Here is a 55,254-nt window from a genome sequence, read left to right as displayed (position 1 = left end):
GAGACCGCCCATGGCGCCCAGGCCGAGCAGCAGGACAAGCAGCGCGGCGCTGAACGCCCGGTTCCTGAACAGCCGCAGGTCCAGCAGCGGATCGGCCAACCCGCGCTGGCGGAGCACGAACAGCAGGCCCAGGACCGTACCGATCACCATCGCAGCGACTGACAGTACGTCAAGTCCGTGCTCGGCAAGGCGCTTGAGGCCGTACACGACCGGAAGCACCGCGCCGAGCGACAGCGCCACGCTGGCCGGGTCGACGCGGCCCGCCCCCAGGTCCCGGTACTCCGGAAGGAGCAGCGGCGCGGCCACGACGAGCACGATCATCACCGGTACGCCGAGCAGGAACACCGAGCCCCACCAGAACCGTTCGAGGAGCGCACCGCCCAGGACGGGGCCGACGGCGATCCCGACGGAGAAGCAGGTCACCCACACGCTGATGGCGACCCCGCGCTGCCGGGGGTCCTTGAACATATTGCTGATCAGGGCCAGCGAGGAGGGCATCAGCGTGGCGCCCGTGATGCCGAGCAGCGCACGGGCGGCGATCAGCATCTCGGCGCTGGTGGACGTCGCGGCGAGGACCGAGGCGGCGCCGAATCCGAGCGCCCCGATCATCAGCAGCCTGCGGCGGCCGATCCGGTCGCCCAGTGTTCCCATCGTCACCAGGAGGCCGGCGATCATAAAGCCGTAGATGTCGACCGCCCACAGCAACTCCGTGCCGCTGAGCCGGAGATCGGCGCTGATCTCGGGGACGGCGAGATTCAGCACGGTCGCGTCCAGTGCCAAGAGAATCGTGGGCAGCGTGAGCACGAAGAGCCCGAGCCACTCCCGGGGCCCGGCTCTGAGAGCCGCGTCGGCTCGGGTGTCTGTGGTCATGGGAACCCTCCGTGGTCCGTGGTGCGTCCGCGCCCCGGTGATCCGGGCGCCGTCCGAGCTTGCGACGGGGCACTCTCCGGCCACTCACCAGGCACTCACCACGCACTCACGGTCGACTCCCGGCCGACTCCCGGCCGACTCTCTGCACGTCATGGCGCCGAGTGGCACGTCACGGCGCTGAGTTACCGTGACGCCATGCGATTCGGGGTGCTGGGGCCGCTGGCCGTATGGACGGCGGACGGCGGTCCGGTCGTCGTTCCCGGGCTCAAGACCCGCGCCCTGCTGGCCGATCTGCTGATCCACGAGGGGCGGCCCGTCTCCGCGGACCGGCTGATCGACGACCTGTGGGGCGAGGGCGAGTACCCCGGCAATCCGTCCGCCGCCCTGCAGTCCAAGATCTGGCAGCTGCGGCGGGTGCTTGAAGACGCCGAGGCGGGCGGCCGTGAGCTGGTGCGGCTGCAGGGGAACGGCTACCTGCTGCGTACGGCCCCCGAGAGCGTCGACGCGGGCCGGTTCGCAGCGCTGACGGCCCGCGCCGGTGCGGCCGCCGAGCCCCGGGCCCGTGCCGCCCTGTTGTCCGACGCCCTCGCACTGTGGCGGGGGAACGCGTTCACCGGCTTCGAGGACACGGGGTTCGCGCGGCCCGCGGCCGCCCGCCTCGAAGAGGCCCGGCTCTCCGCGGTGGAGGCGCATGCCGTGGCCCGGATCGAGCTGGGTGAATACAGCGCGGTGGCAGGGGAGTTGGCCGAGCTGGTGGTGGAGCACCCGCTGCGCGAAGGGCTGCGCGCGGTCCAGATGCGGGCGCTCTACGGCGCGGGCAGGACGAGCGAAGCCCTGGCCGGCTACCGGGAACTGAGGACCCGCCTGGCCGACGAGGGCCTGGATCCGGGCCCCGAACTCGACGCCCTGCAGCAGGCCATCCTGCGGCAGGACCCGGCGCTGGGCACCACACCCGCCACCGCACGCGCCGCCACGTCCACCCCCGTACCCACATCCGCACCCGCACCCGTGGACCGGCCACGGCGCCCGCCCACGAACCTGCCCGCGCCCGTGAATGAACTGGTCGGCCGCCAGGGGGCGGTGGCCGAGGTGAAGTCCCTGTTCGCCACCGCGAGGCACCTGACGCTGACCGGTTCCGGCGGTGTGGGCAAGACCCGGCTCGCGCTGGAGACGGCGGCGCAGCTGTCGGGTGATTTCCCCGACGGCGTCTGGCTGGTCGAACTGGCCTCCCTGAGCCGCACAAGGGCCGGGACCAGCACCGGCACAGGCACCGACACCAGGACCGGCACCGGCACCGGCACCAGCACCAGCACCAGCACCAGCACCACCGACGCACTGCCCCCGCTGGCAGAGGCCGTCATGACCGCCCTCGGCATCCGGGAGGAGTCGCCCGCCCCCGCCGGCCGACCCTCCTCGCCGGCCGACCGCCTCGCCGAGGCACTGAGCGAGAAGCGGCTCCTGCTGGTCCTCGACAACTGTGAGCATGTCGTCGACGCGGTCGCCGAGTTGGTCTCCCTGCTGCTCCGACGCGCTCGCGGGCTGCGCGTCCTGGCCACCAGCCAGGAATCGATCGGCATCTCCGGTGAGACGGTCTGGACCGTGCCCCCGCTCGACGTGCCCGGCACCCCGTACGAGACGGAGCTCGCGGCCGTCGCGCGATCCAGCGCGGTACAGCTCTTCGCCGCGCGGGCCGCCGCCGCGGCACCCGGCTTCGTCCTGGACGCGGACAACGCCCGGGACGTCGCGGTGATCTGCCGTCGCCTCGACGGGATCCCGCTGGCGCTCGAACTCGCCGCCACCCGGGTGCGGGCCCTCGGCGTACCGGGTCTGATCGCCCGTCTCGACGACCGGTTCCGGCTCCTGGCCACCGGGTACCGAGGGGCGCCGCCCCGGCAGCGGACGCTGCGGGCGATGATCGACTGGAGCTGGGAGCTGCTGACCGGACCCGAGCAGGCCGTGCTCCGGCGCCTCGCCGTGCACGGCGAAGGCTGCACGCTTGAGGCCGCGGAGGCGGTCTGCGCCGGGGACGGCGTACCGCCACAGGACGTACTCGACCTGCTCGCGCGCCTGGTGGACCGGTCGCTGGTCGTCATGGCGGGCGACGGCGACACCCCTCGGTACCGGCTCCTGGAATCGGTCGCCGACTACGGCCTTGCCCGCCTGCACGAGGCCGGGGAGTCCGAGCGTGTGCGCCGCAGGCACCGCCACTACTACACCGGGCTCGCCGAGCTGGCCGCACCTCGACTGCACGGCCACGACCAGCGACGCCAACTGCGGCTCCTGGACGCCGATGCCGCCAACTTCCGCCGCGCCCTCGAACACGCGGCGGACCACGACGCCGCCGACGACGCGCTGCGACTGGTCGACGCACTGGCCTGGTACTGGTTTCTGCGCGGCCGGCTCCGGGAAGCCGGCAGGTCCCTGGACGCCGCGCTGGCCGTGCGGCGCGGCGAACCCGCCACGGACCCGGCGTCGCAGGCCTCGCAAGTTTCCCAGGCGTCCCTGCGGGCCCAGGTCCGGGCCTGGCGGGCGGGCTTCGCCGTACTCGTCGGAGACGGTGTGGACCGGACGGAGTGGGGCCCGGCCGCCGCGGCGCTCGCCGAGGACGTCACGGACCGGCGCGACGGGGCAAGGGCCCGGTGGTTCCTGGGCTTCGCCCTGTTCGGTGTGGGCCGGCAGGCGTCGAGCGAGGAGCTCATCGAGCAGGCCCTTGAGGGCTTCCGCGCCGTCGGCGACCGGTGGGGGATCGCGGCGGCACTGAGCGTACGGGCCAACCAGGCCCACATCCGGGGCGACCTCGGCGGGCTCGAACGCGACGGCCGGCAGAGCGCGGCCCTGTTCGCCGAACTCGCGGACGAATGGGGCCAGTTGCAGACCGTCGAGCCCCTTGCCTCGCTGGCCCAGATGACCGGCGACTACCCACGGGCGGCGCGGCTGCACCGGGACGGTCTGCGCATGGCCGAGGACCTCGGGCTTTGGCCGGAGGCCGCGGACCGGCTTTCCGGACTCGGCAGCACCGCCACGCTGACCGGGGACCACGCCGCGGCCCGGGAGTTCCACGAGCGGGCCAAGCGCCTCGCGGCGGAGCACAGCTTCAAGCCGGGCGAGATCCACGCCGAGGTCGGCCTCGGCCTCGGCGCCCGCCGCGAGGGGCGGCTCGACGCCGCCGAGGCCCATCTGCGCCATGTGCTCCAGTGGCTCTCCCGGATGGCCTTCGAACCGGGGCGCGCGCTGGTCCTTGCCGAACTCGGCTTCATCGCCGAGCAGCGCGGCGACGCGGCGAACGCCCTGCGGCTGCACCGGGACGGCTGGGCCGCGGCGCGGCAGACGGGAGACGCCCGGGCCCTGGCACTGGCCCTGGAAGGCCTGGCGGGAGCGCATGCCCTGGCGGGCCGCCCCGCGCGGGCCGCCCTGCTGCTCGGAGCCGCGCACGCGGCCAGGCACTCCGTGGCGATGCCGCTCCCCGCCGCCGAACGAGGCGACGTGGACCGGATCACCGAGGCCGTACGCGGCTCACTGGACGAGGACACCTACCGGGCCGCATGGGGGCGTGGGCGCACGATGGCCCCTGAAGAAGCACTGCCCTGACGCGCGCCGGGCCGCCTGCCCGGCACCCCCGGGCCGGGGGCCCGCCTTCGCCCGCCGCCCGCCGGGCCTCGTGCCCGGCACCCCCGGCGCACCTTCGCCCGCCGCCCGCCCCTGCCCGGCACCCCCCGGCCAGAGGTCACGCCTTCGCCCGCCGCCCGCTCCTGCGCGGCACCGGCTCGGCCCCGTCGAGGAGTTCGATCCGCCGCTCCTCGCCCTTCTCCTCCGTCCGCACCACGATCTTCCGGAGGAGATCCGCCAGCGTCCGGCACTCCGCGTCCGTCAGCCCCTCGGTGACGAAGGCCTCCTCCCCGTTGAAGGCGGGGAACACCTCCTCCATCAGCCGCTCCCCCTCCACCGTGAGCCGCAGCAGCGCGAGCCGGCCGTCGTCCGGATGTCCCCGCCGCTCCAACAGCCCCCGCCCGGCCAGCGTCCGAGCGACCCCGGTCAACGTCCCCTTGGAGATCCCGGCCTCCTCCGCGACGTGCCGGGTCTCCATCTCCCCCCAGATCCAGACCACATACAGCACCACGAACGACGTCCACGTCAGCTCGGCGCCCCGCAGCACCGAGTTCTCGAAGTGCTGGCGCACGGCCGCCGCGGCGCGGTAGATGTTCGAGACGGCGGCCATCTGCTCGTACTTGACGGGCGTGCCGCCGAGCTTGGCCCGGACCGCCTTCTCGGTCTCGCGGATGGAGCGGTAGCCCGTCACGTGCGTGTCCCCTCGTTCTCGTGTGCCCGGCCGTCGTTCGTGTGGTTCCGGCCGACGGGGCCAGTCTCCCAAGACCTTGCCGGAGCGCATACGCGTCCGTACCATCAGCGCCACTCGAATCTCGTACGGGCTCAAACGATAACGCGTTTCCGGTGGAAACGCCCTCCCCTCCCCGGAGTCCCGGCATGACCGTCGATCAGCATGGCGCGCCGTCCCCCGCGCCGCTCCTCTCCTCACCGGCCGCACCCCGCCGACGCATCGGCGTGACGGGCATCGTCTTCTTCGTCGTCGCCGCGTCGGCCCCCCTCACGGTGGCCGCGGGCGGGATACCCCAGTCCCTCGGGGTCACCGGAATCCTCGGCATACCCCTGCTCTATCTCCTCATCGGCGTCGTCCTCGCCCTCTTCAGCGCCGGATACGCGGCGATGAGCAGGCACATCACCGGCGCCGGCGCGTTCTACGCGTACACCGCGCAGGGGCTCGGCCGCACCGCGGCCTTCGTCGCGCTGCTCGCGTACAACGCCATGCAGATCGGCATCGCGGGCCTCTTCGGCGCGACGACCGCGCAGTTCATCGAGTCCAAGACCGGCGCGGACATCCCCTGGTGGGTGCTGGTGTTCGTCTGCACGGCGGTCGTCGGGGCGCTCGGGTACCGGCGGGTGGACCTGGGCGTGAAGGTGCTCGCCGTGCTGCTCGTGCTCGAGTTCGGCACCGTGCTCGTCTTCGACATCGGGCAGTTCGCCGACGCCCCCGAGGGCATCTCGACCACGCCCCTCTCCTGGGGCGCCGCCACGGACGGCTCGCTCGGGGTGGCGCTGTGCTGCGTGTTCGCCGCGTACATGGGCTTCGAATCGGCCGCGCTCTACAGCGAGGAGTGCCGCGATCCGCGCCGGACGGTGGCACGCGCGACGTACATCGCGGTCGGCCTCATCGGTGTCTTCTACGCGGTCACGGCGTGGGCGATGATCAGCGGCGCCGGCACCGGGCAGGCCACGAAGGTCGCGGCCGAACAGGGCCCGGAGATGCTGTTCTTCCTCTCCGACCGGAGCGACGGCCTGGGCACCGCCTTCTCCGACTTCGCGCAGCTCTTCCTCATCACCAGCCTGCTCGCCGCGCTGCTCTCCTTCCACAACGCCGTTGCCCGGTACGTCCGTTCGCTCGGCCGGGAGGGCGTGCTGCCGCGCGGGCTCGGCGCGCTGCACCGGCGGCACGGTTCGCCGCACCGGGGCTCGCTGCTGCAGACGGCGCTCACGGTCGTCGTGATCGCCGTGTTCGCCCTGGCGGGGCGCGACCCGGTGGCGGATGTCTTCACATGGCTGACGAACCTCGGCGCGCTGGGCGTGATCCTGCTGCTGCTCGCCACGTCGGCCGCGGTGGTCGGCTACTTCGCCCGCCGCCGCGAGCTGAGCGAGCCGCTGTGGCACCGGCTGATCGCGCCGGTCCTGTCGGGCGTCGCGCTCGCCGTCGTCTTCTGGCTCGCGCTGACCAACTTCAGCGTGCAGCTGGGGGTTTCGTCCGGAAACCCGCTGCGGTGGATCCTGCCGTGCCTGATCCTCGTCGCGGCCGCGGCGGGGATCGCATGGGGCCTGTATCTGCGGACGTTCCGCCGACGGACGTACGAGGGAATCGGGGCGGCTGCGGGTCCTGCCGGGGAGTAGCCCTACAAGGCCCGCTCCAGCAGCGTCCCGCCGTTCCAGACCACCCCCACCTGCCGGTAGTACGCCCCGATCGGCTCCTCGACGGCGAGGGCGGACAGCTCCTCCGTCGGCGCGTCGAAGAGATCGAGCTCGGCGTCACCGACCCACGCCTGGCCGCCCTCGAAGGACGCCGCACCGGAGGCGACGAGTTCATCCAGTGCGAGCCCTTTGCCGTCGATGGCGGGGAGTTGGCGGTGGTGGGCCATGGGGTGGGCGTTGACGAAGCCGTTCGCCTCCGAGGGTTCGCGCAGGGTCACCACGGCCTGGGCGACGCGCCGGTCGGCGGCGGCGAGCGTGGCCCCGAAGGCGGCGCCCGCCGCGATGCGGGGGGCGGGTCCGTAGGGGTGCGGCCGGGTCATATGGATGGACCCGAGCTTCTTCGGATACCCCTGGTGGATCCCCCTGGCGACGGCGAAGTCCTTGTCGACCCAGATGAAGACGCAGCGCGAGTACGTACGTCCGCGATAGCCGCAGCGCACGACGGCGAAGCACTCCTTGTACTGGGCGCGGACCGGGTCGAGCAGCTCCGCCCCGGTGTCCCCGCAGGACTGCCAGTCGGCCCAGATGAGCGCGACGGCACCGGGGTCATCGGGCGCCAACTCCAGCATGTCCGGGAGGAGTTCACGAACCCTGGCCGGGTCGGTCCGGTACTCGACGGTGAGGAGGTCGCCCGAGTAGCGCCAGGGCGGCGCGGGGATGAGGGCGGAACGCCCCGTCGCGGTCCGGGGCGGGAAGAATCCTTGAACTCCGGCCATGGGAGGGCTCCTTGGGCATCCGGGAGTGCAGTTATTCGGGCCCGTACGATATGCCTTCCCGCCCTCTCTGTCACGAGCGGCCACCCCTGCAGCCCCTTCCCGCCCCGGGGGCACAATTCCCCGCCACCCCCTTGCCCCGAACCCCACCGACTCCTATCGTTTGGTCTCAAACGACAGCCTCGCGAAAGGCTGGACCACGGGTGAGTGAAGCAACCGCAACACCCCGCAACCAAGCCGCCGGGAACCCCCGAGTCGCCGAAACGGTCGACGCGCTCCGCGCCCAGGGCACCGACATCGTCCGCGTCATCTACCCCGACCTCATCGGCGCGGACCGGGGCCGCGACATCCTCGTGAGCCAGCTGCCCGGCGCCTGCGGCCACGGCCTCTCCTTCTGCCGCGCCGTCTACCACACCACCCCGCGCGGCGACGTCGTCCCCGTCACGGGCGGCCTCGACGCGGGGCTCCCCGACGTCTCCGTACGGCCCGATCTGGACACCCTGCAGGCGCTCCCCTGGGAGCCCGGCGTCGCCTGGTGCCTCGGCGACAGCTACGACCCGGCCACCGGCGAGCCCGCCCCCGAGTCGCCGCGCGCCCTGCTGCGGCGGGTGCTCGACCGCGCCGCCGAGCACCCCGCGGGCCCGCTCACCCCCGTGGTCGGCCCCGAGCTGGAGTACTTCCTGTGCGACGCCGACCCCACCACGGCCGCCGGCTGGTCGGCGTACGGCGGCGCCACCGGGAACGTATACAGCGCGGGACGGCGCGGCGACCCGGACGGCCATCTGCTGCGCACCCTGCGGCAGTTGGCCGAGCTCGGCATCGGCGCGATCGCGGGCAACCACGAATTCGACGGCGGGCAGTTCGAGATCAACCTGGACCACTCCGAGGCCCTGGACGCCGCCGACCGCGCCTTCCGCTTCAAGGCCGCCGTCAAGGAGACGGCCCGCCGCGAGGGGCGCCTCGCGACCTTCATGGCCAAGCCGTTCAACGCACTCGGCGGCTCCGGCTTCCATCTGCACATCTCGCTGGCCGACGCCGCGGGACGCAATGTCTTCGAGGACGCCGGCGCCCCCGACGGGCTCTCCGCGACCGCCCGGCACGCCATCGCCGGACTCCTGGCGCACGCACCCGCCCTCAGCGCCCTGCTCAACCCCACCATCAACTCGTACAAACGCTTCGGACCCGACACCCTCGCCCCCTGGCTGATCGACTGGGGCCTCGACAACCGCAGCGCGATGCTCCGGATACCGCCTGAGAGAGGGTCAGGGACAAGGCTGGAGCTGCGACTTGGCGACGCGTCCGCCAATCCCTACCTCGGCATCGCGGGCGCCGTGGCGGCCCTCCTCCTCGGCATCCGCGACAAGCCGGAGCCGCCCGCACCGCTGGAGGGCTACGGCTACCAGGAGGACTCCGCGCCCCGCCTCCCCGGCACGCTCGGCGCGGCCCTCGACGCCCTGGAGGCCGACGAGGCGCTCACCGGACTGCTCGGCGACGGCTTCACCGGCGCCTTCCTCACGTACAAGCGCAACGAGATCGAACGCTTCCAACAGCACATCACCGACTGGGAGTTCACGGAGTACGCCTTTCTCATCTGAGTCCGAATTTCCGCATCCGATGAATCCGGCCGCACCCGCCTCCCCTGCCCCCAGTAGGAGTACGTCCCATGAGTACGGTCACGAGCGCCGCCGCGCCCCTAGCCCTCTCCGACGTCGACCTCGCCGACAACGACCGCTTCACCGACGCCACCCTGCCCTGGCGGATGTTCGACGTGCTGCGCCGCGAGGACCCCGTCCACTGGCAGCCCGAGCCCGCGCCCAACTCCGGCTTCTGGGCGGTCACTCGACACGCGGACATTGTGCGCGTCGACCGCGACCCGGAGACCTTCACCTCCGAGCGGTTCACCAACCTCGAAGAGGTCGACGAGGACTTCATCGCCCTTCGCCGCTCCCTCCTGGAGACCGACGGCCTGCGCCACCGCGCGCTGCGGCTGATCCTGCAGAAGCAGTTCACCGCGCGCGCGGTCGCGACGTACGAGACGTTCCTGCGCGGCCTGACCGCCCGCACCCTGGACGCCGCGCTGCCCAAGGGCACCTTCGACTTCGTCAAGGAGGTCTCCGCCGACTTCCCGATCAACGTCCTCGCGCGGATGCTCGACGTCCCCGAAGAGGACACGCAGCAGCTCATCGACTGGGGCAACCGCATCATCGGCAACACCGACCCGGACTACGCCGACGTACTCCTGGAGAGCGCGGAGAGCGAGCGCTACCGCAATCTGCCGTTCCGCTCCCCCGCCGCGCTCGAAGTCTTCGCGTACGGAAGGAAGTTGGCGGCCAAGCGGCGCGGCGGCGACGGGACGGACCTGGTGAGCACGCTGGTCAACAACTCGCCCAAGGACGGCGTCCCGCTCTCCGCCACCGACTTCGACAACTACTTCCTGCTGCTCGTCGTCGCCGGCAACGAGACGACCAGGCACGCCATTTCGCACTCCATGCTCGCGCTGATCGACCACCCGGACGAGCGCGCCAAGCTCACCGCCGACCCCTCCCTCATCCCGGGCGGCGTCGAGGAGTGCCTGCGCTGGGCCTCGCCCGTCTACCACTTCCGGCGCACGGCCACCCGTGACGTCGAGCTGGGCGGCAAACTGATCCGGGAGGGCGACAAGGTCGTGCTGTGGTTCGCCTCGGGAAACCGGGACGCGGATGTCTTCCCTGATCCCTACCGCTTCGACGTGACGCGGCAGAACATCGACCACGTCACCTTCGGCAAGGGCAGCCCGCACTTCTGCCTGGGCAACTCCCTTGCGCGCCTGGAGATGCGGGTGATGTTCGAGGAGCTGCTGCCGAGGTTGGCGGACATCCGCTTGACCGGGGAGGTTCGCCGCGTCCGGTCCAATTTCGTGAACGGGATCAAGGAGCTGCCTGTGACGGTGACGCTCGTGTAGGTGCTTGATTCTCCGCGGGTCGGATGTGGCTGGTCGCGCCCACGCGGCGGAGCCGCAAATGTCACAGCCCCGCGCCCCTTACGGGCGCGTATCAGCCGCCGGAGGTGTCCAGCTCTGCTTCCTCGCTGATGCCCGCGCAGTCGTAAGGGTCCTTCAGCCAGCCGTCCGGCAGGACGACGCGGTTGTTGCCCGACGTGCGGCCGCGCGGCCCGTCGGCGCCGACCGGCCACGGCTGGTCCAGGTCCAACTCGCCGAGCCCGTCCTCCAGTTCGGCGAGGGACGAGGTGATCGCGAGCCGCTTGCGCATCTCCGAGCCGACCGCGAAGCCCTTCAGGTACCAGGCCACGTGCTTGCGGAAGTCGATGACGCCGCGCGCCTCGTCGCCGATCCACTCGCCGAGGAGGGTCGCGTGCCGCAGCATGACCTTCGAGACCTCGCGCAGGTCCGGGGCCTTGGGCGCGCCCGTCCCCTCGAAGGCGGCGACGAGGTCGCCGAAGAGCCAGGGGCGGCCGAGGCAGCCACGCCCCACCACGACTCCGTCGCAGCCGGTCTCCTTCATCATCCGCACCGCGTCGGCGGCGGACCAGATGTCGCCGTTGCCGAGCACCGGGATCTCGGGGACGTGCTCCTTGAGGCGGGCGATGGCGTCCCAGTCGGCCGTGCCGCCGTAGTGCTGTGCGGCGGTGCGGCCGTGCAGCGCGATGGCGGTGACGCCCTCCTCGACGGCGATGCGGCCGGCGTCGAGGAACGTGATGTGCTCGTCGTTGATGCCCTTGCGCATCTTCATGGTGACGGGGATGTCACCCGCGCCGCTGACCGCTTCCTTCAGGATCGCCCGCAGCAGGGGCCGCTTGTACGGCAGCGCGGAGCCGCCGCCCTTGCGGGTGACCTTGGGGACGGGGCAGCCGAAGTTCAGGTCGATGTGGTCGGCCAGGTCCTCCTCCGCGATCATGCGGACGGCCTTGCCGACGGTCGCCGGGTCCACGCCGTACAGCTGGATGGACCGCGGCTTCTCGGTCTCATCGAAGTGGATCAGCTGCATGGTCTTCTCGTTGCGCTCGACCAGCGCCCGCGTCGTGATCATCTCGCTGACGAAGAGACCCTTGCCGCCGGAGAACTCCCTGCACAGCGTCCGGAACGGCGCGTTCGTGATGCCCGCCATGGGGGCGAGCACGACGGGCGGCCGCACGGTGTGCGGGCCAATCGACAGCGGCTGCGGCGGCTGGGACATCGGGGATCTCTCCGGGACATACGGACGACGGGGCGGGGGGGCAAGCATCCATTGTCCCTCACCTCACGCACCGCCTGCCCTCACTCCCCGGACAGCTCCGCGGACAGCTCCGCGAGCCGCTCGAGTCGCTCGTCCGTCTCGTCGTCGGCCGGCACGTACGCGATCAGGCGGTGCGCCTGCATCTGCGGGGCCATCCACAGCATGCGGTGCTCAAGGCGAAGCAGCCCGACCTGAGGGTGCTGGTAGCGCTTGACGTGCGGGGACATCGTCGCCACCTCGTGTCGCTCCCACAGCTCGCGGAACTCGGCGGATGCCGCGAGCAGCCGGTCGCGCAGCTCCTTCCAGGCAGGCTCGGCGCCGTGCTCGGCCATGGCCGCCCGGAACTTGGCGGTCAGGTCGGGCAGCATCTCCTCCCGGTCGAGGAAGGTCTCGCGCCAGCTCTCGCTGGTGGCAAGGAGCCACAGGCAGTTGCGGTCCCGCGGCTCCATCGCGTCGAAGTCGCCGAAGACGTGTGTCCAGGAACGGTTGTGGGCGAGGACGTCGTAGCGGCCGTTCTGCACGACGGCGGGGTAGGGGGCGATGCGGTGCATCAGCCGCCGGACCGGCGCCGAGAGCGCGGTGCACTCCGCCTCGGGGCGGGGGTCGACGACACCCGCGAGCGCGAAGAGGTGGGCGCGCTCGCTCGGGTCCATCAGGAGCGCGCGGGCGATCGCGTCGATGACCTGCGCCGACACTCTGATGGGCCGCGCCTGTTCCAGCCACGTGTACCAGGTGACGCCCACCGAGGAGAGCTGTGCGACCTCCTCGCGGCGCAGCCCCGGCGTGCGGCGGCGCGATCCGCGGGGCAGGCCCGTCTGCTCGGGTGTGACGCGCTCGCGGCGGCTGCGGAGGAAGGCCGCGAGTTCCTGGCGACGGATGGCGGCGCCGGAATCGGAATCGGGAACGGGGTCGAGGGTGCGGGCGCGGGCACGGGCGCGGTCGGAGTGGTGGCCGGTGGCGTCCGGCGCTGCGGTAACGGTCACCATTCAAGGCTGCCCCATACCGCAGCCTGCTTCCAGGTGCGTTTGGTACCAGGATAAGAAGACTCTGGTACCCCTCTGGGGGCCGGATCATCGTCGTACCCGTGACTCTCACACCCCATGACACCCACGGCCGTACGTCTCCCACCGCCGGGACATCCGTCTCCGCGCCGACCGCCCTCACGCCCCTCGGCCTGATCACAGTCCTGCTCGGCGCCTCCCTCTCCAGCATCGACTTCTTCATCGTCAACGTCGCCCTGCCCAGCATCGAGCGCGACCTGCACGCGTCCCCCGCCACCTTGGAGATGGTCGTCGCCGGCTACGCGGTCGCGTACGCCGTGCTGCTCGTCCTCGGCGGGCGGCTCGGTGACGCCTACGGGCGCAGGAGGCTCTTTCTGTGGGGTGTGGCCGCCTTCGGCGTGACGTCGCTGGCCTGCGGGCTCGCACCCGGGGCGTGGTGGCTGGTGGGGGCTCGCGTCGCACAGGGCGCGGCATCCGCGCTGATGCTGCCGCAGGTCCTCGCCACCATCCACGCGACGACACGGGGCGAGCGGCGGGCCAGGGCCGTCGCGATGTACGGCTCGGTGAGCGGGCTCGCCGTGGTGCTCGGGCAGGTCCTCGGCGGGGTCCTGGTGGCCGCCGACGTGGCGGGCACGGGCTGGCGCATGGCCTTCCTGGTGAACGTGCCGGTCGCGGTGGCCGCCCTCGTGTGCGCGGTGCGCGCCGTGCCGGACAGCCGCGCGGAGCAGCCACGGCGCAGCGACGTCGGCGGCACGGTCCTGTTCGGTGCCTCACTCACCGCCCTGCTGCTTCCCCTGTCCGAGGGGCGGGCCGCGGGCTGGCCCCTGTGGTCGGTCGCACTGCTCGCCGCGGCGCCCCTGCTGGCCGCCGCGTTCGCGTACGTGGAGCGGCGCGCCGAACGCACCGGCGGCAGCCCTCTGCTGCCCCCGTCGCTGCTGCGCGAACCCGGCGTACGCAAGGGGCTCGTCCTGGGTGTGCCGATCTTCGTCGGCTTCAGCGGCTGGCTGTTCGTGACCGCGGTGACCCTGCAGCAGGGTCTGCACTACAGCGCTCTGAAGGCCGGTCTGACGCTGGTCCCGATGGGCGTCACGCAGTTCGCGACGTCCATGCTGGCGCCACGGCTCGTGGCACGGCTCGGCAGCCGCGCGATGACGGCATGCGCGCTGGTACACGGTGCGGGCCTGGTGGTCCTCGCGCTGACGGTGCTTTCGACGCCGTGGTCCGGAGTGAGCCCGCTCGCCCTCGCTCCCGGCCTCGCCCTGTGCGGCCTCGGCCAGGGCGTCCAACTCGCCCTGTACTACCGCATCGTGCTCGCCGCGGTCCCTGCCGCTCGGGCGGGCGCGGGCAGTGGGCTCGCGGCGACGGTGCAGCAGGCCTGCCTGGCTGTCGGCGTCGCGACGCTCGGCTCTCTCTTCCTGGCCCTGGTGCCGGACCTCGGGATGCGGAAGGCGTTCGCGATCGTCCTCACGGCTCAGCTGGCGGGGCTGATCGGCCTGGCCCTGCTGAGCTTGCGGCTGCCCCGGCGGCTGGGGTGAGGGGACGGGCCTCCGAGATACCGTCGAACCCATGCCCCAGCAAGAGCTCACGCACCGCCGGCGCATGCTCGTCCTCGCGATCTGCTGCATGAGCCTGCTGATCGTCAGTCTCGACAACACCGTCCTGAACGTGGCCCTGCCTTCCATGGCGCGGGAGTTCGACACCGACATCTCCGGCATGCAGTGGACGATCGACGCGTACACCCTGGTCCTCGCCGCGCTGCTGATGCTGGCGGGCTCGACGGCGGACCGGGTGGGGCGCCGCCGGATCTTCAATGCGGGCCTGGTGATCTTCACCATCGCCTCGGTCCTCTGCTCGCTCGCCCCCAACCTCGAATCCCTCGTGGCGTTCCGCATGATCCAGGCGGTCGGCGGCTCCATGCTCAACCCGGTCGCGATGTCGATCATCACGAACACGTTCACGGAGCCCCGCGAGCGGGCCCGCGCCATCGGCGTCTGGGGCGGCGTGGTCGGCATCTCCATGGCGGCGGGCCCGCTGGTCGGCGGCGTGCTCGTCGACTCCGTCGGCTGGCGCTCGATCTTCTGGATCAACCTGCCGGTGGGCCTCGCGGCCCTGCTCCTGACCATGCGGTACGTCCCCGAGTCCCGCGCCCCGAGGCCCCGCCGCGCGGACCCCGTGGGCCAGCTCCTGGTGATCGTCCTGCTCGGCGCCCTGACGTACGCGATCATCGAGGCGCCGACGGCGGGCCTGACGTCGCCGCTGATCATCGGCTTCGCGGGCGCCACGCTGCTCGCCCTGCTCGGCCTGATCGCCTACGAACCCCGCCGCGCCGACCCCCTCATCGACCTGCGCTTCTTCCGCTCGGCGCCGTTCAGCGGGGCGACGGTGATCGCGGTCTCCGCCTTCGCGGCGCTCGGCGGCTTCCTCTTCCTCTCCACGCTCTACCTCCAGAACGTCCGCGGCCTGAACGCCCTGGACGCGGGTGTGTGGATGCTGCCGATGGCGGCGATGACGCTGATCTGCGCCCCGCTGTCGGGCCGCCTGGTGGGCAGCCGCGGCCCACGCCTGTCCCTGCTGATCGCGGGGGTCGCGATGACGGCGTCCGGAGTCCTCTTCGCAGCCTTCGACGCGGAGACGACGAACGCGACGCTCTTCCTCGGATACGTCCTCTTCGGCCTGGGCTTCGGCTTCGTGAACGCGCCGATCACCGACACCGCCGTCTCCGGGATGCCACGCGCCCAGGCTGGCGTCGCCGCGGCCGTCGCCTCCACCAGCCGCCAGATCGGCCAGACGCTGGGCGTCGCGGTGATCGGCGCGGTCCTGGCATCGGGGGTGGGGAGTTCGTCGTACGCGGCGGTCTTCACCGAGGCGAGCCGCCCCGCCTGGTGGATCATCACCGGCTGCGGCCTCGCGGTGCTGCTCCTCGGCGCGCTGACGAGTGGCAGGTGGGCGAGGGAGACGGCGCGACGGACGGCGGAGCGGCTCGACGCCGGGTCGGAAGACTCGGAGGGATCGGAGGGATCGGAGGGATCGGAGGGATCGGCGGGCCTGCCCCGCACTACGCTCGCGCCGTGACTGCGACTTGGGAACCCACAGCGCCTGGCGTACTGCGACTCCCCTCGGGCCGGCTCGTCCGCGGCCGGGGCCTGAGACACCCGCTCCCCGAGGGACCGACCCCCGACTTCGCGCTCTACCTGCTGGGCAAGGAGCCGCCCACCGTCACCTGGGAGGCCCGCTGGGTGCGCTGGCCCGACTTCCGGTTGCCCGCCGACCGCGCGGAGGCGGCGGCCGCCCTGCGCGAGGCGTGGGAGCGGGCGGAGAAGGAACGGGTCGAGGTCGCGTGCGGCGGTGGGCAGGGACGTACGGGGACGGCGCTGGCGTGCCTGGCGGTACTGGACGGGGTGCCGGGCGGGGAGGCCGTGGCGTATGTGCGGGAGCACTATGCGCGGCGGGCGGTGGAGACGCCGTGGCAGCGGCGGTTTGTGGCGCGGTTCGCGTGAGGGAGCCACGCAGCCGACACAACGAGTGACAGACAACAAATGACGAATGACAGATGACAGATATTGAAATCTGTCATCTGTCATGGCATGGTGAATGCATGCGCACACTCACCCTCGGAACCACCGGCCCCCACACCTCCGCCATCGGCCTCGGCGCCATGGGCATGTCCGCCCTCTACGGCGAAGCCGACCGCGCGGAGTCCATCGCGACCATCCACGCCGCCCTCGAAGCGGGCGTCACCCTCATCGACACCGGCGACTTCTACGCCATGGGTCACAACGAAATGCTGATCGGCGAAGCCCTGCGCACCGCGCCCGCCGCGCACCGCGAACAGGCCCTCACCAGCGTCAAGTTCGGCGCCGTCCGCGACCCGGACGGCGGCTGGTCCGGCTACGACGGACGCCCCGCCTCCGTCAAGAACTTCGCCGCGTACTCCCTCCAGCGGCTCGGCGTCGACCACATCGACGTCTACCGCATCGCCCGCATCGACCCCGACGTGCCGGTCGAGGAGACGATCGGCGCGATCGCCGAGCTCGTAGAGAAGGGGTACGTCCGCCACATCGGGCTCTCGGAGGTCGGCGCCGACACGATCCGTCGCGCGGCGGCCACGGCACCCATTTCCGACCTGCAGATCGAGTACTCGCTCATCTCACGCGGCATCGAGGACAAGATCCTGCCGACGGTAAGCGAGCTCGGCATCGGAATCACGGCGTACGGAGTCCTCTCCCGCGGCCTGATCTCCGGCCACTTCACCCGCGACCGGCAGCTGGCCGCGAACGACTTCCGCGCCATGAGCCCCCGCTTCCAGGGCGAGAACCTGGACCGCAACCTCGACCTCGTCGACGCCCTGCGCAAGATCGCCGAGCAGAAGGGCGTGAGCGTCGCGCAGACGGCCATCGCCTGGGTGCTCGCCCAGGGCCCCCGGCATGACGCGGCGATCGTCCCGCTGGTCGGCGCCCGCCGCCGCGACCGCCTGACCGAGGCGCTCGGCGCACTCGACGTGACGCTGGACGCGGCCGACCTCGCCGCGATCGAGCAGGCCGTCCCCGCGGGAGCCGCATCCGGCGCGCGTTACCCGGAGGCCCAGATGGCACACCTCGACAGCGAGCACTGATCCACCCCAGGTACGGTCAATGTCATGGCAACCGGCACCCTGACCCCCGAGCGCATCCTCGAAGCGACCGAGGACATGCTGCGCCGCCACGGCGCGGCAAAGGCCACGGTCGTGGACGTGGCCCGCGCCCTGGGGGTCAGCCATGGCACGGTGTACCGCCACTTCCGTACGAAGGCGGAACTGCGGGAGGCGGTCACGAAGCGGTGGCTGGACCGTACGACGGGCGAGTTGACGCTGGTCGTCGAGGATCGCTCGGTGCCCTCCGACGTCCGTCTCCGCCACTGGTTCTCCGCGCTGTTCGCGGCCAAGCGCCGCAAGGCGGGGGACGATCCGGAGCTGTTCGCGACGTACGAGGTGCTGCTCGGCGAGAGCAGTTCCGTCGTCGAGACGCACATCGGTGAGCTGGTCGGCCAGCTTGAGGTCATACTCGAAGAGGGCGTCCAGCGAGGCGAGTTGACGTCACCGCTCCCCGACCTGGCGCTGACCGCCCGCGCAGTCTTCGATGCCACAAACCGCTTCCACGACCCGGCCTACGCCCCCCAGTGGTCAAGCCCGGAAATCGACGCGGCCTTCACTGCCGTACTGGACCTGGTACTGCGCGGCTTGCGTCCCTAGGGCCTGTCCGATGGGTTGGGTACTGATCTCTTCGGCGGGATGTCGGGTAGTGCGGACGTCGCGGGGTGCCGTGCGGGCAAGCCTCCAGGGCCATGAACAGCAGCAGCCTGATAGCGACACCCAGCACCCTTGGGCGACCCAATCCTACGTATGGCTCGATCAACTCGATCAAGGAGGTAGAGCAGCCTGATCTGCGGCAACGGACAACGGATGTGGGATTTCGTATGAGCGGAGCCGTAGTTCCTTGGGCCAGCGGAGCGGTAGTTCGGCACCCCGGCGCCCGGTCATCGAAGATTCCGAGCCCCCTGGCCTGATCCTCCCGGGCAGGTCCCAGTCATAGTGGATCGTCTTGGCGTGTGATGCCCGGGGCCATGGGCGGGGCGAAAGTTGCATCGCGGGGCGCGTGGAGAGGGGAAGCGGAGCTTCCGGGGTGCGCGTGTGACAGGGGTCGTCAGCTGAGACGGGCCCGAGCGAGTCGCATGGGTGGCAGGGAACAACATTCGCACACCTGGTCCCCTTCCGTAGAAGTCCGCCCAGGGTCAGCCTGGTTCGGCTGGTCACCGCCAGATCAGCAACTTTGCGTTCAATTACGCACGAGTCGGGTGGGCGGCGATGTGGCTGCCTGCATCTGGTATGTCCCGAGTGAAGGAGCAAGCGATGAGTGAGCTCGAAGGCACCTCGACCGCAGCACGTGAGGCGTCCATCTTCACGGTGGCGGGCGACGGCACCGATGATTCCTACGGCGACGACGGGCCGGCCGTCAAGGCCGCGCTCTACCGTCCCCTTGGCACCGCGCTGGACTCGGACGGCAACCTGTACATCGCCGACACCGAGAACGACCGGGTGCGGCGGGTGGACGCGCAGACCGAGACGATCACTACGGTCGCGGGCAACGGCAACCGGGGCTTCGGCGGCGACGACGGCTTGGCCATCGAGGCCGCCCTCAACGCACCCACCCGTATCGCGCTGGACTCGGACGGCAACCTGTACATCGCCGACTCCGGCAACAACCGGGTGCGGCGGGTGGACGCGCAGACCCAGACGATCACCACAGTCGCAGGGCACTACCACGGCGACTACTTCGCCGGTGACGGCGGGCCGGCTGTTGAGGCCTACCTCGTTCGTCCCAACGGCGTCGCCGTGGATTCCGAAGGCAACCTCTTCATCGCCGACACCAAAAACAACCGGGTGCGGCGGGTGGATGCGGCGACCCAGACGATCACGACGGTTGCGGGCAACGGCAACGAGGGCTACGGCGGCGACGACGGACCGGCCGTCGAGGCCGCCCTCAACTTCCCCCGCGATGTCGCGGTGGACTCCGAGGGCAACCTCTACATCGCCGACCAGTGGAACAGGCGGGTGCGGCGGGTGGACGCGGCGACCCAGACGATCACCACGGTCGCAGGCGACGGCTCGAGCGGGTTCGCCGGTGACGACGGCCCGGCCGTCAAGGCCCGCCTCGACCGTCCCACCGGCGTCGCGGTGGACTCCGAGGGCAACCTCTACATCGCCGACACGGAGAACCACCGGGTGCGGCGGGTGGACGCGGTGACCGAGACGATCACCACGGTGGCAGGCGATGGCACCGAGGCCTTCGCCGGGGACGGCGGCCCGGCCGTCGAGGCCGCCCTCGACACTCCCGGTGATGTCGTAGTGGGTTCCGGCGGCAGCCTCTACATCGCCGACACCGACAACAACCGGATCCGGAAGGTGGAGGGCGTTCCCGCTCCCGCCCGGTTCTCGGTGTCGCCGGGTGGGCCGGTGACGCTCGTACGCGCAGGCGCCTCCGGCTACGCCGGTGTGGTGCTCCAGAACGTCGGAGACGGCGACGTCCCTTCGCAGAAGGTTCGCGTGACCCTACCTCAGGGACTGCAGTTCACTTCCGACCGCCTGGTCGTGGGGGTCATGCAGGGCACCCAGTGGAAGGAAATGGGCTCCTACCAGGGGACCTTGACGCCGGACGGACGAACTCTCGCCTTCCAGCGGGTTGATCTGGCGCTGCCGAGCAAGGGGGCGAAGTCCGGTGCCCTGGTCGAGGTGAACGCCTCCGCCGACGCCCCTCTGGGAGACAGCACCCTGGGCTTCCGCGTAGGGGGCCAGACCTCGCGCTCCTCGACCATCCATGTCGTGGCTCAGTAGCGCGGCAACAGGAACTCTCACGGAAGGAAGGGCCCCAGCATGACCGCTCCAGTGACACCCCAGCGCAACGACACCACGGACCCGGAATGGACGGGCATCCGCACCCTCGGTCACGCGAACCGCTTCTCCACCTGGGACAGCGAGTTCCGCTACGACGGCCGCATTCGCGTCCCGGTGGGTGTGAAGATCAAGGAGATCAAGTACTCCTACACCGGCAATGACCGGGCGGAGACGGGCGCCACGTACAACAAGCGCGGCTCCGGCGGCACCGGTGAGCAGTACGAGATCATCGACCTCACCTTCCTCGCGGACTCTGACGTCATCACCTTCACCCTCCGCGGCGACCTGAACGTCGACACCGACCCGCGCCCGGCTTACAGCACCAAGTACCAGGTCCGCGTCGACGTCACTCTCGACAACGGGGAGGTCCGTACGGCGAAGCCGGAGATCGAGGTGCTCGCCGGCGCCTGGAGCAAGAGCGACCCGGAGCTGGTGGGGCGGCCGTTCGTCCGGCTGCCGTACGACAGCAACTGGGGTGGCTCGCCCAACGGCTACAGCCAGGCCGGCTTCGGCTATGTGTCGGACAACGGCCGCATCCCCGGCGACAAGTTCATCGTCGACCTGGTCAACCTGCGTCAGAGCGAGCCCGACGTGCCGGGCAACAACAGCGACCACGTGTACTACCAGCTCATCCACGAGGACGGCACGCCTTCCCACGACACCCTGACCCCGCAGTTACTCAAAGCCGAGGGCCACCGGGACAGCGGTACGGGCCGCAAGGTGACGCTGCCCGCGCTCGACCTGCGGCAGCTGGGCGACAAGCCGGGCTACTACCGGTTCCTGGTGTGGCCGCAGGCCACCAACCCCGACGGTTCGCCCAGCAGCCTGAGTTGGGACCAGGCCAAGCCCGAGGACGCGTTCCAGCTCGGCAGCGTCTACTACCGGTACACGGCTCCCCTCGCCCCGGGCCGGCTGTCGGTCTCACCGGGAGGGCCGGTGACGCTGGTCCGCGGGGGCGAGGCCAAGTACGCCGGTGTGGAACTGCAGAACGTCGGGGGCGGCACCGTCCCCGTACAGCGGGTCAGCGTGAGCCTTCCGCCGGGGAAGGGGCTGCAGTTCACCTCCGCCCAGCTGATCGTGGGGGCCGTGCGAGACGGCCAGTGGCAGCAAGTGGGCTCCTACGAGGGGACCTTGTCGGAGCACGGGCACACGCTCACCTTCGAGCGTGTTGACCTGGCGCTGCTGGGACCGGGGTCGAAGTCCGGCGCCCTGGTCCAGGTGGCCGCCTCCGCCAGCACCCCCCTGGAGGACACGAGCCTGAGCTTCCAAGTGGGCGACCAGACGTCGGCTTCCTCCCTGATCCGCATCACGGCTCAGTAGACCGGGTGACCGACCCGGCAGACCGGGTGACCGTAGAGGCCCTCCCCACCGGAGGGCCTCCGCACCACGGCTCACTACCCCATCCGGAGGGAGTACCTACACGTGGACACGGTGGCATCCCGCCCGCACAGGCTGGCCACACCCCCCAGGTCACGGAGCATGTCCATCGCCGCCCGGGTGTACGGATATCCACCCGACCACAACGCGGGATCCGAGTGGATGCTCCACTCGATGCTCCGCCCCCTGGCCGAGCGCGGCCACCAGGTGACCGTCTGGCTGTCCCATCCCGGAGCCACGGAGAAGAGCTACGTCATCGACGGGGTGCGCGTCGTCCCGTTCCAGCAGGGCGCCCACTTCGCCGCCGCCGCCCAGAAGGCGGACGTGCTCCTGTCCCACTTCGAGAACGTCCCCCTCGTCTCAGGCCTCGCCAAGCCCCGCCAGATCCCCGTGGTGGTGATCTGTCACGACAACTTCGCCGCGAGCTACCACCACGCGGCGGGAGCTGATCTCGTGGTCTACAACAGCGAGTGGATCCGGCGGGACGGCGAGATCTTCTATGCGCGCTACCCGGCGGAGTTCAAGCCCCGGCACTCGATCGTCGTGCGCCCTCCTGTGATCGCGGAGGAGTACCGCACCGAACCGGGCGAGTGCGCGACCTTGGTGAACCTGAACCCCGACAAGGGCAGCGAGATCTTCTGGCAGGTCGCCGCCTGGTCGCCGGAGTGGAAGTTCCTGGGGGTACGGGGCGCGTACGGGGACCAGATCGGGCCGCCGCCACGCCTGCCCAACTGCGAAGTCCTGGACGGTGTTTCGGGAAAGGAGATGCGCGAGCACGTCTACTCCCGGTCGCGGGTGATGCTCATGCCGAGCCTGTATGAGTCCTGGGGGCGGGTGGCGGTGGAGGCGTTCGCCTCCGGCATCCCGGTGATCGCCCACCCCACCCCGGGCCTGGTCGAGTCCCTGGGCGAGGCGGGAATCTTTGCCTACCGCGACGACCTCAACGCCTGGATCCACGCCCTGAGTTCCCTGAGCGAGCCGAACAACTGGGCGCGGGCCTCCCGCCGCGCCAAGGCACGCTCCGCCGAGCTAAGCGCGTCCTCCGACCTCGACCAGTGGTGCGACACCGTCCAGTCACTGGGGGAAGCGAGCCGACAGAAGTCCTTCCGCGTACGCGCGCTCGGCACGCTCGTCGACGCCAGCGAAATGAGTCGCGCATCCAGGGACGACGCCTTGGGCCTTGGGGCAGAACGCCACGCGTGATCCCGCGCCTTCGCACGCCGAGCCCGTCAACGACCCGTCTCGGCCCTGCCAATACCGGCTTGACCATGACGAGTTGGGGGCCGAGCTGCGCAACGGCGCTCACTCTGACCTTTGCCAGTGAGGCCCAGTTCCATGGGCAGAGTGCTGCCGCTGCCGCCACCGAAGAAGCAGAGCCGGCGGGGTCGGTTACTGATCTCTTCGGCGTGATGTTGGTGTAGGTGGGTGGAGCCAAGGCGGTGTTGGCCAGCGGGCCGCGACGCATCAGCGACCAGATCCCTTCCACCGGATTCACATCCGGTGCGTAGGAGGGGAGTTGCACGATGGTGAGCCAGTCGTGATCGGCAGCGTACTGCTGCATGTCCGCGGCACGGTGGGTGTTGAGGTTGTCCCAGATGAGGACGATGGGGGCGTCGAGCTGGATGTAGTCGGTCCAGGCGAAGCTCCGGCGGGCGCCCTTGAAGGGCATGTGGAAGCGGGGCCGGTAGATCAGCCGGGACGGTTCGCCGAACTTGTAGCAGCACAGGGCAGCGATTGAGATGCGGCGCCGGGAGCGTCCGCGGACCCGGACCGTCGGGGTGTGTCCGCGTCGGCCCCAAGTGCGGGCGCGGGGCGGCGTCATCGAGAATCCGGCCTCGTCCTCGAAGACGATGAAGGCTCCGAGCGCCGCCGCGGTGCTTCCACCTGCATCCATACCTCCTTCTTCCACAGGGCCACCGCGTGCTCGTCGCGCTCCAGTGCCCGGCGGGCCGGGCACTGCCAGGACCAGCCGTGCCGGTGCATCAACCGCCACACCCCCGCCGTCGAGCAGGCAATCCGGAATTTTCGGGCGATCACTGCCCTGATGCGCAGGAGTGTCCATCGCTGGTCCTCCCAGCCGTGCGCGGCCGGGCCCCGCGACAACTCACCCTCCAGCTCGGCGAACTGTGCGTCGGAAAGCCGGGGCAGCTTGGGCGGGCCCTTGGAGGCGAGGGCCTCCATGCCGCCCTCCCGCCACGCGCGCCGCCAGCGTTCCACCTACCGCTCGCCCACCCGCGGATCCTTCGCGATCGCTGCGGTCTTCTCACCGCACGCGAACCGCCCACCGGCCTCCCGGCGAATCCGCTCACGGAACTGCTGCCGTTCCGCGGTCAGCCCTCCACCCTGCGCGTACCGCATACCCACGGGGTACCGCAGGGATCACCCATCGTCACTACCCGACATCCCGCCGAAGAGATCAGTAACTGCCCCGCTAGAAGGTCGTTCCCGTCGATGTGGATACCGGGGCGACGCAGTCGGCCCGTCCAACATCGGGCTGACGAGGCGGTAGGCCGTTCACGCGGCGGGCTGACCACCGAAATCCATCTGGCGAGTGATGGGGCCTGCCGTCCGCTGTCCATCAGTTCCCGCCGCAACCGCCAGTACCTGAGACGGCGGCAGATCCAGCACACGATTCCCGAGCGCAAGGACCAGCGGGCCAACCGCAGGCGGCGTGGCAGCCAAGGCGGTCGGCCCACCAGGTTCGATCCGTTGCGAGACAGTCGCAGGAACGAGGTTGAGCGGACGATCAACCGGCTCAAGATGTTCCGAGCGGTGGCGACTTGCTTTGACAAGCGGGCCTATGTCTTTCACGGCACCGTTACTGTCGCTGCCGTCCGGCTCTGGCTCCGCGCGCGGGGCTAGAACAATACGCTGGCGAGGCCGTCGACCTGGTCGGCGTCCGAGGACCAGCAGTAGAGCATGACCTCGTCGGCGCCGATACCGATGAAGGCGTCGACCGCCTCACGGATTTCCTGCGGCGTGGTGAGAAGACCGTTCGCCACGTGGTCTGCGCGGCCGCCAAAATCGTAGTAGGCGCGGATGTTTTGCCGGGCCTGTTCGACGGTGCTCTCTGGGCCAAGGGCGACGTTCGCCTGGGCCACCAGGCGCGGTCGGCCGGGACGTTCGTGCTTCTCCCAGACCGCCTCGACGTCGCGGAACAGGCCGGCCATGTACTGCGGCGGCAGCGCGGCGCCAAGAAAGCCGTCGCCGAACCGTCCGACCCGTTCGATCGCCGCCGGGGCGAAGCCGCCGAACAGCACCTCCGGGCCGCCGGGCGTCGCGGGCAGGGGGCCGATGGGGCCGATACCTTCGCCGTACGGCTTGCCGGACCAGGCCCGGCGCAGCAGGGGCATCTGCTCGTCGAGGCGGCGGCCCCGGCGGTGGATGTCGATGCCCGCGGCAAGGCAGTCGTCCTCGCGACCGCCAACGCCGACGCCGAGGGTGAAACGGCCGCCCGACACACGGTCGAGGGTCGCGGTCTGCTTGGCGAGCATCGCGGTGTTGTGGAGGGGCGCGATCAGTACCTCGGTCTGGATGCGGATGCGGGACGTGGCGCCGGCGAGAGCCGCGAGGGTGATGAGAGGCTCGGGATTGTCGAAGACGAGCCGGTCGAGCAAGCCGAGGGTGCTGAACGGGCCGACGTCAGCGCGCCTGGCCCAGCTCAGCAGCAGGGCCGGGTCGTCGATGGGAAGGCCGAGACCGATCTTCATGGGGTGAATCCTCCGGAGGGCATACCAAATCGGGTGCCGCCCCTCCGTGGCTCCGCGCAGCTGTGCGCGGGCTTGCTCCCGTTCTGCGACCTGGGTTCCAGAGAGCGTGATCTTCAGAGTGCAGTGACCGTAACGCGGCCAGCCGAACTTGAGCAACACCTTTCCGGCACGCCTCGGGCACTGCCCGATGGGTCGTACAACAGAGTCCGCGTTCACGGGACTCATCGGACAGCCCCTAGGGCCCTAGAGCGTGTCGGGCCGGTCGGGTGTGCCAAGTTCCGTCGGTCAACGACTGGGCAACAGTTGAATCACCCCGCTGGAGTGGGCGCGGACGGGGGTGTGAGGGTGGGTGGATGAAGTCTCGTGTTGCCTTGTCGGCCTTCGCTGTGAGCGTTCTCGCCCCGCTCGCTGGATGCGGCGGTGGCGGAACGGGCCCCGAAGTCCCGGTGCCCAGCGCGCCCGCCGAGAGCCGGGCGCCGGCCTCCGGGCAGGGTTCGAAGGACCCCGACGACATCAACGGCGACGGGTACCGCGACTTCATGGTGCCCCTCCCCGGCGGGGGACTGCCCGACGGCGGGCAGTTCGCCGTGCTCTACGGCTCGGCGAAGGGGCTCGACCCCGCGACCCGCACGCTCTACAACAGCCGTGACCTGCCGGGTTCGCCGAAAGCCGTCGTCGACCTGGATGTAGCCGACCTGGACAGCGACGGCTTCCCGGACTTCGTCACGACCGTCAGGGACAAGCACGTGCCGAACAACGGGGCGGACGATCACCGCACCGCCCCGTACGTGGCCTGGGGCGGCCCCGGCGGGCCCAAGGCAGGGGGAAAGCCGACGCCGGTGCGGCTGCCGCAGAGCGCGTCGGAGCTGGGCCTTGAGCAAGTGGTGCGCGGTGACTTCGACGGGGACGGGCACCACGACCTCGCGGCGCACGCGAGGACCGAGTTGTCCCTGGACAAGTCGCCCCTGGTGGTGCTGTACGGCCCGTTCACGCGGTCCGGTGCGCCGGCCCGCACCGATACCAGCCTGTCGTTGCCGGAAGAGGGCGAACTCGTCGTGGACGCCATCGACCCGTCCGGCAAGCCGCGCGCGACCTCCCTGCTGCTGCACGGCATCAGCGACGGCGAGCAGTCCGACAACATCCTCTACCCCGCCCGCCGCGGCACCGGCCTGGCCGCGAACGGCCATCAGCTGCGCGCCGGCAACGCCCACGCGTTCGGCGACTTCGACGGCGACGGGCTACGCGATGTGGCCGTCGGGGACGACGGCAGCCACAACAACGAGCCCGAAGCCGATTCCACATCGCGTGACGTCGTCGGATCGCTCGACGTGTACCCCGGCAGTGGCGGCAAACGCGTCAAGCACCGGCTGCCTGAGGTGCCCGAGGGCGCGGGCACCGACTACGGGCCCGGCGGTTTCGTGACCGCCGACCCGGACGGCGACGGCCGCGACGGCGTCCTGGTCGCCACGTACGAAGGTGCCACCCTCATCGACGGCGACAAGCGCACCTCTGTCCAGCGCAACGTGCAGAAGGGACCTGAGAAATGGCGGCACACCCGGCCCGCGGGGGCCGCCGACTTCGACGATGACGGCAAGGACGAGCTGATCCTCAACTGGGCGTCCGGCCAGATATTCGGCACGTACGGGGAGGGCCCCACGCACTGGTGGATCACCGACGGCACAACATCCCGGGACATGGTGTCCTTCGCGGCGACGGGGCTCGCTCCGCGCGCCTCCTGAGGGGCTGTCCGGGCGGGTCATCAACGCACCCATAGCCTGATCGCGGCAAGGGTGACCGCACCGGGGTGCTGCGGCCCCGGTCCGTTCGTCCTTCGGCAAGTGCGGCTCCAGCCGAGCTCGCTCCGCGTCGGTTAGATCACCCCACACCACTTCGAACGAGCCGCTCTCCGGCTTGTCGTCACCGATCCATCAGACACGCCGTAGGCCCGATTCACGGCCGATCTGTCCGGTCCGCCTGGTCCGCCTGGTCCGCCTGGTCCATACGGTCCGTCTCACTCGTCCGTCCGAGGGGCGCCCTGGCCCTGCAGGACGCCACCACCACGAAGGGCCATGCCGTCTGGGCGGTGGTCAGGACGCGTTCGGCCACGCCGGCGGTGCCCTGGCGATGCAGTTCGATCAGGAACCACGCCGCGCCGGCTCCCATCAGCAGGCACACCGCGAGCGACAGCGCGGGCCGTAGCGCCCAGGGGGCGGCTGCCCCGCGGTCGGACGCCAGGACCGGCCACAGCGCCATGAGTGCGAAGCCGACGGCGACGACCCAGCCGTGCACCAGCGAACCCCCACTCTCCGGAACCGGGGACAGGCCCATCCCCATCACGGCCACCCCGCCGCAGCCCAGCGCGACCCTCCCGGCAGGTGCGGCCGGGCGCAGTCCCCAAGCGGTGACGAGGTGACAGATCCCCAGGACCAGCAGCACCCCGGTCAGCACCCACCGTCCGGAAGCTCCGTCGGCCGCCATGACGCTGATGGTCTCCGTGGCCGGGTCGTAGCCGGGCCCGTGCAGTACCGCCGCGACCGACCAGCCACCGACCAGCAGAAGAGGCGCGCACCCGGACGAGAGCACGGCCCACCAAGGTACGAACCTCATTAAGACACCATAAGCACCCAAACCACCCATCGGTGCCCATGCCCGGCCGTCGCACACACGCCCCTAGAGCTAGCGACCTGCCCGAACCATTCGTCGGGAGAGGGCGCTGACCGACCTGTACGACGTCGGAGGCCGATTCGAAGCGCCGCCAGCACAGTTCGGGGATCGTGATGAACCCGACGCCGGGGAAGGCCGGGTGACGGCCCGTCCAACGTGCTCCGCTGGTCGTAGGTGTCGTACGTCGTAGGGGTGTTCCGGAGACGGAAGTGTCACGGCACCGAAGGATCCACCGTCGCCTGATGCTCCTCGGCGAGGTGTTCCTCCGCCTTGAGCCACGGGAGGAACTGCACCCGCTTCTCCCAGCCGCACGTGTCGCAGCTCAACTGGCGTTGGACGCCCGCCTTTTGCACGTGCACGACGTGTTCGCGCCCGTGCTGGTCCCATCTGCTGACCTTGCTCGTGGTCATCGAAGGCATGGCGAACAGTGTGCAGCAGAAGCCCCCGGTTCCGTACCTGGAACCGGGGGCTTCCTTCAAGCTTCACTCAGCGAACGCCAGAGTGTCTGGACGTGTCTGGACGTGTCTGGTCCTCAGCAGCCGACCAGGCGGCTGGCCAGGTAGCCCTCGATCTGGTCCAGCGAGACCCGCTCCTGCTTCATCGAGTCGCGCTCGCGCACCGTGACCGCGTTGTCGTCCAGGGTGTCGAAGTCGACCGTCACGCAGTACGGCGTGCCGATCTCGTCCTGGCGGCGGTAGCGGCGGCCGATGGCGCCCGCGTCGTCGAACTCGATGTTCCAGTTCTGGCGCAGGGCCGTCGCGAGGCCCTTGGCCTTCGGGGACAGCTCCGGGTTACGAGAAAGCGGCAGCACCGCGACCTTCACCGGGGCGATGCGGTGGTCGAAGCGCATGACCGTGCGCTTCTCCAGCTTGCCCTTGGCGTTGGGGGCCTCGTCCTCGATGTAGGAGTCCAGGAGGAAGGCCAGCATGGTGCGGCCCACGCCCGCCGCCGGCTCGATGACGTACGGAGTCCAGCGCTCGCCGGCCTCCTGGTCGAAGTAGGACAGGTCCTGGCCCGACGCCTTGGAGTGCGCGGAGAGGTCGTAGTCCGTGCGGTTGGCGACGCCCTCCAGCTCGCCCCACTCGCTGCCGCCGAAGCGGAAGCGGTACTCGATGTCAGCGGTGCGCTTGGAGTAGTGCGAGAGCTTCTCGGCCGGGTGCTCGTACCAGCGCATGTTCTCCTCGCGCAGGCCCAGGCCGGTGTACCAGTTCCAGCGCTGCTCCATCCAGTACTCCTGCCACTTCTCGTCCTCGCCCGGCTTGACGAAGAACTCCATCTCCATCTGCTCGAACTCGCGGGTCCGGAAGATGAAGTTGCCGGGCGTGATCTCGTTGCGGAAGGACTTGCCCATCTGCGCGATGCCGAACGGCGGCTTCTTGCGCGAAGTCTGCTGGACCTGGGCGAAGTTGGTGAAGATGCCCTGCGCGGTCTCGGGGCGCAGGTAGGCGACGGAGCCGCTGTCCTGGGTGGGGCCGAGGTGCGTGGCGAGCATGCCCGAGAACTGCTTGGGCTCGGTGAACTGGCCCTTCGTACCGCAGTTGGGGCAGTTGATGTCGGCGAGGCCGTTCTCCGGGACGCGGCCGTGCTTGGCCTCGTACGCCTCTTCCAGGTGGTCGGCGCGGTGCCGCTTGTGGCAGGAGAGGCATTCGGTGAGCGGGTCGGAGAAGGTCGCGACGTGGCCGGAGGCCTGCCAGACCTCGCTCGCCAGGATCACCGACGAGTCGATACCGACGACGTCCTCGCGCGAAGTGACCATGTAGCGCCACCATTGGCGCTTGAGGTTCTCCTTGAGCTCGACGCCGAGCGGCCCGTAATCCCAGGCGGCACGCTGGCCGCCGTAGATCTCACTGCACGGGTAAACAAAGCCACGGCGCTTGCTCAGGCTGACGATGCTGTCGATCTTGTCGGCGGCCACGGTGCTCTCTTCATTACGACGGTGGGCGAAGCGAATGCTTCAGGTTACCGGCGGCCTTACCCCCCTAATCAAATCGGTTCCCGAGTAGAGCCCGCAGCGCCCGCTAGTTGACAATCGTTTCCAGATTTGTTGAAAATGAGTGTCATGAACGTACGCCGCCTCATACCCACCGCCGCCATCGCCTCCGTCACGGTCCTCGGCCTCACGACCCTCTCCGCCTGCTCGTCCTCCGACGCGGCGGACAAGGACGGCGACGGCAAGCTGAATGTGATCGCGTCGTTCTACCCCATGCAGTTCCTGGCCCAGGAGATCGGCGGCGACCACGTCTCCGTGGAGACCCTGACCAAGCCGGGCGTCGAGCCGCACGACCTCGAGCTCAGCCCGAAGCAGACCGCCTCCCTGGGCGAAGCGGACTTCATCCTCTACCTCAAGGGCATCCAGCCCGCCGTCGACGACGCCATCGGCCAGTCCGGCGTGAAGAACACCGTGGACGCCGCGACCCTCACCAAGCTGGAGAAGCACGGCACCGAGGTCGGCCACGACCACGAGGGCGAAGAGCACTCCGACGAACACGGCGACGAGCACGGCGACGAGCACTCCGAAGAGGGCGAAGCCGGCGCCGACCCGCACATCTGGCTCGACCCGGTGAAGTACGCCGAGGTCGCCGAGGGCGTCGGCAAGGCGATGGAGAAGGCCGACCCGGACCACGCGGCGGCGTACAAGAAGAACACCAAGGACCTGGTCAAGAAGCTGGACGGCCTGAACACGAAGTTCGAGGACGGCCTGAAGAACACCAAGACCAAGACCTTCATCACCACGCACTCCGCCTTCGGCTACCTCGCCGAGCGCTACGGCCTGGACCAGGAGGGCATCGCAGGCCTCGACCCCGAGTCGGACCCGAGCCCCGCCCGCATCAAGGAGCTCCAGGGCATCGCCAAGGAGGACGACGTCTCCACGGTGTTCTTCGAGACGCTCGCCAGCGACAAGACCGCCAAGACCCTCGCGAAGGACACCGGCCTCAAGACGGACGTCCTTGACCCGCTGGAGGGAATCACGGACAAGTCCAAGGGCGATAACTACGTAGAGGTCATGGAGTCCAACCTCGCCGCGCTCGAGAAGGCCCTCGGCGCGAAGTGACCGCACGGCAGTCGGCAGCATCGGAGGCACACGCCATGGGAGCCACGTCCGGAGCGGACACCCCGCCCGTCATATCCGTGCGGGCGGCCACGGCCACGCTCGGCGCGCGCCCCGTGCTGCGCGGCATCGACCTCACCGTCAAGCGCGGTGAGGTCGTCGCCCTGCTCGGCGCGAACGGCTCGGGCAAGTCCACCGCCGTCCGCTCGGTCATCGGCCAGGTCCCGCTGACGGGCGGCGACATAGGCCTCTTCGGTACGCCCCTGAAGCGCTTCCGGCAGTGGTCGCGCATCGGCTACGTCCCGCAGCGCACCACGGCCGCCAGCGGCGTCCCCGCGACGATCCGCGAGGTCGTCTCGGCCGGGCGTCTCTCGCGTACGAACTTGGCGAAGCTGGGGTGGACGACCAAGGCGGACCGTGCGGCGGTCGACCGGGCCATCGAGCTCGTCGGGCTCGCCGACCGCGCCAAGGACTCCGTGAGCGCCCTCTCCGGCGGCCAGCACCAGCGGGTCCTGATAGCCCGCGCGCTGGCCTCCGAGCCCGAGCTGCTGATCATGGACGAGCCGATGGCGGGCGTCGACCTGGCAAGCCAGGAGATCCTCGCCACGACGCTGCGCGAGCAGGTCGCGGCGGGCACGACGGTCCTCCTTGTCCTGCACGAGCTGGGCCCGCTCGAGCCGCTGATCGACCGCGCGGTCGTGCTGCGCGACGGCTGTGTGACGCACGACGGCCCGCCCCCGAAGGCGGTCGGCCAGCACGCCCTGCCCGGCCACGACCACGTACATCCGCACTCGGCCGACGAGCGCGAGCCGATCCGCACGGGACTGCTGACCTGATCATGGAAATCCTCGAGACCGCATTCATGCAGCGGGCACTGATCGCCGCCGTCCTGGTCGGCATCACGGCCCCCGCCATCGGCATCTACCTCGTCCAGCGCCGCCAGGCCCTGATGGGCGACGGCATCGGCCACATCGCCATGACGGGCGTCGGCCTCGGCTTCCTGCTCAACTCCAGCCCCGTGTGGATGGCGACGCTGATCGCGATCGTCGGCGCGGTGACGATGGAGCTGATCAGGGCGTACGGCAAGACACGCGGCGACATCGCGCTCGCGATGCTCTTCTACGGCGGCATGGCGGGCGGTGTCCTGCTGATCAACCTCTCGGACACCGGCTCCAACGCGAACCTCTCCTCGTACCTCTTCGGCTCGCTCTCGACGGTCTCCGACTCCGACGTCACGGCGATCTGCCTGCTCGCGGCGTTTGTGGTCCTGGTCACGGTCGGGCTGCGCAAGCAGCTGTTCGCGGTGAGCCAGGACGAGGAGTTCGCGCGGGTGACGGGGCTGCCCGTGCGCGCCCTGAACCTCCTCATCGCGGTCACGGCGGCGGTGACGGTGACGGTCGCGATGCGCGTCGTGGGCCTGCTTCTGGTGAGCGCGCTGATGGTGGTGCCGGTCGCGGCGGCCCAGCAGATCACCCGCTCCTTCAAGGTGACGTTCGTCCTGTCGGTGGTCATCGGCACGGCCGTCACACTGTCCGGCACGGTCACGTCGTACTACGAGGACGTGCCGCCCGGGGCGACGATAGTCCTGATGGCGATCGGCGTCTTCGTTGTCCTCACCGCTCTCGCGACGCCGCTCGCGAGGCGCCGGGCCAGGACCCTGGCGACGACCGAGGCCGCGACCTGCACGGCGGAGGTCCCCGATGCCCGGCGCTCGGCCGGCAAGGCCACCGTCTGAGAGCGAGCTGGCACAATGGCCCCACGGGATACGACAGATGTGCGGGCGATCGTGCGACGTTTTCAGTTGAGGAGGCACCTGTGACAACAGCTGCGGGACCCCCGGTACGAGGCCGGTCCACCAGGCAGCGTGCCGCGGTGGCGGCGGCCCTGGGCGAGGTGGACGAGTTCCGCAGTGCGCAGGACCTGCACGACATGCTCAAGCACAAAGGCGATTCGGTGGGCCTGACGACGGTCTACCGAACGCTCCAGTCCCTCGCCGACGCCGGCGAGGTCGACGTGCTGCGCACGGACGAGGGCGAGTCGGTCTACCGCCGCTGCTCCACCGGCGACCACCACCATCACCTGGTCTGCCGGGTGTGCGGCAAGGCGGTCGAGGTCGAGGGCCCGGCCGTGGAGCAGTGGGCCGAGACGATCGCGTCCGAGCACGGATATGTGAACGTGGCGCACACGGTGGAGATCTTCGGTACGTGCGCGGAGTGCGCGCAAGCGAAGAAGAAGTAGCCGTAGCAGTAGCAGCCGTACGACGAGGGGCCCGCACCGTCAGCACGACGGTGCGGGCCCCTCGCACATACAGGGACGCCTAACTCTCGGCGATCTGCTGCTCGTTCGGGATCGCCCCGCCGAAGCGGCGGTCCCGCGAGGCGTATTCGAGGCAGGCGCGCCACAGATCACGACGGTCGAAGTCCGGCCACAGCACGTCCTGGAAGACCATCTCGGCGTAAGCGCTCTGCCACAGCAGATAGTTGGAGGTGCGCTGCTCGCCGCTGGGCCGCAGGAAGAGGTCGACGTCCGGCATGTCCGGGTAGTACAGATACTTGGCGAAGGTCTTCTCGCTCACCTTCGACGGGTCGAGCCGCCCCGCCTTCACGTCTTCGGCGAGCGCCTGCGCGGCATCGGCAATCTCGGCCCGCCCGCCGTAATTCATGCAGAAGTACAGAGTCAGCTTGTCATTGCCCTTGGTCTGCTCCTGGGAGATCTCCAGCTCCTTGGCGACCGACTTCCACAGCTTGGGCATGCGGCCCACCCAGCGCACCCGGATGCCGAGCTCGTCGAGCTGGTCGCGGGTCTTGCGGATGAAGTCGCGGTTGAAGTTCATGAGGAACTTCACTTCATCCGGGGACCGCTTCCAGTTCTCGGTGGAGAAGGCGTAGAGCGAGATCGCCCCGACACCCATCTCGATGCCGCCCTGCAGCACGTCCAGGACGCGCTCGGCGCCGACCTTGTGCCCCTCGGTGCGCGGCAGGCCGCGCTCCTTGGCCCACCGTCCGTTGCCGTCCATGACGATGGCGACATGCTTCGGCACCAACTCGCCGGGGATCTTCGGCGGCTTGACACCCGTGGGGTGCGGCTCGGGGGTCTTGTACTCACGGCGGGACCGCCCGAGGATTCCGCGTCGTGACACTGCCATGGGGGGCTCTCTCCTAGCTAGCTTCAGTTCTTCTCTACGTACCGCAGTGAACGCAGTCCGCGCTCCAAGTGCCAATGCAGATAGGCGGAAACAAGTCCGCTGCCCTCCCTGGCGTGCCGCGCCTCACACGCGTCCGCCGTGTCCCAGTCGCCGGTGAGCAGCGCGCCGAGCAGCGCGAGCGCCTCCGCCGACGGTACGACGCTGCCGGGCACCCGGCAGTCGACGCAGATCGAGCCGCCCGCCGCGACCGAGAAGAAGCGGTTGGGTCCCGGCATGCCGCACTTCGCGCAGTCCGTGAAGCTCGGCGCGTAGCCGTTCACGGCGAGGGAGCGAAGCAGGAACGCGTCGAGGATGAGATGCGGCTCGTGCTCACCGCGGGCGAGGGTACGAAGCCCGCCCACCAGCAGCAGATACTGCTGCACGGCGGGCTCACCCTCATGATCGGTGAACCGCTCGGCGGTCTCGAGCATCGCCGTACCCGCGGTGTACCGCGCATAGTCGGTCACGATCCCGCCACCGTACGGAGCGATGGTCTCACTCTGCGTGCACAACGGAAGCCCGCGCCCGATGAGTTCACTGCCGCGCGCGAAGAACTGCACGTCGACATGGGAGAACGGCTCGAGCCGCGCCCCGAACTTGGACTTGGTCCGCCGCACACCACGGGCAACGGCCCGCACACGTCCGTGACCGCGCGTGAGCAGCGTGATGATGCGGTCCGCCTCACCCAGCTTCTGGGTGCGCAGCACGATGCCGTCATCACGGAACAGGCTCATGGGTTCATTCTCGCGTACGTCACCGGGGCGGCGGCCCCGGGTTCCCCACCCCGGTTTCGGTTCGCCGCGTATGCGGCCTGCCTCCTCGGGTGGACCGGTAGCGTACGAAGACCCGCCCCACCCGCACCGGAGGACTCCGTGAGCGCACAGCAGACGCAGAGCCTCGCCCCGCTCCGGGCCTTTGTCCACTCGTGGGCCGTGTTCATCGCGATCGAGCGGCATCAGATCCGGGAGGCCGCGGAAGCGGAGGCCGGTCTGTGAGCGAGTGGGCCTGGGACTGGAACCCGAGCGAGGAGTACCTCACGGACGGGTTCCCTCCCGGAGTTGTGGCCGAGGTCGAGCGTCTCGCCACGGAACTCGCCGCGCTGGGGCTGCCGGTACCGCGCCACGAGTGCGTCTGCGTCTGCAACATCACCTGGTACGGCTGACGTGCCGAAGCCTACTGGCGGCTGATGGCCCGGGTGACGCCCGCCGCGATCGTCGTCGCCAGGGTCCAGCCCATGACGATCAAGGCGTACGAGAGCGACTGGTACGCGCCCTCTGCCGCATACGCCTGCTCCTGGCCGAAGCCGATGATGGGGAGCAGCAGATCGAGCGTGTAGAAGAACGGGTCGAAGTCGGGTGCCTCGGCCGGCTTCAGTGCGCGCGGGTGGTGCAGTGCGTACGTCACGGAGCCGACAAGGAGCAGCGAGAGCAGCCACAGGGCGGCGCGCGCGGGCCGGAAGCCGTAGCCGACGGTGAAGTCCTGGAGGTACCCCCAGGCCCTGGCCCACCAGGAGAGTGTCCCGCGGTGGCGGCGCAGTTTGGCGAGCTGGACGGTACGGGCGGCCGCGTCGTCGCCTATGCGGCGGTACGCGGCGGTGAGTTGCTCGTAGGCGTACGGGACGTAGCCGTCGACGTCCCGCTCCAGGACCTGGAGCCGGCGCTCGGCCGGTTCGTGCGGGCCGAGCCTCACGTACGTCAGACCGTCGAGGCGGACCTCGTCCGGCCATGTCTCCGGGGCGATGTCCAGGAGTTCGAGCTGGCAGCCGCGCAGGGTGACGGCACCCTCGATGGGCGCTGCCTGGTCCAGATAGAGCGAACCCCCGACGACGCCGCCGGCGCGCAGGGCCGTGCCGCCCGGGTTGGAGAGCCGGGCGCCCTCGAAGTTGAGCTGGCCGGGGAAGCGGGCGCCGGGCATGTTGATCCGGCCGTGCGCGGTGAGGCGCATGGCGTTCAGATCGGTCCCACTGAGGTTCGACGCGTGCAGAGCCGTGCCGCCCGGGTTGCTGAGCACCGCGTCGTCGAACGTGATGTTCCCGGCGATGACGGAACCCGCCAGGCGGACCAGGCCGTGCGCGGTGAAGCCCTTGTCGGCCTGGAGGTCGCCGTCGACGGTGACGCGGTTGAACGCGAGGATCGGCTCGGTGAGCTCCACGCCCTCCTCGCCCAGTTCCGCCCCGTCGAGGAAGACCGCCCCCGAGATCCGCGCGCCGCCGAGCCGGACGGGGCCCCGCACCCGGCACCCGCTCATACGCAGCGAGCCGTCGACGCGCAGGGCGACGGCGTGCAGGCCGGGCAGCACGGACCGGCCCAGGTACAGCTGCCGCAGCTGCGCCCCGTACAGGTCGAGTTCCTCGTCGAAGTAGCAGGCCCACAGATGGACGGGCGCCGCCACCTCGGCGTACTGGAGGTCGAGTCGCCCGCTGATCCGCGCACCGGTGAGCCGGAGCAGCGGTGTCTCGCCCGCCTGGCGTGGCGCCTCCAGGAGCAGCGCGCGGAGCACCTCGGCGCGCACGGTCCGTTCGGGCCCCCACTGCGCCCCGGAGTCGGCGGCGGCACCGTCCGTCGGACGGAGGTCGACGGTGCGGCCGCGCGCGTACGCCTGCCACACGCGCGCCTCAGTGGCGGTCAGCTCCATGCTCTCCATCGGCGTGACGATGACGCGGGGCCGTGATGGGTGTCAACTGCCCATTGCCGCAAGACTGTTGCACCCCAACCCCTGGCACAACCGCCCACACCTGACAAACTGCCCGCATGAAGAGTGACCTGTTCTCCACCGAGCACATGGTGCAGCCGTCCACCGTCCCGGGGATGACCCTGCAGAACGCCAAGTCGATCAAGTACGCGGTGAACGGCGAGATGCACGCGCGGCAGGGCGCGATGATCGCCTACCGCGGCAGCCTGCAGTTCGAGCGCAAGGGCCAGGGCATGGGCGGCATGCTCAAGCGGGCGGTCACCGGTGAGGGGCTGCCGCTCATGGCCGTGCGCGGCCAGGGCGAGGCGTGGTTCGCGCACGAGGCGCAGAACTGCTTCATCGTCGACATCGAGCCGGGCGACGCCCTCACCGTCAACGGCCGCAACGTCCTGTGCTTCGACGCGACGCTCTCCTACGAGATCAAGACCGTGAAGGGCGCCGGCGTCACCGGCGGCGGGCTGTTCAACAGTGTCTTCACGGGAGCGGGCCGCCTCGGCCTCGTCTGCGAGGGCAATCCGCTCGTCATCCCCGTCTCGCCGCAGCAGCCGGTGTACGTCGACACGGACGCGGTCGTCGGCTGGACCGCAGGACTCGACACCTCGCTGCACCGTTCGCAGTCGATCGGTTCGATGATCAGGGGTGGATCCGGGGAGGCCGTCCAGCTGATGCTTCAGGGCGAGGGGTACGTCATCGTGCGGCCGAGCGAGGCGACTCCCGCCAAGCCGCAGCAGCACTAGCGGCCGCGGCGCTGCCTGTCCGGGTTGCTGATCGCTTCCCAGGGGGCCAGGTTCCACGGGCTCGTGCGGTTCGCCGGGTCCAGGAGGGACCGGAGGTGGGCGTCCGACACCGCCTGCGGGGCGGGGAGGCCCTCGCCGTCACCGCGGGCGGCCTCCAGGTTCTCCCGCCACACCTGCCTGCCCAGGAGGTAGTGGTCCGCGTACTCCTGCCAGGACGCGTACGTTCCGGCCACCGCCGGGACGATGTTCTTGAGCAGCGTCCAGGTGTCGGGCTCGGTCAGCATGCCGCAGGCGAAGCCGCGCCGTGAGATGTCCACGTACAGCGCGACATCCCAAGCGAGCGGGGCGACGCCCAGACGCCGCTGGGCCATCGCCCGGTACCCGGTGTTCGCGAGGCGGCCCAGGCGCCCGAGCAGCTGCTCGGGCGCGGTGATCTCCCACTGCTGGGCCAGCCAGGCCTCGGCCTTGGCGTCATCGATGCGGGTGAACGGATACAGCGTCGTACGCGAGGCGTCCTTGTCCCTGCTGACCGGCGCGCTCAGCGACACCATCCAGAGCTGGTGCATGGTGAGCCGCGCCGGGTACTTGGACTCGGTCTTCGGCCTGCTCCACTTCCTCCATATCGCCATGCGCCCGCACCCTACGTCACGGCACTTCGCCCCGGCTTCGGGCGTTCGCATACGCCGTCGCGGCGCGGAGGCGTTCGGATGTGGTGGCGGTGCGCAGCGCGTCGGGGGCGCAGTCCCACTCCCTGCCGCCGCCGAAGGGGCGCAGCTGGATGTAGGGGCCTTCGTGGCCCATGACTCTGCCGACCTGCCCGGTGCGGGTGTCCACGGCGTACGTACCGATGGGGAGCGCGTTGGCGTTCATGGCGCGACCCCCAGAGCGGCGGCCAGCCTGGCCGCCATGTCGACGCGACAGCCGCCCAATTCAATGAGCGGGCAGGGCGCTTCACGGGCCAAAGATGTGGGGTCGATCCGCAATGACGGCAACGTAATTCCCGCTCGCTGGAGTGCGGCGCGCAATTCTTTCATCGTTTCCTCCGCCTCTTCGACACAGACCGGCGCATGTGTCCTGTTCTCAGCCATCGGGTGGTTCCCCTTTGCCGTCGGATCTCACTCTTCGCATCCCTACGGTGACGGCATCCGCCTACAATCGACAGGAGTCTGTCTCCTACAACTGCGGGGCAGAGACTGGGGGTTGGCCATGGCCAATGGTTCGAGGCAGGCGGCATGGGAGTTCTTCGGAGCGGAGTTGAAGCGGCGCCGCGAAGACGCGGGGCTAACCCAGTCGGCGCTGGGGGTACGGGTTTTCGTATCCGGCGGATACATCGGCCAATTCGAACAGGCAATTCGTAAGCCACAGTTGGATGTGGCGGAGAGGATCGACGAGGTCCTGCAATCCGACGGTATTTTCGAGCGGATGTGCCGGAAGCTGATCGATGACAAGCGGTACGCGGATTACTTTGCGGCGGTCGTGGAGTTGGAGCGTCTGGCGACGAAGATCTGCGAGTTCGCTCCCACGGTCGCGCCGGGCCTGCTGCAGACTGCCGCATACGCGCGGTCGATCACCCGGGCCACGAACCCGTTCAAGTCGGTCGACTACGTCGAGGACAAGGTGGTCGCGCGGATGGAGCGCAGCGGCATCCTCAAGGACGCTACACGCCCTGTGTATTGGGCCATTCTGCACGAGTGCGTCCTGCGCGTGCCGGTCGGAGGCTCCGCGGTCATGGCCGAGCAGTTGGAGCACATCGCATCCCTCGCCCGCGGCTTCAGCGTGGTGGTGCAAGTGCTCCCATTCTCGGCAGGGGCCTGCCCTCTCCCCACCGGGACGCTGAAGCTGATGGAGTTCGATGATGCTCCCCCAACCGCCTATACAGAGGCGGTGTTTTCGGGGGAACTACTGGACGATCCAGCGCTGGTTAAGCGCTCCCAGGACGCATACGATCTACTCAGGGCCGCCGCGTCGCCGCCGGCGGCGTCCCTGGCCCTGATCGAGTCGGCGGCTGAGGATTTCAGAAGATGCCCGAGTACGACCTGAGCAACGCCCGGTGGCGCAAGAGCACGTACAGCGACGGCAACGGCGGCGACTGCATCGAGGTCGCCTGCGACTTCGTGGGCGCCGCCCAGTGGCGCAAGAGCAGCTACAGCAACGGCGAGGGCGGCAGCTGTGTCGAAGTAGCCGACGGAGTCCCCGGCATAGTCCCCGTCCGCGACAGCAAGAACCCCCAGGGTCCCGCCCTATTCATCCGCCCCGAAGCCTGGTCCGCGTTTGTCGCGGGGCAGCGAGCGGGATGACTCCCAGGCCTCTGGAGGTGAGCGGGGCATGTCCAGCCCTCCCCGTGAGGAACGACTCTCGGCCGCGTTCGTCGACCTCGCCGACACCCTCGTACGCGACTTCGACGTCATCGGGTTCCTGCACACACTCGCCGAGCACTGCGTAGATCTCCTGGACGTGTCCGCGGCCGGGGTGCTGCTGACCACGCCGGACGGCCAGGTGGTGGACGCCGCCGCTTCGGACGAGCAGACCCGCATGCTGGAGATGAACGGCATCGAGTGGGACGAGGGGCCGTGCCGGGACTGTGTGCTCGGCGGCCTCCAGGTGCCGGACGTGCCGCTGGACACCGACAAGGCCCGCAAGCGGTGGCCCCGATTCGCGCCGTACGCCGTGGAGTTGGGGCTGACGTCGGTGGTCGCGGCCCCGTTACGGCTGCACGACCAAGTCATCGGCGCGCTGAACCTGTTCCGGAGCGAACCCGGCCCGCTGGAAGCGCCCCAGCTGCGGCTCGGCCAGGCGCTCGCGGACACCGCGACCATCGGCGTGCTGCAACAGCGGGCGGTGAGCGAGCAGATGGTGGTGACCGCGCAACTTCAGTCGGCCCTGGACAGCCGGATCGTGATCGAGCAGGCCAAGGGGTATCTCGCCCACCGCCGCAGGACCGGGGTGGAGGAGGCGTTCACGGTGCTGCGTCAGTACGCGCGCAGTCACAACGCGCGGCTGACCGACATCGCCCGGCAGGTCCTGGAGGGCACGGCCGACCCCGTGCTGCTGGACCCCGGACGATGAGAGGTGAGAGCGGTGCCGATGCGCGCGATGGCGTCGTATCTGCGGGCACTGCACACTCACTCGGGTCCGGGGCTTGCCCCGCTGCCCCTGCAGGCGTGCTCTGAAGCGCTGGGCCTCGACGGTCTCGCGCTGCTGCTCGCCCACGAGGGCAGCACCCCGGAGCTGGTGCAGTCCTTCGGCGTACGCACCGGTGCGCTGGAGGATCTACAACTCACCCAGGGGCACGGGCCGAGCCGGGACGCCGCCGCCGACGGCGCGCTGCTCCTGATGCCCGATCTGGGCGATGCGACGGGCTTCGCGGCCGTGCGCTGGCCCGGACTGCCGTACGCCGTCGAGGAGTTGGGCGTAGCGGCCGTGTTCGCGTTCCCGCTGCGGATCGGGGTGATCGCGCTGGGGGCGCTGACCGGGCACCGCACCACGCCGGGGCCGCTCGGCACCGATCAGCTCGCGGGCGCGTTCGCGCTGGCGGACACCCTCTCGCAGGTCGTCATCACGCTCAGCGCCCGTCCACTCCCCTCCTCCGGTCTGCTCCTGGACGAGACCTGCCTGCACTTCGCGGAGGTCCACCAGGCGACCGGCATGCTCGCCGCGCAGCTGGAGATCCCCTGCGCGCAGGCGCTGATCCGCCTGCGCGCCTACGCCTACAGCCACAACCGCCGTCTCCTTTCGTGCGCCCGTGACGTGCTCCAGTACCGGTTGGACCTGGGCGACAAGGACGCATAGTCGCGATGTCAGGGCTTGCGCGCCCGGAAGCGCAGGCCGCCGCTCTCCGGGTGGCGGTCCACGAGCGGCTCCGTGAATCCGGCAGCCGTCAGGCGCGCGGGGAGGCCGGCCGGGGCCACGGTGTTCATCGTGTCGCGGAAGTGCAGCAGCCGGAAGCGCAGGCTGGGCTGGCTGTCGCTGCCCGCGAAGACGCCGCCGGGCCGCAGTACGCGGAACGCCTCGGCGAAGATGCGGTCCTGGAGTGCGTCGGTGGGCACGTGGTGCAGCATCGTGAAGCAGACGACGGACGAGTAGGTGTCGTCAGGGAGCGGCATGTCGGAGCCGTCGGCGTGCAGGATGCGGGCCCGGTCGCCCCACTGGCGCTGCAGCAGTCCTGCCGTGTCGCCGTCGATCTCGACGGCGGTGAGGTGGGGCACCTGGTCGACGAGTACGCGCAGATTGGCCCCGTATCCCGGGCCGATCTCCACGACGTCCTCGCCGAGTTCGACGTCTTCCAGGGCCCAGGGAAGAAGGCGGTCCTTCACGGCCTCGGCCCATTCCTGGGAGCTGCACAGCTTGCGGTGTGCTCGGTTCATCGGCATACGACGACGCTAGGTCCGGGCCCGAGGTGTCCGACACGGGCTAGGCTGCCGTCCCATGTCGCAGACCGGACACTCCCGTCAAGGGCTGACGGCGATCTTCGTGGGCGACTTCACGATGCCGCGCGGTCTGCGCTTCGCCACACACCACCACCCGCTGCATCAACTCGCCTGGTCCGCAAGGGGATTGCTCCGCATCAGAACCGCGACCGGCTCCTGGCTGCTGCCGCCCACGCTCGCGCTGTGGATCCCCGCGGGGCTGCCGCACGCGACGGAGGCGGCGGGCGACACGGTGATGCGCAGCCCGTACATCGAACCGGCGAGCTGCCCCGCGGCGGCGTCGTGGACGGAGCCGACGGTGCTTGCGGCGGGCCCGCTCCTGCGCGCCCTGATCGACCACTTGCTCCGCACGGATCTGGACGTGGCCGCACGGGCGCGCGCGGAGCGGGTCCTGCTCGACGTGCTCCACCCCGTCCCGGTGACGAGCATCTCCGTGACGGAACCGAAGGACCCACGGGCGAGGGAGGTGGCGAGAGCCCTGGCGGCCGACCCGTCGGACGGCCGCCCACTGGAGGCATGGGGCCGGACGGTCGGCGCGAGCGCCCGCACGCTCGCCCGCGCCTTCTCGTCCGACACGGGCCTGGCGTTCGGCCAGTGGCGGGAGCGCCTTCGGATGCAGGCGGCGATGCCACTGCTTGCGGACGGCATGACGATCGAGGCGGTGGCGGCGCGGGTCGGCTATGCGTCGGCGAGTTCGTTCGTGGCGGCGTTCCACCGCATCGTGGGTCTGACGCCGCGCCAGTATTTCCCGGTGCGGCAGGAGGGCGGCCGGGGCTAGCGTTCGCGCATGCCCGAACTCCAGCGCCTACGCGCCGACCATGCCCCGGCCCTGCTCGCCTTCGAGCAGGAGAACCGCGCGTACTTCGCCAAGTCGGTCCCCGACCGGGGCGACGCCTACTTCACTGATTTCGAGACCCGCCACGCATCTCTCCTCGCCGAACAAACAGCAGGGGTCTGCCACTTCCACGTACTGGTGGGAGACGGCGGCGAGATCCTCGGCCGGGTCAACCTGATCGACGTGACACCGGACGGCGCGGCGGAGCTGGGCTACCGCATGGCGGAGAGCGCGGCGGGCCGGGGCCTGGCGACGCGCGCGGTACGCCAGGTGTGCGTGCGGGCGGCCGAGGAGTACGGCCTGCGCGAGCTGCGGGCGGAGACGACTCTCGACAACCCCGGCTCGCAGACGGTGCTGACGCGCACGGGCTTCATGGCGACGGGCGAACTGGACGTGGACCTGGACGGCCGCCCGGGCATTCGCTACGTACGCAGGCTCCCTTAAGAGCCCCTGGCCGCACCGCATGTCGCGATATAACGTTAGTCCCCAACGACGTTCGACAGGACCAGGACCAGGACCGGGACGGAAGGGCAGCATGCCGGGAGAGACTTCGCCCACCGGAAAGCACTCCGGCGACGGCTCGTCGCCCGAGCTGCGTGCCTCTCACGCGGACCGGGACCGGGTGGTGGACGTACTGCGTGTGGCGGCGGGGGACGGCCTGCTGACCGCGGCCGAACTGGACGAACGCCTGGAGACCGCCCTGTCGGCCCGGACCATCGGCGAACTGACCGCGCTCACCGCGGACTTGCCCGGCGCGGCTGCAGCAGAGGCCAAGGACGTGGTCCGGATCCAGCAGGTCCACAGCGGCGCGATCGAGCGCGTGGGCCGGTGGGTGGTGCCGCGGAAGCTGGAGCTCTCGGTGTACTGGTGCGACGTGACACTCGACTTCACCGAGGCCGTGATCACGCACGACACCCTGCGGATCGAGATGGAAGCGGCGGGGAAGACGCTGACCCTGATCACGCGGCCGGGCATCGTGATCGACGCGGACGACCTGCAACTGGTCTTCAGCAAAATCAAGTACCGCAAGGCCCCGCCGTCCCCCGAAGTACCGGTCACGCTGCGAGTACAACTGGCAGGCACCAAGACCCACGGCCGAGTGGTGGTAAAGCCCCGCCGCCGGACGTTCGGCGAGTGGCTGACCAGAAGGTAAGCGCTGAAGGCCTAGCGCGGTCCGGTACGGAAGTTGAGGGCGATGAGCAGCCCGCAGGTGAGGGCCGCGAGTGCCGCCATGCCCGTGAGGATCACGGGCGGGGAGAGCGCGCCGGGGCCGGACAGGAGCGTGAACGCGTACGGGGTGAACATGCCGACGTACGCCACCGTCCAGAAGTACGCGGTGATGCGGGCCAGGCGCCGGGGCGGGGCAATGGCCGTGACCTCGGTGAGACCGTGGGTGAGGGCCAGGCCGTATCCCGCGCCGAGTATCGCCGCGGCCGCGAGGGCGAGGAGCTGCTGGTCGGCCTTCACCGCCGGTACGGCCAGGGCGAGGCCCGCCGTGATGGCCGTCAGCGCGGCCACCGCCGTGGCCAGCCGGTGCCTCGCCGCCAGGCGACGGGCCGCCGGCTGGATCAGCAGACCGGCGCCGGGGACGACGGCGGTGGCCACGCCGGTGTAGACGAGGCTGCCGTGGACCAGGGCGGGGAGCGTGACGAACCCGGTCGCGGGGGCGGCGAAAATCCAGGGGGCCAACGGGAGAACGGCCCGCCGGAAGTGCTTTCCGGGGCGAGCGGCGTCGTCCGGTGGGCTCGGCGCGGCGGGGACGGCGGGGGCGGCGGGGACGGCGGGGCGGTGCGGAACGGCGGGGTTGCTCTGACCGGCCGGGCGGCTCAGACCGGCAAGGCGGCTCAAACCAGCCAGGCGGCGCGGAACGGCGGGGCGGCTCAGACCGGCGGGGCTGCTCACACCGGCGGTGCGGCTCAGACCAGCCGGGCGGCTCATACCGGCGGGAACGGTCTCCGGGGATCGTCGTGCCGCCAGACCGGCGCCCGCCGCCAGCAGCGCGTGGGGCAGATACGCCGTGATCAGCGGATGCGGTGCCCACTCCGCGATCAGCGCCGCCGCGAGACCGCCCGACGCGAAGCCCGCCGACACGAAGAGGCCCGCCCGGCGGGAGGCCATGGACGCGGGGGCGCCCTCGGCGACGTACGGCGGAGAAGAGAGTTCCTTGATCCACGCGCTGCCCGCCGCGAGCAACGCACCCGCGCTGGCGCCCGTCAGAAAGCGACCCGGCGGCACCCACGCGGTGGCCCCCGCGCCCAGCATCAGCAAGCCGGTGGAAACGAGGTTCAGGGCCAGCGCGGTCAGGGCGACCGGGCGGCGGCCGATGCGGTCCGCCAGCGGTCCGCCGACCAGGAGGCCGGGGATGAGGCCGATGACGTACAGGGCGAAGAGGCCGGTCACCGCCGACTCGGAGAAGCCGAGCTCGGAGCGGTAGGAGCCGAGGAGGGCGGAGAACTGGTTGGCGCTCCAGCCGGAGGCCATCATGATCCAGCCCGTCCGGAGTCCGTGGCTCGGGGCGGGCGGGGATGGCTGTTCCGTCGGGGCGAGATGCGTGGCGGTGGTGCTCATGAGGCCCAGTTCTATGGCTGCCAGGCGCCCGCCCGCCGCCTGCGTTCACGATTCGTAAATGCCGTGCGGCCACCCACCGTCACCCCGTTTACGCTGGTCCGCATGGCCTCCGCACCCCTCGACCTGCGACTCCTGTCGTCGTTCCTGGCGGTGGTCGAGGAGGGTCACTTCGGGCAGGCTGCAAGGCGCCTCTTCCTCTCCCCGCCGGCCGTGACGCAGCACGTCCGCCGCCTGGAGACGGAACTCGGCACGCGGCTGCTCGACCGCACGGGCAGCCCCGTGGTCCCCACCCCGGCGGGCACCCGCCTGGCCGGGCACGCGCGCGTGCTGCTCGCCGCGTCGAACGCGGCGCTCGACGACATGGCCGAGGCGACGACGCCCCCCGCCGGGCGGCCGCTACGGGTCGGCATCATGGGCCACGGCTCGGCGGAGCTGACCCCTGCGTCGATCAACGCGTTCCGCCGCGCACGCCCCGAAGTGGCCGTCGAAATCCGCCAGTTGGACTTCACGGAACACGTCACGGCCCTGACGGAGGACCGTGTGGACGTGGCCTTCGTCCGCCCGGGCCCCGACGACGAACGGATCACCGCCGACGTCCTGACGACCGAGCAGCGCATCGTGGTCGTTCCGGAGGGCTCCGCCCTGGCCGACGCCCGCCTGACCGGCGCGACGGTGGCCGACATCGCCGACCTCCCGTTCATCCGCGTCCCCGGCCACACGCCGCGCACGTTCACGGACTACCTGTACTTCGACGACGAGGCCAGGCGCCGCAGCACGGCGTACGCGGTGACCCCGCAGGAGGTCCTGACCGGAGTGATCACCGGCACGGCGGCGGGCTCGGGCCTCAAGTCCTTCGCCCGCTACTACGCCTGGCCGGGCGCGGTCTTCGTACCGATCCTGGACGCCCCATGGGTGAGCAGCTACCTGGCGGTACGCGCGAACGACGACAACCCGGAGGTCCGCATCTTCCGCGCCCTGGCAGTCGCCCTGTCCCACGACCCGACCCTGACGGCAGCCGTCCGGGGTCCGTCACCGGAGGTTGCGCAGCCGTTCAAAGCTGATGAGGAACCCTGCTGACATGCTGCACGAGATCAAGGACATCGAGCGGGAAAGGCTCCGCGTCACCCAGCGCCCCTCCCCTCAGGACACACCGCCGGTATTGAGCGACGAGGGCTAAGCCAACAGGGGCACGGCGCCTCACCCAACCTTCCGCAGCTCCCCGTCCCCGAACACCGCGACCATCACCAGGCTGCCGCCCAGCGCCTCGACATAGCGCGCCACGACATCCGTGCCGGACACCTGACCGCTCTCGATCTGGGAGACCCTGCCCTTGCTGACCCCCATGCGCTCGGCCACCTGCGCCTGGGTGTAGCCGCGCTCCTGCCGCATCTCGGCCAGGCGCCACGCGCGAGCCTCGGCGAGCATGCGTTCGGCGCCGTCGAGGAACGCGTCCCGGCCGCCCGACAGCTCCTCCGCCCGCTCGCGGTGCCCACTGGCCGACCACTTGATGTGTCCGCTCACTTCCCCAGCTCCCTCTCACGGTCGGCTACGTACTCCGCGTACCGGCGCTCAGCCAACGGAATCGCCTCGTCGTACCAGGTACTCCAGCTGCCCGCCTTGTCGCCGGCCACCAGGAGGATCGAGGAACGCCAGGGGTCGAACATGAACAGGACGCGCACCTCGCTCCGTCCCGCCGAGCCGGGCCGCAGCTCTTTGAGATTGTGCAGCGCCGAGCCCTTGATCCGGTCGACCAAAGGCCGGCCCTCCGCCGGGCCGTGGCAGGCGAGGATCCAGATGGCCTGGTTGACCAGCGTGTACGAATCCGGGTCCGCCTTCTCCAGGTCGTTCAGCCATTGATCCACCTCACTGGTCAGGTAGACGTCCCACTGCTCTTCCACTCCTCAGACCCTTCCACGAGTTTAGCATTCACTAAACCCGAGAGAGGTGCGACGGCAAGGTGGAACTCGGCATCCTCACCCTGATGAGGGACAGTCTCACCCCACCCCCCTGGACCCCTGCCCCGCCCGCGCCTCGATCCCCCTGAAGTGGTCCGCCATCGCCCGCTGGGCCCGGGGTACGTCGCGGGCCCGCAGTGCCGTCACGATGTCCCGGTGTCTGCTCACCGTCAGCTCCGGGGCGGGGTCGTTCGACCAGCCTCGGACGCCTGCCACCCGGTGGAAGACGTTCCAGAACGCGGTCAGGAGCTGTGGCACCAGTTCGTTGCCCAGGGAGCGGTACAGCGTTTCGTGGAACTCGCGGTCCAGGTCGGGGAAGGCGGCTCCCTGGCCTGCCGCCTGCTCCATCTTTCCTACCAGTGCCTCCAGTTCGGACAGCTCGCCGTCCGTGAGGAGGTAAGCGACCCGGCGTATCAGGCCTTCCTCCAGGACCTCCCGGAGTTGGAGGATTTCCGCCAGTGCGTGGGTGTCGTCCGAGAGTTGGAGCAGGGTTCGGAACGTCAGGCCGTCCGCGAGCGGTGTCAGTGAAGCCTGGCCCACGTACGTGCCGTAGCCGTGTCTGATCTCCACTATGTCCAGCGCCTGAAGCGCCTTCAGCGCCTCCCGTACCGAGTTCCTGCTGACACCGAGGGCCTCCATCAGTTCGGCCTCGGTGGGCAGCGACGCACCCGGGCGAAGTCTCCGGTCGAGGATCAACTGCATGACAGCGCGCTGGACTTGACTGCCCACGCGCCGCTCGCGGACTGGCTCCTGAGGCATGCGGCACATCGTAGGCACGGATGACATCCCACGTCCCACCTCCGGATCGAGATCATCTGCGCAAGCGTCGAAGCGGCACGGAATCGGCGCGCAATCCGATAAGTGCGCGATCTCTTGACCGGCCCTCGCGGCGCTCTTATGGTCGCCACGCCACCACGACGTAGGACGTGGGATCTCTCAAGGAGCAAGGGAGACACAGTGAGCGACCAGAAGACCAGCATCGGCTCCACCCAACCCGCACCCGACCGCCGCTCCTTCCTCAAGTACACGGGTGCCCTTGGCGCCGCCACGGCCATCACCACCACGCTCTCCGCCTGTTCGTCGGGACCCGAGTCCACCAACGAGGCCGGCGGGGGCGGTGACAAGGGCGGCGGGTCCACCCTCACCGCCGTCATCGGCTATGGAAACGACGGCAGTTGGGATCCGACGCAGACCGCCTCCGCGTTCGCGATGGCCGGCAACGAGCACATCTACGAGGGTCTCCTCGGCACCGACCCCATCACCCGCGAGCCGTACGCCGCCCTCGCCACCGAGGTCCCCACCGACCCCAAGGCGACCACCTGGAAGTTCACCCTGCGCGCGGGCGCCAAGTGGCACGACGGGAAGCCCGTCACCGCCGATGACGTCGTATTCGTCTTCGACCGGATCCTCGATCCGAAGACGCAGACCCTCGCCAAGGGCTTCTTCGAAAGCTGGCTCAAGGGTGTCAAGAAGGTTGATGCGATGAGCGTTGAGATGACGCTGAAATTCCCCTTCCCTGATGGGATCGCCCGGCTCTCTCTCGCCAAGATCATGCCTAAGCACGTCTTCTCCAAGCCCGGCGCCTGGGACGAGGCGACCAAGGGCAAGGCGATCGGCTCGGGACCGTACAAGCAGGCCTCGCACGCCCCGAAGTCCAACACCACCTTCGAGGCATTCGACGACTACAACGGCCCCCGCAAAGCCGCCTTCAAGAAGATGAACTGGCTGACCATCGTGGACGCCGCACCCCGCGTCGCGAAGATCTCCGGCGGCAGCGCGGACTCGGAGATCTCGGACAACATCCCGTACGCCAACATCAGCCATCTGGAGAAGGGCGGGCTCACCGTCGAGGGCGGGGCAGGGATGAACAACCTGTTCCTGATGTTCAATACCGCCCACAAGCCCTTCGACGACGTGCGTGTGCGACAGGCGCTGCACTATGCCATCGACACCGAGAAGATGATCGAGGTCGCCCTCAAGGGGCATGGAAAGGCGTCGACTTCGTTCCTCAACGAGTCCAATCCCGCCTACCGGCCCGCCAAGACGGTCTACGCGTACGACCCGAAGAAGGCGAAGCAGCTTCTGGAGGACGCCGGGGTCAAGGATCTCTCCGTCAATTTGATGGCTGTGAACGTCAGTTGGATCGTCGACTGTCTTCCGACCATCAAGGCCTCGTGGGACGCCATCGGCGTGAAGACCACCCTCGATCCGCAGGAGACGACCGCCGTCTTCACCAAGATGGATCAGAAGAAGGACTATCAGGTCGTCGCCGCCGCATCGAATCCCAATCAGTTCGGGATCGACGCCGATCTGATCATGCATTACAACTACGGGCCCGAGAACCTGTGGATGGGCTACGCCCGCTGGGCCGGCAACTCCACCGCCAAGAAGCTCTTCAAGGACATGGACCAGGCCACGCGCGAGCCCGACGCGGGCAAGAAGAAGGCCATGGTGCAGGACTACATCGACATCGTCGCCGAGCAGGCGGTGATCTATCCGGTCGTCCACAACGAGCTGATGACCGCCTGGGACCCGAAGAAGCTCACCGGCATCAAGGCCCAGCCCTACCCCGGGATCAATCTCCTCCAGGCCAAGTGGGCCGACTAGCCCCGCCTGTCGGCCCGTAAGACCGTTGGGAGTCGTACGAACGTGACCGCGATCGTCAGAATCCTGGCCCGCCGCATCGCCCTCCTCGTCCCGCTGTTGCTCGGCATCGTCCTGTTCGTCTTCCTCGTGATGCGGTTCTCGGACGTCGATCCGGCCTCGGCTTTCTTCCAGGGCGCCAATCCGACCCAGGAGCAACTGCACCAGTTCCGCGAGGAGAACGGTCTTCTCGATCCACTGCCGGTGCGCTACGTCGCCTTCGTGGGCGACCTGGCCCAGGGCGACATGGGCATCAGCGTGCTCACCCGCTCACCGGTGGTGGACCAGGTCACCACCGCGCTTCCGCTCACCATGCAGCTGACCTTCATGGGGCTCGGCATTGCCGTCGTCATCTCGCTGCTTCTCGGCGTGACCGCCGCGATCTACCGTGACCGGCTGCCGGACCAGCTGATCCGCGTCGTCTCGCTCACCGGTGTGGCGGCGCCCGGCTTCTGGCTCGCACTGCTCATGATCCAGTATCTGGCGGTGGAGGCGGGCTGGTTTCCGACCGGCGGATACGTCAACCCCGGTGATTCCTTTACCGGTTGGCTCAAGTCCATGACGCTGCCCGCCCTCGCGCTCTCCCTCCCCGTGGCCGCCGGCCTCACCCGCATCATCCGTACGGCCGTGGTCGAGGAGCTCGACAAGGACTACGTACGCACGGCGATCGGCAGCGGCCTGCCGCCGGTCGTGGTCGTCGGCCGCAATGTGCTCCGCAACGCGCTCATCAATCCGCTCACCGTGCTCGGCCTGCGCGTCGGCTATCTGCTCGGCGGCGCGGTCGTCATCGAGACGATCTTCTCGCTGCCGGGGATGGGGAAACTGATGATCGACGCCGTGAAGAACGGCGACCCGGCCGTCGTGCAGGGCGTGGTCATCACGACCGCCGTGGGGTTCGTGGTCGTGAACCTCGTCCTCGACATCCTCCACTTGCTCGTCAATCCGCGCCTGAGGGGGGCCGCTTGATGATCACGTCGCGCAAGGCACTGGCCGAGCGGCTCTCGCGGCCCGGCATCCGGTTGAAGTCCCTGCGCCGGCTGCCCCTGCTCTCCCGGTTCGCGGTCGGCGTCGTAGGCGTCGTCGTGCTCGTGGCGCTCTTCGCACCGCTGCTCGCCCCGCACGACCCGCTCGACCAGCAGCCGCAGGTCGACGGCACCGGGCATCCGTCCGGCGACCACTGGATGGGGCAGGACAGCCTGGGCCGGGACATCCTCAGCAGGCTGATGTACGGGGCACGCTGGTCCCTGGCGATCGGGCTCGGGGCGACGCTCCTCGCCCTGATCGTCGGCGCGGTGCTCGGCGCGATCGCGGCGACCTCGCGCAAGGCCGTCGACGAGACGCTGATGCGGTGCCTGGATGTGGTGATGGCGTTCCCGGGGATCGCGCTCGCCGCCGTGCTCGTCGCGGTCTTCGGGGGCGGCATCCTCGTCCTGATCTGCGCCATCGCGTTCCTGTTCACGCCACCGATCGCACGGGTCGTACGCGCGAATGTGATGGATCAGTACGGCGAGGACTATGTCGTCGCCGAGCACATCGTCGGCGCCCGCACCCCGCACATCCTCGTCAAGCACGTCGCCATCAACTGCGCCGCCCCCATCCTGGTGTTCTGCACGGTGCAGGTCGCCGAGGCCATCGTCTTCGAGGCCTCGCTGTCCTTCATCGGCGCCGGCGTCCGGCCCCCGGACCCGTCCTGGGGCAGCGTCATCGCCGACGGCAAGAACATGGTGCTGCTCGGCGGCTGGTGGGCGACGGTCTTCCCCGGCCTCCTCATGCTGATCACGGTCCTCGCCCTGAACATCCTCTCCGAGGGCGTATCGGACGCCTGGGCGGCGCCCGCGACCCGCGACGTGCCGGGCGCGGCCCGCAAGGAGGACCAGATCGAAGCTCCCGAGCCGGGCAGCGGCAAGGTCCTCGAGCTGCCGGGGCTGACCGAGGCGGCACAGCGGCTGCGCTCGCGCGCGCGACCGCTGCCGGAGGGGCCACCGGTCCTGACGGTCTCCGACCTCACCATCGGCTTCGACGCCCGGCACGGCGGCGTGGACATCGTCGACGGCATCAGCTTCCACGTGCGGCCGGGCGAAGTCCTCGGCCTGGTGGGCGAGTCGGGCTGCGGCAAGTCGCTCACCGCGCTGACCGTGATGGGCCTGGAGCCCAAGGGCGCCCGCATCGGCGGCCAAGTCACCTTCGACGGCGAGCAGTTGATCGGCATGCCGATGCGCACCCGCAGGCGGCTGCTCGGCCACGACATGGCGATGATCTACCAGGACGCCCTGTCGTCCCTGAACCCCGCGATGACGGTCCGCGCCCAGCTCAAACAGGTCGTACGGCGAGGAGGGCGCCGCACGGCGGTCGAACTCCTCGAACTGGTGGGCCTGGACCCGGACCGCACCCTGCGCAGCTATCCGCACGAACTGTCGGGCGGCCAGCGCCAGCGCGTACTCATCGCGATGGCGCTCTCCCGCGACCCGAAACTGATCGTCGCCGACGAACCGACGACGGCCCTGGACGTCACCGTCCAGGCCCAGGTGATCCAGCTCCTCCTGCGGCTGCGCGAGGAACTGGGCTTCGCGCTGATCCTCGTCTCGCACGACCTGGCGCTCGTCGCCGACGTCACCGACCGGGTCGTCGTGATGTACGGCGGGCAGATCGTCGAGACGGGCGTGACGGCGGACCTGGTCGAGTCGCCGTCCCACCACTACACGCGCGGCCTGCTCGGCTCGGTGCTCTCCCTGGAGTCGGCGGCACAGCGCCTCACCCAGATCAAGGGCGTCGTCCCGTCGCCCGCCGACTTCCCCGCGGGGTGCAGGTTCGCCGACCGGTGCCCGCTCGCCAGTGAGGTGTGCCGCACGACGGCGCCCGAACTCCTGGGCGGTGCACGGCATTCCATCGCCTGCCACCATCCGGCCGTCGAACCGCCGCGCGTGCCGGAACCCAGGGGAAGCGAGGCCCTGAAGTGACCCTGCCCCCGACCGACGCATCCCCCGACTCCCCTGACTCCCCTCACTCCCCTGACTCCCCTCACTCCCTGATCTCCCTCTCCGACGCGCATGTCGTGCACCGGGCGCGCTCCGGCGGCCTGTTCTCCCGGGACCGGGTGTACGCCCTGACCGGCGCCGACCTGACCATCGCACCCGGCGAGACCGTGGGCGTCGTCGGCGAGTCGGGCTGCGGCAAGTCGACCCTGGCGAAGGTGCTCGTGGGGGTGCAGCGCCCCACGGCCGGCACGGTGTCCTTCCGCGGCCGGGACCTGTGGACGATGAAGCCCGCCGAGCGGCGCGCCGCGATCGGCCGGAACACCGGCATGATCTTCCAGGACCCTTCGACGGCACTGAACCGCAGACTGCCGGTACGACAGATCCTCCGGGATCCCTTGGACGTACACAGAATGGGTACGTCCGCTCAACGCGAGGAGCGGGTAAGGGAGTTGATGTCGCTGGTGGGCCTCCCGAAGGTGCTCGCCGACGGCCTGCCCGGACAGCTGTCGGGCGGCCAGCGCCAACGCGTGGCGATCGCCCGTGCCCTGGCGCTCGAACCGGAGCTGGTGGTCGCGGACGAGCCGACGAGCGCGCTCGACGTCTCCGTACGCGCCCAGATCCTCAACCTCCTCCTCGACCTGAAGGAGCGCCTCGGCCTCGCCCTGGTGTTCGTCTCGCACGACATCCAGACGGTGCGCCGGATGAGCGACCGGGTGATCACCATGTACCTGGGCAGAATCGTGGAGGAATCCCCGGCCGAGGAGATCCTGGACCGGGCCAGGCACCCGTACACACGGGCGCTCTTCTCCGCGACCCCCGGCCTGCTCGACCCCATCGACCCGATCCCGCTGGTCGGCCCGGTCCCGTCGGCCACCCGGCCGCCGAGCGGCTGCCCGTTCCGTACGAGGTGCTGGAAGGCGGACGAGAGCTGCGCCGCCGCCATGCCGGACTTCGCGTCGACGGAGGGGTCCGGGCACCGCTACCGATGCCACCACCCCGTGCGGGACGGCCAGTCCACGCACGAGCTCGTCATCCAGTCCGCCGCCACGGACACAGCATCAAGGGAGCCTCAATGACCATTCCCACCCCACTCACCGGTGTGATTCCACCCGTCTGTACTCCACTGACACCGGACCGTGAGGTGGATACGTCGTCGCTGGTGAGGCTCGTGGACCACCTCGTGACGGGGGGTGTCGACGGACTCTTCGTACTCGGCTCGACATCCGAGGTGGCGTTCCTCACGGACCGGCAGCGGAGGAAGGTCATCGACACGGTGGTGGGCCATGCCGGGGGTCAACTGCCCGTCCTGGCAGGGGTGATCGACACGGCAACGCCCCGCGTCCTCGACCACGTCCGTTCGGTGACGGACGCGGGAGCGGACGCGGTGGTGGTGACCGCTCCGTTCTACACACGCACCCACCCGGCGGAGATCGCCCGCCACTTCCGGCTGATCGCCGCAGGGTCGACGGTGCCGGTCTTCGCGTACGACTTGCCCGTCGCCGTCCATTCGAAGCTGGGCGCGGAGCTGGTCCTCGGCCTGGCGGCGGAGGGGGTGCTCGCCGGTCTGAAGGACTCCAGCGGGGACGAGGGCGCGTTCCGGGAGGTGATTCTGGGCGCGCGGACGCGAGGTGATGTGAGCGGGTTCAGCGTGCTGACGGGGTCGGAGACGACGGTGGACGCGGCGCTTTCGATGGGGGCGGACGGGGTGGTGCCGGGGCTCGGCAATGTCGACCCCGGGGGGTATGCGCGGCTTTACCGCTACTGCCGGGAAGGGGACTGGGCGTTGGCGCGGGCCGAGCAGGAGCGGCTGTGCGGTCTCTTCGGGATGGTGCGGGTGGGGGACCCCGCCCGGATGGGCGGCAGCTCGTCCGGGCTCGGCGCGTTCAAGGCGGCGCTGCAGCTGCGGGGCGTGATCGCTTGCGCGGCAACTGCGGAGCCACAGGTGCCGTTGTCCTCCGGGGAGGTTGAGCGGGTGGGGAAGTTCTTGGCGGGGGCGGGGTTGCTGTAGGCGGGGGCGAGCCCTGCGGGGCTTCTTCCCCACGCCCGCCCCTTCCCGAAATTCCGGCTGCGCCGGCCGCGAGGTGGCCGTAGATCACCGCCTTCGGCGAGTTCGTCCTCAATCGCCGGACGGGCTGAGATGCCTGCGGCTGGGCTGGAGGGGCTTGCTGTTGGGGTGGGTGGGCAG

55 protein-coding genes and 3 pseudogenes (1 of these 58 only partly in view) are annotated in these 55,254 nt (G+C 70.0%); 34 read left to right on the top strand and 24 right to left on the bottom strand.

Translation table 11 applies throughout. The annotated features are described in order from the left end of the window. On the bottom strand, positions 1-870 hold the 5' portion of the coding sequence (locus tag AB0G47_RS00290) for an MFS transporter (protein WP_360762276.1). It extends 663 nt beyond the left edge of the window; the window shows 870 of its 1,533 coding nt (coding positions 1-870); the start codon lies at positions 868-870; its stop codon lies off the left edge, out of view. A gap of 195 nt (positions 871-1,065) precedes the next feature. Between AB0G47_RS00290 and AB0G47_RS00285 the strand changes: the two genes are divergently transcribed. Beyond that, on the top strand, positions 1,066-4,458 hold the full coding sequence (locus AB0G47_RS00285) for a BTAD domain-containing putative transcriptional regulator (RefSeq protein WP_360762273.1): 3,393 nt from the start codon (positions 1,066-1,068) through the stop codon (positions 4,456-4,458). Between the two features lie 136 nt (positions 4,459-4,594). On the opposite strand, the gene AB0G47_RS00280 is transcribed toward AB0G47_RS00285, so the two are convergent. Further along, a complete protein-coding gene (locus AB0G47_RS00280; protein WP_360762270.1) occupies positions 4,595-5,167 on the bottom strand; it encodes a MarR family winged helix-turn-helix transcriptional regulator in 573 nt (190 codons plus the stop codon). 185 nt (positions 5,168-5,352) lie between these two features. Here AB0G47_RS00280 and AB0G47_RS00275 point away from each other — a divergent pair, with 185 nt between their 5' ends. Then, positions 5,353-6,825: an APC family permease gene (locus AB0G47_RS00275; RefSeq protein WP_360762267.1), complete on the top strand. Its 1,473-nt coding sequence runs from the start codon at positions 5,353-5,355 to the stop codon at positions 6,823-6,825. 2 nt (positions 6,826-6,827) lie between these two features. On the opposite strand, the gene AB0G47_RS00270 is transcribed toward AB0G47_RS00275, so the two are convergent. Then, positions 6,828-7,619 (bottom strand): acetoacetate decarboxylase family protein, encoded by a 792-nt coding sequence (locus tag AB0G47_RS00270; protein WP_360762264.1) that lies wholly within the window; start codon positions 7,617-7,619, stop codon positions 6,828-6,830. Positions 7,620-7,912: 293 nt separating this feature from the next. On the opposite strand from AB0G47_RS00270, the gene AB0G47_RS00265 reads away from it, so the two are divergent. Then, complete coding sequence (locus tag AB0G47_RS00265; protein WP_360763871.1) at positions 7,913-9,211, top strand: glutamine synthetase family protein; 1,299 nt, start codon at positions 7,913-7,915, stop codon at positions 9,209-9,211. A gap of 68 nt (positions 9,212-9,279) precedes the next feature. After that, entirely contained in the window at positions 9,280-10,557 is a 1,278-nt protein-coding gene (locus AB0G47_RS00260) for a cytochrome P450 (RefSeq protein ID WP_360762261.1), read from the top strand. A gap of 91 nt (positions 10,558-10,648) precedes the next feature. On the opposite strand, the gene dusB is transcribed toward AB0G47_RS00260, so the two are convergent. Then, positions 10,649-11,788 (bottom strand): tRNA dihydrouridine synthase DusB, encoded by a 1,140-nt coding sequence (gene dusB, locus AB0G47_RS00255; RefSeq protein WP_360762258.1) that lies wholly within the window; start codon positions 11,786-11,788, stop codon positions 10,649-10,651. A gap of 80 nt (positions 11,789-11,868) precedes the next feature. Then, complete coding sequence (locus tag AB0G47_RS00250; protein ID WP_360763869.1) at positions 11,869-12,705, bottom strand: helix-turn-helix transcriptional regulator; 837 nt, start codon at positions 12,703-12,705, stop codon at positions 11,869-11,871. Positions 12,706-12,911: 206 nt separating this feature from the next. On the opposite strand from AB0G47_RS00250, the gene AB0G47_RS00245 reads away from it, so the two are divergent. The 8 genes from AB0G47_RS00245 (at position 12,912) to AB0G47_RS00210 (ending at position 22,834) form a co-directional block, all read left to right on the top strand. Beyond that, entirely contained in the window at positions 12,912-14,363 is a 1,452-nt protein-coding gene (locus tag AB0G47_RS00245) for an MFS transporter (RefSeq protein ID WP_360762256.1), read from the top strand. A 31-nt stretch (positions 14,364-14,394) separates the two neighbouring features. Next, positions 14,395-15,900, top strand: coding sequence for an MFS transporter (locus AB0G47_RS00240; protein ID WP_360762253.1), 1,506 nt, complete (start codon positions 14,395-14,397; stop codon positions 15,898-15,900). Continuing rightward, complete coding sequence (locus tag AB0G47_RS00235; RefSeq protein ID WP_360762250.1) at positions 15,897-16,325, top strand: protein-tyrosine phosphatase family protein; 429 nt, start codon at positions 15,897-15,899, stop codon at positions 16,323-16,325. Before AB0G47_RS00240 ends, AB0G47_RS00235 begins: the two co-directional genes overlap by 4 nt. Before the next feature lie 98 nt (positions 16,326-16,423). Beyond that, on the top strand, positions 16,424-17,440 hold the full coding sequence (locus AB0G47_RS00230) for an aldo/keto reductase (RefSeq protein WP_360762248.1): 1,017 nt from the start codon (positions 16,424-16,426) through the stop codon (positions 17,438-17,440). Between the two features lie 24 nt (positions 17,441-17,464). Further along, entirely contained in the window at positions 17,465-18,055 is a 591-nt protein-coding gene (locus tag AB0G47_RS00225) for a TetR family transcriptional regulator (protein ID WP_360762245.1), read from the top strand. A 657-nt stretch (positions 18,056-18,712) separates the two neighbouring features. Beyond that, positions 18,713-20,194, top strand: coding sequence for an NHL repeat-containing protein (locus tag AB0G47_RS00220; RefSeq protein WP_360762242.1), 1,482 nt, complete (start codon positions 18,713-18,715; stop codon positions 20,192-20,194). Positions 20,195-20,233: 39 nt separating this feature from the next. Further along, entirely contained in the window at positions 20,234-21,574 is a 1,341-nt protein-coding gene (locus AB0G47_RS00215) for a hypothetical protein (protein ID WP_360762240.1), read from the top strand. Positions 21,575-21,733: 159 nt separating this feature from the next. Further along, entirely contained in the window at positions 21,734-22,834 is a 1,101-nt protein-coding gene (locus AB0G47_RS00210; RefSeq protein WP_360762237.1) for a glycosyltransferase family 4 protein, read from the top strand. Between the two features lie 220 nt (positions 22,835-23,054). Here the strand turns inward: AB0G47_RS00210 and AB0G47_RS00205 are convergent. The 3 genes and pseudogenes from AB0G47_RS00205 to AB0G47_RS00195 form a co-directional block, all read right to left on the bottom strand. Beyond that, positions 23,055-23,453: pseudogene (locus tag AB0G47_RS00205) on the bottom strand (transposase); the annotation flags it as partial. Beyond that, on the bottom strand, positions 23,450-23,848 hold the full coding sequence (locus AB0G47_RS00200; protein ID WP_360762235.1) for a winged helix-turn-helix domain-containing protein: 399 nt from the start codon (positions 23,846-23,848) through the stop codon (positions 23,450-23,452). The gene AB0G47_RS00200 and the pseudogene AB0G47_RS00205, both read right to left, overlap by 4 nt. After that, the gene (locus AB0G47_RS00195; RefSeq protein ID WP_360762233.1) at positions 23,849-23,989 is read right to left on the bottom strand and encodes a hypothetical protein; all 141 of its coding nucleotides are present in this window, start codon (positions 23,987-23,989) and stop codon (positions 23,849-23,851) included. A 99-nt stretch (positions 23,990-24,088) separates the two neighbouring features. Between AB0G47_RS00195 and AB0G47_RS00190 the strand changes: the two are divergent. Then, positions 24,089-24,493 (top strand): annotated as a pseudogene (locus tag AB0G47_RS00190) (transposase); the annotation flags it as partial. On the opposite strand, the gene AB0G47_RS00185 reads toward AB0G47_RS00190, so the two are convergent. After that, positions 24,490-25,341 (bottom strand): LLM class flavin-dependent oxidoreductase, encoded by an 852-nt coding sequence (locus tag AB0G47_RS00185; protein WP_360762231.1) that lies wholly within the window; start codon positions 25,339-25,341, stop codon positions 24,490-24,492. The pseudogene AB0G47_RS00190 and the gene AB0G47_RS00185 overlap by 4 nt on opposite strands. A gap of 353 nt (positions 25,342-25,694) precedes the next feature. Between AB0G47_RS00185 and AB0G47_RS00180 the strand changes: the two genes are divergently transcribed. Next, positions 25,695-27,080, top strand: coding sequence for a hypothetical protein (locus AB0G47_RS00180; RefSeq protein WP_360762228.1), 1,386 nt, complete (start codon positions 25,695-25,697; stop codon positions 27,078-27,080). Positions 27,081-27,291: 211 nt separating this feature from the next. Here the strand turns inward: AB0G47_RS00180 and AB0G47_RS00175 are convergent, their stop codons facing one another. The 4 genes and pseudogenes from AB0G47_RS00175 to AB0G47_RS00160 form a co-directional block, all read right to left on the bottom strand. Further along, the gene (locus tag AB0G47_RS00175; RefSeq protein WP_360762225.1) at positions 27,292-27,948 is read right to left on the bottom strand and encodes a DUF998 domain-containing protein; all 657 of its coding nucleotides are present in this window, start codon (positions 27,946-27,948) and stop codon (positions 27,292-27,294) included. Between the two features lie 103 nt (positions 27,949-28,051). Beyond that, a pseudogene (locus AB0G47_RS00170) lies at positions 28,052-28,147 on the bottom strand (30S ribosomal protein S1); the annotation flags it as partial. Between the two features lie 70 nt (positions 28,148-28,217). Next, positions 28,218-28,424, bottom strand: a complete 207-nt coding sequence (locus AB0G47_RS00165; protein ID WP_266867194.1) for a hypothetical protein — start codon at positions 28,422-28,424, stop codon at positions 28,218-28,220. Between the two features lie 113 nt (positions 28,425-28,537). After that, positions 28,538-29,920, bottom strand: a complete 1,383-nt coding sequence (locus AB0G47_RS00160) for a glycine--tRNA ligase (protein ID WP_266867192.1) — start codon at positions 29,918-29,920, stop codon at positions 28,538-28,540. A 144-nt stretch (positions 29,921-30,064) separates the two neighbouring features. Between AB0G47_RS00160 and AB0G47_RS00155 the strand changes: the two genes are divergently transcribed. The 4 genes from AB0G47_RS00155 to AB0G47_RS00140 all read left to right on the top strand — a co-directional run bounded on the left by AB0G47_RS00155 (position 30,065) and on the right by AB0G47_RS00140 (position 33,292). After that, positions 30,065-31,057 (top strand): zinc ABC transporter substrate-binding protein, encoded by a 993-nt coding sequence (locus AB0G47_RS00155; protein ID WP_360762221.1) that lies wholly within the window; start codon positions 30,065-30,067, stop codon positions 31,055-31,057. Between the two features lie 35 nt (positions 31,058-31,092). Beyond that, on the top strand, positions 31,093-31,890 hold the full coding sequence (locus AB0G47_RS00150; RefSeq protein WP_360762218.1) for a metal ABC transporter ATP-binding protein: 798 nt from the start codon (positions 31,093-31,095) through the stop codon (positions 31,888-31,890). 2 nt (positions 31,891-31,892) lie between these two features. Then, positions 31,893-32,789, top strand: coding sequence for a metal ABC transporter permease (locus AB0G47_RS00145; RefSeq protein ID WP_360762215.1), 897 nt, complete (start codon positions 31,893-31,895; stop codon positions 32,787-32,789). Positions 32,790-32,869: 80 nt separating this feature from the next. After that, entirely contained in the window at positions 32,870-33,292 is a 423-nt protein-coding gene (locus tag AB0G47_RS00140) for a transcriptional repressor (RefSeq protein WP_360762212.1), read from the top strand. 79 nt (positions 33,293-33,371) lie between these two features. Here AB0G47_RS00140 and AB0G47_RS00135 read toward each other — a convergent pair whose 3' ends face one another. Together AB0G47_RS00135 and recO are read right to left on the bottom strand one after the other, a co-directional pair. Continuing rightward, positions 33,372-34,199: an isoprenyl transferase gene (locus tag AB0G47_RS00135; RefSeq protein ID WP_360762209.1), complete on the bottom strand. Its 828-nt coding sequence runs from the start codon at positions 34,197-34,199 to the stop codon at positions 33,372-33,374. A 23-nt stretch (positions 34,200-34,222) separates the two neighbouring features. Beyond that, complete coding sequence (gene recO, locus AB0G47_RS00130; RefSeq protein WP_360762206.1) at positions 34,223-34,972, bottom strand: DNA repair protein RecO; 750 nt, start codon at positions 34,970-34,972, stop codon at positions 34,223-34,225. Positions 34,973-35,110: 138 nt separating this feature from the next. Here recO and AB0G47_RS00125 point away from each other — a divergent pair, with 138 nt between their 5' ends. Beyond that, positions 35,111-35,233 carry a hypothetical protein gene (locus AB0G47_RS00125; RefSeq protein WP_360762203.1) on the top strand — a complete coding sequence of 41 codons (123 nt, stop codon included), beginning with the start codon at positions 35,111-35,113 and terminating at the stop codon, positions 35,231-35,233. Beyond that, a complete protein-coding gene (locus AB0G47_RS00120; RefSeq protein ID WP_360762200.1) occupies positions 35,230-35,400 on the top strand; it encodes a hypothetical protein in 171 nt (56 codons plus the stop codon). The genes AB0G47_RS00125 and AB0G47_RS00120 overlap by 4 nt, the downstream gene beginning before the upstream one ends. Positions 35,401-35,411: 11 nt before the next feature. On the opposite strand, the gene AB0G47_RS00115 is transcribed toward AB0G47_RS00120, so the two are convergent. Further along, the gene (locus AB0G47_RS00115; protein WP_360762197.1) at positions 35,412-36,881 is read right to left on the bottom strand and encodes a membrane-associated oxidoreductase; all 1,470 of its coding nucleotides are present in this window, start codon (positions 36,879-36,881) and stop codon (positions 35,412-35,414) included. A 107-nt stretch (positions 36,882-36,988) separates the two neighbouring features. Here AB0G47_RS00115 and AB0G47_RS00110 point away from each other — a divergent pair, with 107 nt between their 5' ends. Beyond that, positions 36,989-37,666 (top strand): AIM24 family protein, encoded by a 678-nt coding sequence (locus AB0G47_RS00110; protein ID WP_360762194.1) that lies wholly within the window; start codon positions 36,989-36,991, stop codon positions 37,664-37,666. Here AB0G47_RS00110 and AB0G47_RS00105 read toward each other — a convergent pair. Genes AB0G47_RS00105 through AB0G47_RS00095 form a run of 3 tightly spaced genes read right to left on the bottom strand, consistent with a single transcriptional unit; the run spans position 37,663 to position 38,754 of the window. After that, positions 37,663-38,295, bottom strand: coding sequence for a DUF1266 domain-containing protein (locus tag AB0G47_RS00105; protein WP_360762191.1), 633 nt, complete (start codon positions 38,293-38,295; stop codon positions 37,663-37,665). The genes AB0G47_RS00110 and AB0G47_RS00105 overlap by 4 nt on opposite strands. A 16-nt stretch (positions 38,296-38,311) precedes the next feature. Continuing rightward, positions 38,312-38,536: a hypothetical protein gene (locus AB0G47_RS00100; protein ID WP_266867174.1), complete on the bottom strand. Its 225-nt coding sequence runs from the start codon at positions 38,534-38,536 to the stop codon at positions 38,312-38,314. Continuing rightward, complete coding sequence (locus AB0G47_RS00095; RefSeq protein ID WP_360762188.1) at positions 38,533-38,754, bottom strand: hypothetical protein; 222 nt, start codon at positions 38,752-38,754, stop codon at positions 38,533-38,535. The genes AB0G47_RS00100 and AB0G47_RS00095 overlap by 4 nt, the downstream gene beginning before the upstream one ends. A 118-nt stretch (positions 38,755-38,872) precedes the next feature. Between AB0G47_RS00095 and AB0G47_RS00090 the strand changes: the two genes are divergently transcribed. Genes AB0G47_RS00090 through AB0G47_RS00075 form a run of 4 tightly spaced genes read left to right on the top strand, consistent with a single transcriptional unit; the run spans position 38,873 to position 41,455 of the window. Beyond that, entirely contained in the window at positions 38,873-39,706 is an 834-nt protein-coding gene (locus AB0G47_RS00090) for a helix-turn-helix transcriptional regulator (protein WP_360762185.1), read from the top strand. Then, positions 39,688-39,963, top strand: a complete 276-nt coding sequence (locus tag AB0G47_RS00085) for a DUF397 domain-containing protein (protein ID WP_360762182.1) — start codon at positions 39,688-39,690, stop codon at positions 39,961-39,963. Before AB0G47_RS00090 ends, AB0G47_RS00085 begins: the two co-directional genes overlap by 19 nt. Positions 39,964-39,991: 28 nt before the next feature. Further along, positions 39,992-40,732, top strand: a complete 741-nt coding sequence (locus tag AB0G47_RS00080; protein WP_360762179.1) for a GAF and ANTAR domain-containing protein — start codon at positions 39,992-39,994, stop codon at positions 40,730-40,732. A 12-nt stretch (positions 40,733-40,744) separates the two neighbouring features. Then, positions 40,745-41,455 carry an ANTAR domain-containing protein gene (locus tag AB0G47_RS00075; RefSeq protein WP_360762177.1) on the top strand — a complete coding sequence of 237 codons (711 nt, stop codon included), beginning with the start codon at positions 40,745-40,747 and terminating at the stop codon, positions 41,453-41,455. Positions 41,456-41,463: 8 nt separating this feature from the next. Here AB0G47_RS00075 and AB0G47_RS00070 read toward each other — a convergent pair whose 3' ends face one another. Beyond that, entirely contained in the window at positions 41,464-42,036 is a 573-nt protein-coding gene (locus AB0G47_RS00070) for a class I SAM-dependent methyltransferase (RefSeq protein ID WP_360762175.1), read from the bottom strand. Positions 42,037-42,091: 55 nt separating this feature from the next. On the opposite strand from AB0G47_RS00070, the gene AB0G47_RS00065 reads away from it, so the two are divergent. The 3 genes from AB0G47_RS00065 (at position 42,092) to AB0G47_RS00055 (ending at position 44,081) form a co-directional block, all read left to right on the top strand. Further along, complete coding sequence (locus tag AB0G47_RS00065) at positions 42,092-42,871, top strand: helix-turn-helix transcriptional regulator (RefSeq protein WP_360762172.1); 780 nt, start codon at positions 42,092-42,094, stop codon at positions 42,869-42,871. 9 nt (positions 42,872-42,880) lie between these two features. Further along, positions 42,881-43,372, top strand: a complete 492-nt coding sequence (locus tag AB0G47_RS00060) for a GNAT family N-acetyltransferase (protein ID WP_360762169.1) — start codon at positions 42,881-42,883, stop codon at positions 43,370-43,372. Between the two features lie 91 nt (positions 43,373-43,463). Continuing rightward, positions 43,464-44,081 carry a DUF1707 domain-containing protein gene (locus AB0G47_RS00055; protein WP_360762166.1) on the top strand — a complete coding sequence of 206 codons (618 nt, stop codon included), beginning with the start codon at positions 43,464-43,466 and terminating at the stop codon, positions 44,079-44,081. An 11-nt stretch (positions 44,082-44,092) separates the two neighbouring features. Here the strand turns inward: AB0G47_RS00055 and AB0G47_RS00050 are convergent, their stop codons facing one another. Next, positions 44,093-45,496 (bottom strand): MFS transporter, encoded by a 1,404-nt coding sequence (locus AB0G47_RS00050; RefSeq protein ID WP_360762163.1) that lies wholly within the window; start codon positions 45,494-45,496, stop codon positions 44,093-44,095. A 102-nt stretch (positions 45,497-45,598) separates the two neighbouring features. Between AB0G47_RS00050 and AB0G47_RS00045 the strand changes: the two genes are divergently transcribed. Continuing rightward, entirely contained in the window at positions 45,599-46,573 is a 975-nt protein-coding gene (locus AB0G47_RS00045; RefSeq protein WP_360762160.1) for a LysR family transcriptional regulator, read from the top strand. A gap of 120 nt (positions 46,574-46,693) precedes the next feature. On the opposite strand, the gene AB0G47_RS00040 is transcribed toward AB0G47_RS00045, so the two are convergent. The 3 genes from AB0G47_RS00040 to AB0G47_RS00030 form a co-directional block, all read right to left on the bottom strand. Further along, entirely contained in the window at positions 46,694-47,017 is a 324-nt protein-coding gene (locus AB0G47_RS00040) for a helix-turn-helix transcriptional regulator (protein WP_360762157.1), read from the bottom strand. Then, a complete protein-coding gene (locus AB0G47_RS00035; protein ID WP_360762154.1) occupies positions 47,014-47,394 on the bottom strand; it encodes a type II toxin-antitoxin system RelE/ParE family toxin in 381 nt (126 codons plus the stop codon). Before AB0G47_RS00035 ends, AB0G47_RS00040 begins: the two co-directional genes overlap by 4 nt. Positions 47,395-47,490: 96 nt before the next feature. Then, positions 47,491-48,219, bottom strand: a complete 729-nt coding sequence (locus AB0G47_RS00030; protein ID WP_360763866.1) for a FadR/GntR family transcriptional regulator — start codon at positions 48,217-48,219, stop codon at positions 47,491-47,493. Between the two features lie 189 nt (positions 48,220-48,408). Between AB0G47_RS00030 and AB0G47_RS00025 the strand changes: the two genes are divergently transcribed. The 5 genes from AB0G47_RS00025 (at position 48,409) to AB0G47_RS00005 (ending at position 55,077) form a co-directional block, all read left to right on the top strand. Beyond that, positions 48,409-50,058 (top strand): ABC transporter substrate-binding protein, encoded by a 1,650-nt coding sequence (locus AB0G47_RS00025; protein WP_360762151.1) that lies wholly within the window; start codon positions 48,409-48,411, stop codon positions 50,056-50,058. 42 nt (positions 50,059-50,100) lie between these two features. Further along, entirely contained in the window at positions 50,101-51,060 is a 960-nt protein-coding gene (locus AB0G47_RS00020) for an ABC transporter permease (RefSeq protein WP_360762148.1), read from the top strand. After that, positions 51,060-53,051, top strand: coding sequence for a dipeptide/oligopeptide/nickel ABC transporter permease/ATP-binding protein (locus AB0G47_RS00015; protein ID WP_360762145.1), 1,992 nt, complete (start codon positions 51,060-51,062; stop codon positions 53,049-53,051). The genes AB0G47_RS00020 and AB0G47_RS00015 overlap by 1 nt, the downstream gene beginning before the upstream one ends. 71 nt (positions 53,052-53,122) lie before the next feature. Then, a complete protein-coding gene (locus AB0G47_RS00010; protein WP_360763864.1) occupies positions 53,123-54,145 on the top strand; it encodes an ABC transporter ATP-binding protein in 1,023 nt (340 codons plus the stop codon). Further along, positions 54,142-55,077 carry a dihydrodipicolinate synthase family protein gene (locus AB0G47_RS00005; RefSeq protein WP_360762142.1) on the top strand — a complete coding sequence of 312 codons (936 nt, stop codon included), beginning with the start codon at positions 54,142-54,144 and terminating at the stop codon, positions 55,075-55,077. The genes AB0G47_RS00010 and AB0G47_RS00005 overlap by 4 nt, the downstream gene beginning before the upstream one ends. Positions 55,078-55,254 lie beyond the last annotated feature (177 nt).

This window comes from Streptomyces sp. NPDC021622 (assembly GCF_040640795.1).
GTDB lineage: Bacteria > Actinomycetota > Actinomycetes > Streptomycetales > Streptomycetaceae > Streptomyces.
The sequence above is the reverse complement of the archived record's forward strand: the minus strand, read 5'-3'. Positions and strand labels throughout refer to the sequence as shown.

Excerpts from the sequence above, each read along its gene's own strand:
- AB0G47_RS00285 (WP_360762273.1), top strand. The coding sequence starts at position 1,066 with ATGCGATTCGGGGTGCTGGGGCCGCTGGCCGTATGGACGGCGGACGGC.
- AB0G47_RS00165 (WP_266867194.1), bottom strand. The coding sequence starts at position 28,424 with ATGCCTTCGATGACCACGAGCAAGGTCAGCAGATGGGACCAGCACGGG.
- AB0G47_RS00110 (WP_360762194.1), top strand. The coding sequence starts at position 36,989 with ATGAAGAGTGACCTGTTCTCCACCGAGCACATGGTGCAGCCGTCCACC.
- AB0G47_RS00005 (WP_360762142.1), top strand. The coding sequence starts at position 54,142 with ATGACCATTCCCACCCCACTCACCGGTGTGATTCCACCCGTCTGTACT.
- AB0G47_RS00180 (WP_360762228.1), top strand. The coding sequence starts at position 25,695 with ATGAAGTCTCGTGTTGCCTTGTCGGCCTTCGCTGTGAGCGTTCTCGCC.
- AB0G47_RS00015 (WP_360762145.1), top strand. The coding sequence starts at position 51,060 with ATGATCACGTCGCGCAAGGCACTGGCCGAGCGGCTCTCGCGGCCCGGC.
- AB0G47_RS00225 (WP_360762245.1), top strand. The coding sequence starts at position 17,465 with ATGGCAACCGGCACCCTGACCCCCGAGCGCATCCTCGAAGCGACCGAG.
- AB0G47_RS00195 (WP_360762233.1), bottom strand. The coding sequence starts at position 23,989 with ATGCGGTACGCGCAGGGTGGAGGGCTGACCGCGGAACGGCAGCAGTTC.
- AB0G47_RS00270 (WP_360762264.1), bottom strand. The coding sequence starts at position 7,619 with ATGGCCGGAGTTCAAGGATTCTTCCCGCCCCGGACCGCGACGGGGCGT.
- dusB (WP_360762258.1), bottom strand. The coding sequence starts at position 11,788 with ATGTCCCAGCCGCCGCAGCCGCTGTCGATTGGCCCGCACACCGTGCGG.
- AB0G47_RS00155 (WP_360762221.1), top strand. The coding sequence starts at position 30,065 with ATGAACGTACGCCGCCTCATACCCACCGCCGCCATCGCCTCCGTCACG.
- AB0G47_RS00175 (WP_360762225.1), bottom strand. The coding sequence starts at position 27,948 with ATGAGGTTCGTACCTTGGTGGGCCGTGCTCTCGTCCGGGTGCGCGCCT.
- AB0G47_RS00100 (WP_266867174.1), bottom strand. The coding sequence starts at position 38,536 with ATGAACGCCAACGCGCTCCCCATCGGTACGTACGCCGTGGACACCCGC.
- AB0G47_RS00215 (WP_360762240.1), top strand. The coding sequence starts at position 20,234 with ATGACCGCTCCAGTGACACCCCAGCGCAACGACACCACGGACCCGGAA.
- AB0G47_RS00135 (WP_360762209.1), bottom strand. The coding sequence starts at position 34,199 with ATGGCAGTGTCACGACGCGGAATCCTCGGGCGGTCCCGCCGTGAGTAC.
- AB0G47_RS00150 (WP_360762218.1), top strand. The coding sequence starts at position 31,093 with ATGGGAGCCACGTCCGGAGCGGACACCCCGCCCGTCATATCCGTGCGG.
- AB0G47_RS00050 (WP_360762163.1), bottom strand. The coding sequence starts at position 45,496 with ATGAGCACCACCGCCACGCATCTCGCCCCGACGGAACAGCCATCCCCG.
- AB0G47_RS00115 (WP_360762197.1), bottom strand. The coding sequence starts at position 36,881 with ATGGAGAGCATGGAGCTGACCGCCACTGAGGCGCGCGTGTGGCAGGCG.
- AB0G47_RS00260 (WP_360762261.1), top strand. The coding sequence starts at position 9,280 with ATGAGTACGGTCACGAGCGCCGCCGCGCCCCTAGCCCTCTCCGACGTC.
- AB0G47_RS00275 (WP_360762267.1), top strand. The coding sequence starts at position 5,353 with ATGACCGTCGATCAGCATGGCGCGCCGTCCCCCGCGCCGCTCCTCTCC.
- AB0G47_RS00220 (WP_360762242.1), top strand. The coding sequence starts at position 18,713 with ATGAGTGAGCTCGAAGGCACCTCGACCGCAGCACGTGAGGCGTCCATC.
- AB0G47_RS00060 (WP_360762169.1), top strand. The coding sequence starts at position 42,881 with ATGCCCGAACTCCAGCGCCTACGCGCCGACCATGCCCCGGCCCTGCTC.
- AB0G47_RS00070 (WP_360762175.1), bottom strand. The coding sequence starts at position 42,036 with ATGCCGATGAACCGAGCACACCGCAAGCTGTGCAGCTCCCAGGAATGG.
- AB0G47_RS00145 (WP_360762215.1), top strand. The coding sequence starts at position 31,893 with ATGGAAATCCTCGAGACCGCATTCATGCAGCGGGCACTGATCGCCGCC.
- AB0G47_RS00045 (WP_360762160.1), top strand. The coding sequence starts at position 45,599 with ATGGCCTCCGCACCCCTCGACCTGCGACTCCTGTCGTCGTTCCTGGCG.
- AB0G47_RS00085 (WP_360762182.1), top strand. The coding sequence starts at position 39,688 with ATGCCCGAGTACGACCTGAGCAACGCCCGGTGGCGCAAGAGCACGTAC.
- AB0G47_RS00065 (WP_360762172.1), top strand. The coding sequence starts at position 42,092 with ATGTCGCAGACCGGACACTCCCGTCAAGGGCTGACGGCGATCTTCGTG.
- AB0G47_RS00095 (WP_360762188.1), bottom strand. The coding sequence starts at position 38,754 with ATGGCTGAGAACAGGACACATGCGCCGGTCTGTGTCGAAGAGGCGGAG.
- AB0G47_RS00105 (WP_360762191.1), bottom strand. The coding sequence starts at position 38,295 with ATGGCGATATGGAGGAAGTGGAGCAGGCCGAAGACCGAGTCCAAGTAC.
- AB0G47_RS00210 (WP_360762237.1), top strand. The coding sequence starts at position 21,734 with ATGTCCATCGCCGCCCGGGTGTACGGATATCCACCCGACCACAACGCG.
- AB0G47_RS00230 (WP_360762248.1), top strand. The coding sequence starts at position 16,424 with ATGCGCACACTCACCCTCGGAACCACCGGCCCCCACACCTCCGCCATC.
- recO (WP_360762206.1), bottom strand. The coding sequence starts at position 34,972 with ATGAGCCTGTTCCGTGATGACGGCATCGTGCTGCGCACCCAGAAGCTG.
- AB0G47_RS00030 (WP_360763866.1), bottom strand. The coding sequence starts at position 48,219 with ATGTGCCGCATGCCTCAGGAGCCAGTCCGCGAGCGGCGCGTGGGCAGT.
- AB0G47_RS00185 (WP_360762231.1), bottom strand. The coding sequence starts at position 25,341 with ATGAAGATCGGTCTCGGCCTTCCCATCGACGACCCGGCCCTGCTGCTG.
- AB0G47_RS00080 (WP_360762179.1), top strand. The coding sequence starts at position 39,992 with ATGTCCAGCCCTCCCCGTGAGGAACGACTCTCGGCCGCGTTCGTCGAC.
- AB0G47_RS00055 (WP_360762166.1), top strand. The coding sequence starts at position 43,464 with ATGCCGGGAGAGACTTCGCCCACCGGAAAGCACTCCGGCGACGGCTCG.
- AB0G47_RS00240 (WP_360762253.1), top strand. The coding sequence starts at position 14,395 with ATGCCCCAGCAAGAGCTCACGCACCGCCGGCGCATGCTCGTCCTCGCG.
- AB0G47_RS00090 (WP_360762185.1), top strand. The coding sequence starts at position 38,873 with ATGGCCAATGGTTCGAGGCAGGCGGCATGGGAGTTCTTCGGAGCGGAG.